The following is a 47265-nucleotide window of genomic DNA, read 5'->3' on the forward strand; positions in this document are numbered from 1 at the left end:
ATGAAATCTAGTTATCCGAAGGGCTTATGAATAACCATCAAACGATCAGCATGGATCTTATGAGGCAAGCGGCGGCGGCGGCTGGTGATGTATTACGGGTGCTGTCAAATGAGGATCGTTTGCTCTTACTGTGTCAATTGAGCCAGGGAGAAAAAGCAGTAGGTGAATTAGAAGCCGAATTGGGGATTCATCAACCAACGTTATCACAACAGCTTGGTGTGTTGCGTAGTGATGGGCTAGTGAACACTCGCCGCGACGGTAAGCGGATATTTTACTCAATCGCCGATAGTAAAGTTTTGGCACTGCTGGAGCTGCTCTATCAGCTTTATTGCCCACAAGAGCAGGAGGCAATATGACTATCGATTGGATTAACTTTACCCCTTACAGTGCACTGGCCGGAGGGGCAGTATTGGGCGTTGCTGTAACGTTTCTATTGTTAGCCACTGGCCGGATTGCTGGTATTAGTGGCATTTTGGGGGGCTTACTTTCGCCAAAAACAGGGGATCGCGGCTGGCGTATGGCATTCATCATTGGTTTGGTTATTTCACCTTTGGTTTATTCGCTGTTTACCGCGTTACCGGCTATCCAAATTGATGCAGGTTTGCCCACTCTGATTTTAGCCGGATTGTTGGTAGGAATTGGGACACGCTATGGTGCCGGATGTACCAGTGGGCATGGCGTCTGTGGGCTAGCTCGTTTCTCGCCACGTTCACTGGTGGCGACATTGAGCTTTATGTTTACCGGCTTTATCACTGTGGGGCTGGTTCGCCATCTATTTGCTTAGGAACAGAATATGAATCTATTTTTCTCGCTGTTGGCCGGGCTGATATTTGGTTTGGGCCTGATAGTTGCAGGTATGGCCAACCCTGCCAAGGTCTTAGGTTTTCTCGACATTAGCGGCTTATGGGACCCGTCATTGGCATTGGTGATGGCAGCCGCAGTGGCTATCGCGCTACTCGGTTTTACCTGGGCCAAAAAACGTAAAGTCAGTTTGCTGGGACAACCCTTGCAATTGCCAGCCTCTAATCGTATTGATTGGCGGTTAATTGGCGGTAGCCTGTTGTTTGGCGTCGGTTGGGGATTGGCGGGGATATGCCCTGGGCCGGCACTGGTATTGCTGGGCGCAGGGATGTTCAAAGGGGGTGTTTTTGTCGCCGCGATGGTGGCGGGAATGGCAATATTTAGCCTACTAGAGCGTGTTCGTTAGATATAAAAAACCCCGCCAGGCGGGGTTTTTGCTGTTCAGCGCTTAACGGTTGAAGCTTATTTCAAGCCTGCAGCATCACGCAACAAAGCGGCTTTGTCGGTTTTTTCCCAAGGGAATTCTTCACGACCAAAGTGACCATAAGCTGCGGTTGCTTGATAGATCGGATGCAGCAGATCCAGCATCTGAATCAGGCCATAAGGGCGCAGCTCGAAGAATTCACGCACCAAGGTAATTAATTGATCCTCAGAGACCTTACCCGTGCCGAATGTTTCCACCATGATGGAAGTAGGCTCTGCCACGCCAATGGCGTATGAAACCTGAATCTCGCAACGGTCAGCCAGGCCAGCCGCAACAATATTTTTCGCTACATAACGGGCAGCATATGCTGCTGAGCGGTCAACCTTGGATGGATCTTTACCGGAGAATGCACCGCCACCATGACGAGCCATGCCGCCGTAGGTATCAACAATGATTTTACGCCCCGTCAGACCACAGTCGCCCATTGGGCCACCGATAACGAAACGGCCTGTTGGGTTGATATGATATTTGGTGGCTGCGGTGAGCCACTCAACAGGTAGAACCGGCTTGATAATCTCTTCCATCACCGCTTCTTGTAAATCTTTCAGACTGATATCTTCTGAATGCTGCGTCGACAGAACAACCGCATCAATACCGACAATCTTGCCGTTATCATACTGGAAGGTAATCTGGCTTTTTGCATCCGGGCGCAGCCATGGCAAGGTGCCATTTTTACGCACTTCAGCCTGACGCTTTACCAAACGGTGTGCATAGGTAATAGGTGCAGGCATTAAAACGTCGGTTTCGTTAGTGGCATAGCCGAACATCAGACCCTGGTCACCCGCGCCTTGTTCTAAGGGGTCTGAACGGTCAACCCCCTGATTAATATCAGGTGATTGCTTCCCAATCGCACTTAAAACGGCGCAAGAGTTAGCATCAAACCCCATCTCAGAATTAACATAACCGATTTCGCGCACGGTTTTACGGGTGATCTCTTCGATATCTACCCATGCGTTAGTGGTAACTTCACCGCCAACTAATACCATACCCGTTTTGACATAGGTCTCGCAGGCAACACGCGCTTTTGGGTCTTGCTCAAGAATTGCGTCCAGTACCGCATCTGAAATCTGATCAGCGATTTTGTCTGGATGCCCTTCAGAGACAGATTCCGACGTAAATAAGTGTTTAGCCATTATTTTCTTTACCTTGAATACAAGTGAAAAGTCACTGCATAGCGTTGGGTGCCAGACAACAGAAACCTACGTTTAGTTAGGTATGCTGATGCATTGATGTTTTGCAACGCCTCTTTAGGCAAAGCCTTTAGCAGTCGATCCCATTTGTACTTGAAGCTGCCAGGTTGTTAGCTGCACGCAGTCTTCCGAACCACTCATTTGAGTAAGCTCATCGGGCTGATTCGTCTGCTGCCCACCCGCAACGCCAAGTTTTTTGGGCATATAAATTTAGAAGCCTTGCATGATTTGTCACATACTTAGCATTGTAGCAATTAAAATGTTTGGATGTATTAACATCTGGACGTCTATTTTAGGTCAGCTTTTACTCTTAATGCCAGCCCTTTTTGCATCAAGATATTTCTCGCTTTGGTTGTCACTTGATTTATTTACCGCTTGATACAGTTACGCGCTATTTTCATTTTGCATTTTGCTCGCGTTATAGGTATAAACTGCGCGCGCAGCTTATTTGATATGCAATGATGAAGATGGCAGAGGATGACATTAGCTCATTGTTACATTTGCAGAGTTTTGCACTCAGGTGCTTAACCGTGAATGGGCACGAAAATAGTGGCGTCATCAAACTGTTACTTAATCTGTCTATACCCAATAGATTTCAATATGCAGCTATTTCCCCTGTAACTTGAAAGATGACGGGTTTATTTAAAGTCTTGTCCGTTCAATCTGAGCGGCATGCGTGGAGGTGGTTGGATTAATGATCCGTTGTCAACTGGTTGCTGCACATCAACAGCTACGTCGTTCTGACGTTCAATCCCCCTTTGCAACCTTCCTTTCTTGTACTCCATCAAGGCGATGTTACACCCACATGGGTGCGTCTCAGGATTCGCGGGCAGGTTAACAGCCGCCTGAAGCACTGAATTCGGCTAGCCTGACCACTTTGCGGCTAATCCGATTCACAAAATCTCAATACGTATTTACAGTCGAACGTATTTTCCATTTAAACGTGTTTTACCCTTTTGGGTAATGAATAGCTGAGTGATAAACCACTTGTGGATAGCGCTTTGCAGCGTAATATTCTGCCGATTCGGCGTCCACGTGGGTTGTCCTTGCTGGTTGTAGCTGCGATAGTGGCTGACTTTATCGTCAGTATCGCAATAGAGGCGAATTATGTCTGATGATAACTTGATTGGCCGTCCGGTAGCTGCGGGCGCACATGTTTCTTTACGCTCTATGCAGGAGGTTGCCATGAATGACCGTAATGCCAGCAAGATGCTGAGCACGTATAACGTCGCCTATTGGGGTGGCAACTATTATGACGTCAACGAGTTGGGTCATATCAGCGTTTGCCCTGATCCCGATGTTCGTGAGGCGCGTGTCGATCTGGCGCAACTGGTCAAAGGAATGCAGCTTGAGCAGGGGCAACGTCTGCCTGCACTATTCTGTTTCCCACAAATTTTACAACATCGCCTACGCTCAATTAACGGTGCATTTAAACGTGCGCGTGAGTCATTTGGCTATGAAGGCGACTACTTCCTGGTTTACCCGATTAAAGTAAACCAGCATCGCCGGGTTATTGAGTCTTTAGTCAATTCTGGTGAGCCGTTGGGACTGGAAGCTGGCTCTAAAGCTGAAATGATGGCGGTTTTGGCCCATGCAGGTATGACCCGTTCGGTCATCGTTTGTAACGGTTATAAAGATCGCGAATATATTCGTCTGGCATTAATCGGCGAAAAACTGGGCCATAAGGTTTATCTGGTCATCGAAAAGATGTCAGAAATCAAAATGGTATTGGAAGAAGCCGAACGCTTGAATGTGGTTCCGCGCCTGGGTGTTCGTGCGCGCCTTGCATCACAAGGTTCCGGTAAATGGCAGGCCAGCGGTGGTGAGAAATCCAAATTTGGTTTGTCTGCCACCCAAGTGCTGCAATTGGTTGATATGCTGCGTGACGCCAATAGTCTCGAAAGCCTGCAATTACTGCATTTCCATTTGGGCTCTCAGCTATCCAACATCCGTGATATCTCCACCGGGGTTCGTGAGTCCGCACGTTTCTATGTGGAATTACACAAGCTGGGTGTCAATATCCAGTGCTTCGATGTGGGTGGTGGTTTGGGGGTGGATTACGAAGGGACGCGTTCTCAGTCCGATTGCTCAGTAAACTATGGCCTGAATGAATATGCCAACAACGTTATCTGGGGGATCGGTGATGCTTGTAATGAACATGGCCTGCCGCATCCTACCGTGATTACGGAATCGGGCCGCGCAGTCACCGCGCACCATACCGTGCTGGTTTCCAATGTGATCGGCGTAGAACGCAATGAATTTAATGAGCCACAGCCACCGGAAGAAGATGCACCTCGTGCGCTGATAAGCCTGTGGGATACCTGGCTGGAAATGCAAGAGCCGGAAAACCGCCGCTCTCTGCGCGAATGGCTACACGACAGTCAAATGGACTTACATGATGTGCATAGCCAATATGCCCACGGTATATTGGATCTGACACAACGCGCTTGGGCAGAACAGATGTATCTGAGTATCTGCAATGATATCCAGAAGCAACTGGACCCAAGCAACCGTGCACACCGGCCAATTATTGATGAGCTGCAAGAACGTATGGCTGACAAGCTGTACGTGAATTTCTCGCTGTTCCAATCTATGCCGGATGCCTGGGGTATCGATCAGCTATTCCCAGTTTTGCCACTGGAAGGGCTAGATAAACCACCAGAGCGCCGTGCGGTATTGCTGGATATTACTTGTGACTCAGACGGTACCATCGACCATTATATCGACGGTGATGGGGTAGCAACCACCATGCCGATGCCGCCATATGATGCAGAAAACCCGCCATTGTTGGGCTTCTTTATGGTTGGTGCCTATCAAGAGATTCTGGGCAATATGCATAACTTGTTTGGCGATACTGCCGCGGTTGATGTGTATGTATTCCCAGACGGCACGGTTGAAGTTGAGCAGACTGACGAAGGTGATACCGTCGCAGATATGCTGGAATATGTTCAGTTGAACCCAGAGAAATTGTTGAACCAATTCCGTGATCAGGTGAAAGAAACTGATCTGGATACCGAGTTGCAGGCGCAGTTTATGGAAGAGTTCGAAGCAGGACTGTACGGTTATACTTATCTCGAAGATGAGTAACGGCTAACGGCTTCTATCTCAACGGAATAAATCTCTCTATTTAAGGGCAAACTCAGGTTTGCCCTTTTTGTTTGCCCCTGTCACTGGTGATTGTCCAAATATCAACCACACTAATATTGGTCATTTATGATGCTTAGCTGAGAGGTGCTTGAATGGGATGGGTCAGTGTTTGTAAGGTAAATTACGTTAAGCCCGATTTTCCTTTCTCAGCGCAGATTGATGATAAAAGGATTGGCGTCTATGTCATCGATGGTGAGTATTTCGCGATGCAGGATATTTGCCCTCACGCTAATGCGTTGCTAAGTCAGGGTTTTATGGATGGAGAAACCGTTGAATGCCCACTGCACGGTGCACTATTTGATGTGCGGACCGGCCAGTGCTTGCGTGAGCCAGGCGATAGGGATTTAGCAACCTATCCAGTGCGCATTAAAGGTGATCAGATTGAGGTAAATCTGGACGTAGGTAGTGGCGGGTAATATTTAGTAATAAGATACTAACGCCCGCCAAATCACGGGCGTTATACAGTGATAATTGACGGGATTTACTTCTCAGCAGCAATACGTTGGCGAATATGATCAGCCCGCGCTTGTGAAGATGGATGATCGTCAAACATGCTGCTGGTACGGCCTGCTTCCATGGTTGCCAATTTTTCAAAGCTAGTGACTAAACCATTTGGATCGATACCGCGTTTTTTCAACAAATCGAATGAGTAATCATCCGCTTCGCTTTCTTGTTTCTGTGAAAATTGAGCGTTAACCAACTTCTCACCAATATCTGCTAATTGAGACTGAGATAACTGCCCGGCAATCCCGCCCGCGGAACTGGCTGCGGTGCGCAGGGCTGTGGTGCCATAGGCCACTTGCATCGCTTTACGGGTATGCCCCAATGCCACATGGCCCATCTCATGACCGAGTACGCCTTCCACTTCATTGTCGGTCATCATGTCCATCAGGCCGCTATAGACACGAATACAACCATTTGCCATGGCCCAGGCATTCACATCCTTTGTGACATACACTTTATAGTTAGCTGGCGTACCATTAATGTTATCGCCTAATGCGGCTGAAATTTTCACCAACCGTTTGGCATAGGTACTGTCTGCTGGCGCTATCTGCGCTTTCTGATCCATTTCAGCGCAAGATTTTTCGCTGAGCATTTTTACATCAGCATCATTCAAGGTTGCCGCTTGAAATGCCTGTGCGCCTGACTGCATTAAGCCATCAGTATTCATATTCTGGCAGCCGCTAAGCAGTGCTGTAAGGCTCAGTGCAATCATTGAGGTACGAATTTTCATAACACTTTCTTCCTGTGGTTATGCCATTTTATTATTGGAGAGGACCGTTCTCTTCGTGATGATAACGTATCAGTTGCGTTATCTATCCATCATTATTCGCCAACAGTCACTGTTGCATTCTTATTAACTATTGCATTAATCGCTGTTGAATCGACGACGGTTGTTCTACTCTGTCGGCAATAGGTCTTGCCCGAAATATTCGTGGCAACGTATGGTTTATATCGGTTTGTTTGCAAAAACGAACACTGCCAGCCGACAGAGTGGTTAATACACTCATTGTGTGGCTAAAAACGCAGCGAGGGTAACGCGACTCAATCGTTACAGCTATAGCTTTATTCTGAAAATATGGAAGTTTTAGCTCATTTAGTTTTAGTGATTGCCGTTTCAATGCTGAGTCTGAGAAAATGGTAAACTTGAACGCTTTTTTTTAATCCGACCTGGAGTAAAACATGTCCTCTCGTAAAGAGCTTGCCAACGCGATCCGCGCACTAAGCATGGACGCAGTGCAGAAAGCGAATTCCGGCCACCCCGGCGCCCCTATGGGTATGGCAGATATCGCCGAAGTTTTGTGGCGTGACTATTTGAACCATAACCCAACCAATCCACACTGGGCTGATCGCGACCGTTTCGTGTTATCGAATGGTCACGGCTCCATGTTGATCTATAGCTTGCTGCATCTCACTGGCTATGACTTGCCGATGGAAGAGCTGAAAAACTTCCGTCAGTTACACTCTAAAACGCCTGGTCACCCTGAATATGGCTATACCGCTGGCGTAGAAACCACCACCGGCCCGCTGGGTCAGGGCATTGCGAATGCGGTTGGTTTCGCCATTGCAGAACGCACGCTGGCCGCACAGTTTAACCGCCCAAGCCATGACGTTGTTGATCATCACACCTACACATTTATGGGTGATGGCTGCATGATGGAAGGTATCTCCCACGAGGTTTGCTCTCTGGCGGGCACCATGAAGCTGGGCAAACTGACCGCTTTCTATGATGACAACGGTATCTCTATCGATGGTCACGTTGAAGGTTGGTTCACTGACGACACGGCGGCACGTTTCGAAGCTTACGGCTGGCATGTGGTTCGTGGTGTTGATGGCCATAACGCTGATTCAATCAAAGCGGCTATCGAAGAAGCTCACAAAGTTACCGACAAACCTTCACTGCTGATGTGCAAAACCATTATCGGTTTTGGCTCACCGAAGAAGGCCGGTACGCATGACTCACACGGTGCACCATTAGGTGCTGATGAAGTTGCTGCTACCCGTGAAGCATTGGGTTGGAAATACCCTGCATTTGAAATCCCACAAAATATCTATGCTGAGTGGGATGCTAAAGAAGCCGGTCAGGCAAAAGAAGCTGCCTGGAACGAGAAGTTCGCAGCTTATGCCAAAGCTTATCCAGAACTGGCTGCTGAATTCAAACGTCGTGTCAGCGGTGAATTGCCTGCTAACTGGGCGACTGAATCCAAGAATTTCATCGAACAATTGCAAGCTAATCCTGCCAAGATTGCCAGCCGCAAAGCATCACAAAATGCGCTGGAAGCCTTCGGTAAAGTGTTACCTGAATTCTTGGGCGGCTCTGCTGACCTGGCACCAAGTAACCTGACTATCTGGTCTGGTTCTAAATCACTGAGCGATGATCTGGCGGGTAACTACATTCACTACGGTGTACGTGAATTTGGTATGTCTGCCATCATGAACGGTATTGCTCTGCACGGTGGTTTCATTCCTTACGGCGCAACCTTCCTGATGTTTGTGGAATATGCCCGTAACGCGGTGCGTATGGCTGCTCTGATGAAAATCCGCAGCATATTCGTTTACACCCATGACTCTATTGGTCTGGGCGAAGATGGCCCAACCCATCAGCCGGTTGAGCAGATGGCCAGCCTGCGTGTAACACCAAACATGAGCACCTGGCGTCCTTGTGACCAGGTTGAGTCTGCGGTGGCATGGCAGTATGCGCTGGAACGCAAAGATGGCCCGAGTGCACTGATCTTCTCCCGTCAGAATCTGGCACAACAGCCACGCACTGCTGAGCAGTTAGCCAATATCGCTAAAGGCGCATATGTACTGAAAGATTGTGCAGGCCAGCCTGAACTGATCTTCATTGCTACCGGTTCTGAAGTTGAACTGGCAGTGGCAGCAGCAGATCAGCTGACCGCCGCAGGCCACAAAGTGCGTGTTGTTTCTATGCCATCAACTGATGCATTCGACAAACAAGACGCCGCTTACCGTGAATCTGTATTGCCAGCAGCGGTTAGCGCGCGCGTTGCCGTTGAAGCCGGTATTGCCGATTACTGGTACAAATACGTTGGCCTGAATGGCGCGGTGGTTGGTATGACCACCTTCGGTGAATCTGCACCAGCAGAGTTGCTGTTCAAAGAGTTTGGTTTCACTGTTGAAAACGTGGTAGCGAAAGCTCAGGCGCTGTTGAAATAAGAGACTGCATTACTATGAAATATGCCCAAAAAACTTGGCGGTGCCGCTAGCATTCCAGCAGTTCCAAGCCCAAAGGGTATACCGGGTGTAAACGGTGATGACAATCCCGGTAATACACCTGTTAAAAGACCGCTTCGGCGGTCTTTTTTTTCGCCAATTGATGGATGTATTGTGCCCTTTATCAGGCAGATATTCCTTTTATGATTAGTTTGGTTTATTCTGGCTGAAGCGTTTCAGTCATGATTGATTTTCAGTTTCAGTAAAATTCGCTGAGGAAAAAGCCGGAAGTATTCTGGCCCAATTGTGATAAGACGATTAACATCTTAGGGTACGGTGCAGTACGCTATGGGATTGCATGATAATAACCAGAAACAGGGAGTAACATGACAATCCGCATAGCGATAAATGGCTTTGGCCGTATTGGTCGTAGCGTTTTACGCGCACTGTATGAATCGGGTCGCCGGGCAGAAATTTCAGTAGTTGCTATTAATGAGTTGGCTAATGCACAAGGGATGGCCCATTTACTGAAGTATGACTCCAGCCATGGTCGGTTTGCCTGGGATGTTCGTCAGGAATGTGACAATTTGTACGTCGGTGACGATATTATCCGGCTGATACATCAGCCAGAAATAGAGCAGTTACCTTGGGGTGAGTTAGGAATTGATGTTGTTCTGGATTGTAGCGGCGTGTATGGCAGCCGTGCCGATGGCGAGGCGCATATTGCCTCCGGTGCCAAAAAGGTACTGTTTGCCCATCCTGGCGGCAATGATTTAGACGCAACAGTAGTCTATGGTGTAAACCATCAAGATTTACTGGCGGAGCACCGGATTGTTTCCAACGCTTCCTGTACTACGAACTGCATTATTCCTATTATTCAGTTGTTGGATATCGCTTATGGCATCGAGTCTGGCACTGTGACCACCATTCATTCATCAATGAATGATCAACCCGTTATCGATGCTTATCATCAGGATTTACGCCGTACCCGGGCAGCAAGTCAGTCAATTATCCCGGTTGACACTAAACTGGCGGCAGGGATTACCCGTATTTTTCCGAAGTTTTGTGACAGGTTTGAAGCTATCTCGGTACGGGTGCCAACCATCAACGTAACCGCTATTGATTTAAGCGTTAGCGTGACAAACCCGGTTGGTGTTGCTGAGGTTAACCAGCTTTTTCAAAAGGCAGCAAGAGGTTCATTTCGTGGTATAGTTGACTATACGGAATTACCCTTGGTGTCGATCGATTTTAACCATGATCCGCACAGTGCAATTGTCGATTGCACGCAGACTCGGGTCAGTGGGCAGCACCTGATTAAGACCTTGGTATGGTGCGATAACGAATGGGGTTTCGCCAATAGAATGTTGGATACGACATTGGCGATGGCCCGAAGTGGTTTCTAGTATGGCATGTTAACGTCTTGTTTTTCCGTGTTTTACTGCGGTTATAACTGCGTTGATGTGCAGCTTATGCAACTTTAAAGAGAATCAACAAGAGGATTCACCATGTCTGTAATTAAGATGACCGATCTGAGTCTGGCAGGCCTTCGCGTGCTGATCCGTGCGGACCTCAATGTGCCGATAAAAGATGGCAAAGTGACGTCTGATGCGCGTATCCGTGCATCTCTGCCGACGATTGAAGCGGCACTGAAGCAAGGCGCTAAAGTAATGGTTACCTCTCACTTGGGTCGCCCGACCGAAGGCGAGTACAATGAAGAGTTCTCCTTGCTGCCAGTAGTTAACTACCTGAAAGACAAACTGTCTTCTCCGGTACGTCTGGCGAAAGACTATCTGGACGGCGTTGAGATTGCAGCAGGCGAGTTGGTTGTGCTGGAAAACGTTCGCTTTAACAAAGGCGAGAAGAAAGACGACGAAACGCTGTCTAAGAAATATGCGGCACTGTGTGACGTCTATGTGATGGATGCGTTTGGTACTGCTCACCGTGCACAAGCTTCTACTCACGGTGTGGGTAAATTTGCTCCTGTCGCCTGTGCCGGCCCGCTGTTGTCAGCAGAGCTGGAAGCACTGGGTAAAGCGCTGGGTAACCCAGCACGCCCAATGGTTGCCATTGTGGGTGGTTCTAAAGTATCAACCAAACTGACCGTGCTTGGCGCACTGTCTAAAATCGCCGATCAACTGATTGTTGGTGGTGGTATCGCCAATACCTTCGTTGCAGCTCAAGGCAATAATGTCGGTAAATCTCTGTACGAAGCAGACCTGATTCCAGAAGCCAAGCGCCTGCTGGAAACCTGTGATATCCCGGTTCCTACCGATGTGCGTGTTGCAACCGAATTCTCTGAAACTGCTGTTGCGACACTGAAACCAGCTAACCAAATCAAAGATGACGAACAAATTCTTGATCTGGGCGACGAGTCTGCACAACGTCTGGCTGAGATCCTGAAAAATGCCAAAACCATTCTGTGGAATGGCCCGGTTGGTGTATTCGAGTTCCCTAATTTCCGTAAAGGGACCGAGATAGTCGCTCGCGCTATCGCTGAGAGCGACGCATTCTCTATCGCGGGCGGTGGTGACACTCTGGCAGCAATCGATCTGTTCGGTATTGCTGACCAAATCTCTTACATTTCTACCGGCGGCGGTGCATTCCTTGAGTTCGTAGAAGGGAAAAAACTGCCAGCGGTGGTGATGCTGGAAGAGCGCGCTAAGCAGTAATTTAGATAACGGGGGGCGAAAGCCGCCCGTTTCGCTTTTAGCTAATGAAGCTCGCGGGCTTTATACCCTAAATAATTCGAGTTGCAGGAAGGCGGCAACGAAATGAACTCAAGGAGTTGAGATAACTCAATGACTTGAGTGAATGATGGCAGCCAACGCACATGCAGTTTGAAGTATGACGGGTATAGGCGATTTACATTTAGGGCCTATCCTCACCGGATAGCTGCTATCTTCAGTCGACGAAACAGGACAACGTACATGTCTAAAATTTTTGATTTCGTAAAACCAGGTGTCATCACAGGTGATGACGTTCAGAAAGTGTTTGCAGTAGCCAAAGAGAACAACTTTGCTCTGCCAGCAGTTAACTGTGTCGGCACCGACTCTATTAACGCAGTGCTGGAAACAGCAGCCAAAGTGCGTGCGCCAGTTATCGTTCAGTTCTCTAACGGTGGTGCAGCATTTATCGCAGGTAAAGGCGTTAAAGCAGAAGGTCAGGGTGCTGCAATCCTGGGCGCTATCTCTGGTGCACATCATGTCCATCAGATGGCTGAACACTATGGTGTTCCTGTTATTCTGCACACCGACCATTGCGCCAAGAAATTGCTGCCATGGTTAGACGGCTTGTTGGACGCAGGTGAGAAACACTTTGCGGCTACCGGCAAACCACTGTTCTCTTCTCACATGATCGACCTGTCTGAAGAGTCCCTGGAAGAAAACATCGAAATTTGTAGCAAATACCTGACTCGCATGGCGAAACTGGGTATGACGCTGGAAATCGAACTGGGTTGCACCGGTGGTGAAGAAGATGGCGTGGACAACAGCCATATGGACGCATCTTCTCTGTATACTCAGCCACAAGATGTTGATTACGCTTACGAAAAACTGAACGCTATCAGCCCACGTTTCACCATCGCTGCCTCTTTCGGTAACGTACACGGTGTTTACAAACCAGGTAACGTGAAACTGACCCCAACTATTCTGCGTGATTCTCAGGATTATGTTTCCAAGAAACACAATCTGCCGCACAACAGCTTGAACTTCGTATTCCACGGTGGTTCAGGTTCTACTGCTGCTGAAATTAAAGAAGCGGTTAGCTATGGCGTAGTTAAAATGAATATCGACACCGATACCCAATGGGCAACGTGGGAAGGTATTCTGGGCTACTACAAAAAGAACGAAGCTTATCTGCAAGGCCAACTGGGTAACCCAGAAGGTGCTGACAAGCCGAACAAGAAATTCTACGACCCACGTGCGTGGCTGCGTGCTGCACAGGTGACTATGGTTGCTCGTCTGGAAAAAGCTTTTGAAGAACTGAACGCCAAAGACGTTCTGTAATTCAATACTGCTTTGACCGACTTAAAAGGCCCCTTGGGGCCTTTTTTCTTTGCAAAAAACGAATCTAACCTCATTTCCGCCGCCTTGATTGACTGAGTAGTCTGATATTTCAGCGTAAATTTCTCTGCCAAAATTGGCAACAGGCTCATTGTTAGTTACCCTAAACAGGCTGTCAGTTGTAGCCGTCAGCATTTTGCGGTGATTTTTTGCGTAATCTCTCCCGCAGGGAGCTTTTTGTAGGATGATTCAAATGGAAGAATTAAACGTAGTTGATGGTATCAATGAAGCGAGTACCTGGTTGGTGAATAACCAAGATTTGCTGATTCAATACGCGGTTAATCTGGTCGCAGCATTACTTATCTTAACCGTCGGTTCAATCATCGCCAAAATTGCGTCACGGATGCTTGGTCGGGTCATGAAGTTACGTGGCATTGATGTCACCGTCGCAGACTTCCTGGCAGCAATGGCGCGTTACAGCATTCTGGCTTTCACTATCGTTGCGGTGCTGGGACGTTTGGGAGTGCAGACCGCCTCGGTGATTGCCGTTATCGGTGCCGCGGGTTTAGCTGTTGGTTTGGCGCTACAAGGCTCGCTATCGAACTTTGCCGCCGGTGTGCTGCTGGTAGCCTTCCGTCCATTTAAGGCAGGTGAGTATGTCGATCTGGGCGGTGTAGCAGGTACTGTGGTTCAGGTGCAAATTTTCTCAACGACCCTACGGACGGTCGACGACAAAATCATCGTGGTACCCAACGGCAAAATTATTGCTAATAACATCATTAATACCAGCCGTGAACCGAATCGCCGTACCGATATGGTCATCGGTGTTGCCTATGATGCTGATATTGATGTGGTAAAGAAAGTGCTGGGTGACATCATTGCCGCAGATAAACGTATCATGCATGACAAAGGGGTTACCGTGCGTTTGAATGAGATGGCGGCCTCTTCCCTTAACTTCACGGTGCGCGTCTGGACTACCAATGGCGATGCGATGGATGTGTATTGGGATCTGATGGAAAACTTCAAGCGTGCGTTGGATGCTAACAAAATTGGCATTCCTTACCCGCAGATGGACGTGCATTTGCATCAGGTAGCAAAAACTGAGGCAGATTAGCCTGAGAGCCTGGGTACTTGAAGCTGTAGTGTTGTTTACAATTTGGCTATAGCCATGTCAAATCGGGTCGTTATCGGCCCGTTTTTTCCTTTTTCCATCCTTGTTTTCCCGCTTGCTTAACCATTATTAGTTTTACTTATTATTGATAAGAAATATCAATTTCCTCTGATGCTACTCTCCCCGTAATATGCTGCTAATTCCTCTCCAATTCTCTCGGTCAGTTTTGAGTATTATTTAAAGGTAACAGTATGTTAGCTGTCTATTTACAGGGCTTCGCCCTCAGTGCTGCGATGATTTTACCCCTCGGACCACAAAATGCCTTTGTGATGAACCAGGGGATTAAGCGTCAGCACCATTTGATGAGTGCCTCACTTTGTGCGCTGAGTGACATTATCTTGATTTGTGCGGGGATCTTTGGCGGCAGTGCCTTGCTGAGCCGTTCGCCATTGCTACTGGCACTGGTCACATGGGGCGGAGTGGCTTTCCTGCTGTGGTACGGCTGGGGCGCATTGATGGCTGCCTGGCGTGGGGGGGGCTCCTCATCTGCCGCCGCAACCGGCGCGCAAGGGCGTTGGCCAATAGTTATAACCCTACTGGCGGTAACCTGGCTCAATCCGCATGTCTATCTCGATACCTTTGTGGTGCTCGGTAGCCTTGGCAGCCAGTTATTACCCGACTCCCGGCCTTGGTTCGCTTTGGGGGCCGTGAGTGCCTCTATTGCCTGGTTTTTTGCCCTCGCGCTATTGGCTGCGTGGTTATCACCGTGGCTTAACCGCCCAACGTCGCAGCGGGTGATTAATCTGTTGGTCGGAGGGGTAATGTGGTTTATTGCTTTTCAGCTAGCGCAACAAGCACTAAATCTGTGAGTTTTTATCATTAATCCGAATCCCATGATTCATAAGATATGCTACGGTTGATGTGTTAATCCGGTTACCGACAGCAAATTAATCACGCTGCCAATGAGATTCGAGTGAGTGTAATTAACTGCAAATGTATTTGTCGCTGATTGAATTCACTGGTTATCTGGCTGAGGTCGACTGAGTTGTCATAAATAATTTGCCATGTATATCTTAGGAGGCACTGTGAAGTTGAAGACATTGGCTTTGGCCGCAATGATGGGATTAGGGACGTTACCTTTGGCGCTACAAGTTCAGGCAGCCGAAGTGCCAGAAGGGCCGCATGTTGTCACCTCCGGTACCGCCAGTGTTGATGCGACACCGGATATTGCCACTATCGCTATTGAAGTCAGTGTATCTGCCAAAGATGCGGCAGATGCCAAAAAACAGGCGGATACAAGGGTCGCGCAATATTTTGATTTCTTACGTAAAAGTGGCATTGAAAAGAAAGATATCAATGCTGCCAATATTCGTACCCAACCTGAATACGATTACCAGAAAAGCGGTGAAGCGGTCTTGAAGGGATACCGTGCCGTGCGCCAGGTTCAGGTAACATTACGCCAACTGGATAAGTTGAATGAGCTGCTAGATGGTGCGCTGAAGTCTGGTCTAAACGAGATCCGTGCGGTGGAACTCGGGGTAGCAAACCCGGACACATACCGTGAGCAGGCGCGTAAAAAAGCCATTGAAAATGCCATTAGCCAGGCAGGATCATTGGCTGATGGATTCAAAGTTAAACTTGGGCCGGTCTACAGCATTCGTTACCACGTCGCTAACTACCAGCCTATGCCGGTAGCACGCATGTTTAAAAGCGCTGAAGCGGCACCAGCCACCGATGCCGCACAGACTTACGAACAGCAGACCATCCATTTTGATGATCAGGTTGATGTCGTGTTTGAACTCCAAACTGCGACCAGTACCGCTAAATAAATCAATCCTGCCGTAATACCTGACGCCCATAAGACAACAGGGCGTCAGTCACCTTTCTCATGGTTCTGCTTTCCGGTGCAAACCGGTGCCAGAACAGCATTCGCCGTTGCAGTAATCCTGGCGTCAGATTGATTAATTCGCCTGAAGCTAGCTCTTTCTCGATTTGCAGATGCGGGATCATACAACAGGTGGTTCCTTGTCGTGCTAACTGCACAAAAGCTTCGGAAGAGTTAACAATATGGCAGGGCACGCTGCCCGGTGATAAATCAAAGTTCTGCTGTAAAAACGCCTGATGCATATCATCCAGATGGTCAAACGCCACCGCTGGCGCTTTCAACAATGCCGAGCGGGTTACGCCATTAGGGAAATAACGCTCAGCGAAAGGTTTGGAGGCGACAAACAGGTAATCCAGCGCACCGAGTTGATCAACCAGACAACTGGGGAGCGGTTGAGGTTGGATACTGACAGCACCCACAACCTCGCCGCGACGTAACCGTTCCTGAGTTCGAGTCTCATCCTCGACTTGTAAATTCAGCCGGATAGGGGAATCAGCCAGCACCGGTTTCAATGCCGGTAGCAACCAGGTCGCCAAACTGTCGGCGTTGACTGCCAGCGACAATAACAGTGGTGTATCTCCGCCATTATCATTGCCCAGCCACTCTTCTTCCAGTAACTCAACTTGATGCAGTAACGCGAGCAGTTTCTGCCCTTGTTCGGTAGGCCGTGGTGGCACGGTGCGCACCAGCAGCGGTTGTCCGAACAGATTCTCTAACTGCTTGATGCGTTGAGATACCGCCGATTGGGTGATGCAAAGTTTTTGTGCAGCGCGTTCAAAACCGCGTTCACGGATCACCGCGTCCAGCGCTTGTAGCGTACGGTAGTCTGGGCGTTTCATCGGAGTCATCTCTCCAAATATTAAGTCGATACAGCACTATGCCACATTTTAGCCAGTTTGTTATGACAGGATGCCAAGGTGTCAGCCACAAATAAACCGGCATAACTGTGATCCGGCTAGAATTAACTACCACGCGAGTTGGCTTTATTCACACAATCACCACTGCGGATGCTCTATAATGACCTCAGGTTTTCTTTCACATCAAGGCGTGAACTTACCATGACTCAGGATGAACTTAAAAAAGCAGTGGGCTGGGCAGCATTAGATTATGTTAAACCCGGTACCATCGTTGGGGTCGGCACTGGCTCGACCGCAGCACATTTTATTGACGCACTTGGCTCCATCAAAGGCCAGATAGAGGGGGCGGTTTCCAGCTCTGATGCCTCTACTGCCAAACTGAAAAGTTACGGCATCCATGTATTCGATTGTAATGAAGTGGATGTATTGGATATCTATGTTGATGGCGCTGATGAAATTAACGACCAGATGCAGATGATCAAAGGCGGTGGTGCTGCGCTGACCCGCGAGAAAATCATTGCTGCTATTGCTCGTCAGTTTATCTGCATCGCGGATGCGTCCAAGCAGGTTGCTATACTGGGTAAGTTCCCGCTGCCGGTTGAAGTTATCCCAATGGCCCGCTCTTATGTGGCTCGTGAACTGGTTAAGCTGGGTGGCTTACCGGAGTATCGTCAGAACGTCCTGACTGATAACGGCAACGTTATTTTGGATGTCCACAATCTGAGTATTTTGGATGCCATTGCGTTAGAAAATAAAATCAATGGTATTGCCGGTGTCGTTACGGTCGGCCTATTTGCTAATCGGGGGGCTGATGTGGCACTGATTGGCACCGCCGACGGCGTTAAGACCATAAAATTAAAGTGATCGGTTAACGCGCTCTCAGGATGAGGTTCGCTACTTCATCCTGAAAGTTTTTTTGCCTTTAAATATCTTTTCTTAAAATCGCTAAATTTGGTGATATATATCACATTTCTTCATTTCGTTTTATTAACCTGCCATTAACCCTCTTCACGCCAGTTTTTTATTCCATAAATTAACATTGGCACTGATTGTTATGCTGGCCGGCAGGCAATCGTTTGTATTGCTGCCCGCGTAATATTTGTTATGTTGACAGGGTGCTGACCGGATTCATTCGATAGCGGCAGCCACATCTGAAGTCTGAAAATAGGGTCGGGGACATGGCAAAAGTATCACTGGAGAAAGACAGAATTAAGTTTCTGTTAGTGGAAGGGGTGCACCAGAGCACGGTTGATAATCTGCGTGCTGCCGGATATAGCAATATTGAATATCATAAAGGTGCCTTAGACACCGAATCACTGAAAGCATCGATCAAAGATGCTCACTTCATCGGCATTCGATCGCGTACGCATCTGTCTGAAGAAGTTTTTGCGGCAGCAGAAAAATTAGTCGCAGTAGGTTGTTTCTGTATCGGTACTAATCAGGTTGATTTAAAAGCGGCTACCAAACGCGGTGTGCCGGTATTCAATGCACCTTTCTCCAATACCCGTTCGGTAGCTGAAATGGTACTGGGCGAGTTACTGCTGATGTTCCGGGGCATTCCATCTGCTAACGCCAAAGCTCACCGTGGTGAGTGGAACAAGCTGGCGGTGGGTTCCTATGAAGCCCGTGGCAAGAAGCTGGGCATTATCGGTTATGGTCATATCGGTACCCAACTAGGGATTCTGGCAGAGAGTGTCGGGATGAAAGTATTTTTCTACGATATCGAAAATAAACTGTCGTTAGGGAATGCACAGCAGGTGCGTCACCTGTCTGATCTGCTGAATATGAGTGATGTGATTAGCCTGCATGTGCCGGAAAACCACTCCACTAAAAACATGATTGGCCCTGAACAGTTGGCTCTGATGAAGCCGGGTGCGATGCTGATTAACGCCTCACGCGGTACCGTGGTCGATATCCCGGCCTTGTGTGATGCGTTGGCCAGCAATCACTTGGCAGGCGCGGCAATCGACGTATTCCCTGAAGAGCCTGCAACTAATAAGGACCCGTTCAATTCACCCTTGTGCGAGTTTGATAATGTGTTGCTAACACCACATATTGGTGGTTCCACTCAGGAAGCGCAGGAAAATATCGGTGATGAAGTGGCAGGTAAGCTGGCGAAGTATTCCGACAACGGCTCAACGCTGTCTGCGGTCAACTTCCCTGAGGTTTCTCTGCCTGCTCACGGCGATAATACCCGCCGTCTGTTGCATATCCATGAGAACCGCCCAGGCATCCTGACCAGCATTAACAAAATCTTTGCCGAACAGAATGTCAACATTGCGGCACAGTATCTGCAAACCAGTGCTGAAATCGGTTATGTCGTCATTGATGTTGAGACTGATGATGCGGAAAATGCAGAAAAAGCATTGCAGGCGATGAAGGCGATCCCGGGAACTATCCGTGCTCGTTTGCTTTACTAGTATCCCCTTCGACCTTGATATTGCAGCGTTGTTAGCGGCCTTCGCTCACCCGAATCACTTACTTATGTAAGCTCATCGGGATTATGAGCCTCATCAGAGGCTCACCCTGCGGGCTAGCGCAAGCGCCGTTCAAAATGGTTTACGACCAATTTGTCGTTCACTTGCTGCCTAGCCGCATTACCAATGGTTTTGGGTATAAATATTTGTATTAAATGACTAAACACCCGCTATCTATAAAATATCGGGTGTTTTTTTATTTTGCAGGATTATCTCTTACCACTGCCACACTTTTGTTGGTGTCACTATCTCTGGCAATGGCACATCCCAAAGCTCACAGGGCAAGTGCTCTACCCATTGGCAATCATGGGCCAGGCCAATAGGATAAGGGCGTCCTTGCTGCCAGTGTTGCAGCGTACGGTCATAAAAGCCACCACCCATACCTAAACGTTGCCCGAGGCTATCAAACGCCACTAACGGGGTTATCACCATATCCAATTGGTTTAGTGGCAGAACTTCTCGCACATCTAATTGTGGTTCAAGGATTTTCAGGCGATTACGGATAAGCGTGCTATCAGGGCGATAACGCAGAAATAATAAATTACCGGGGCTGAAAGGGTGCAAAACCGGCAGATAAACCTGTTTTTGTTGCTGCCATAGCAGCTCAATAATGGGGCGGGTATTGAGTTCACCATCGAAGGAGAGGAACACGGCGATGGTGTTAGCCTGACGGATTCTGTCATGCTCAGCGATATGCTTTGCTGCCAGATGCGCTGACTGATGCTGTTGTTCCGCAGTCAACAGTCGCCGACGTTCACGGATCTCACTACGAATTTTTTGTCGCTCAAGGGCATATTGCGCAGTCAAAGGCATATTATTTATTCAAAAATATGTTGTTGATTTAAAGGATAATTTTTTGACTAAAAAGACATTTTATTGATTCGCAAGATATATTGCTGATGCCAGTAGACAGCCAATGTAAAACGAACGTGATAACCCCAAATGCTGGTTACCCGATAAAGGGGGGATCTCCGAGATGCCGCCGCAGGCTGTAACCCTTGAACCCATGGTTCAAGGTGAACGCAGCGTCGCAACCTTAAGGCTTCTCGGCGGACCGAGCATGCGCACCAGTTACGGAGTCACTACATTCTGTTGGTATTAAATATCGGCTCAGGGGACTGGCCCGCTGGCAAACACCTCAGAGAAATTTTTTACTCACTGCTGAATCTATCATTCAACAGAGATTTATTCAAACTGTGCATCCTGACGTTCAGAGATGCGACCTTGTTCAAGCAACGCCTGTTCAATGGTCTGTTGTAACATCCGAATACGTTGCTCCATATTGGATGCATAGTCACGGGTTTTCAACCTTTCCTGAGCTAATTCGTGACAGACGTTCAATGCTGCGATAAAAACTAACTGCTCAGTATTTGTGACTCTAGTGCGAACTTTGAGATCTTGCAACCGTTGGTTAAGATCTTCTGCTGCCATGTTCAACGCGTCTTGTTGTTCTGGCGGACAATTGACTCTTAACGAGCGACCAAAAATTTGAATATCTACCGGTTGTGCAGACATGCCACCTTCCTGACTAATTTTCGCGCCAACCTTGTAAACCAGAGGCAAAATGCTCGTAGTTGCAAAGCGGGCGTCACTATATATATCTCGATACCAAGATTCAACCACTAATACCCGCTGGGTATTAGGGTCTGGCGCGTTGCGTTTTCTGGTATAGCGACCTTTCTTGGTGGTAGCATAACACGAACTTATCCTGCCAACGATGACCAATACGCATGTCTATAGAGAATACATTACCAACTTACCAATCACTTGCCTTGGCGTTAAGCCAGCAAGCGGTAGCATTAACCCCCGCAGAAATGCATGGCCTGATCAGCGGCATGCTCTGTGGTGGCAGTAAAGACAATGGCTGGCGCACGCTGGTACATGACCTGACCAATGACGGCGTTGCCTTTTCACAAGCGTTGGGATTGCCGTTACAACAGTTACATGAAGCAACACAAGAAGCGCTGGAGAACGAAGGTTTTATGTTCCAGTTGCTTATCCCTGAAGGGGACGATATCTCGGTTTTTGACCGTGCTGACGCATTATCAGGTTGGGTCAACCATTTCCTGTTAGGTTTGGGTATGTTGCAACCGAAACTGGCGCAGGTGAAAGATGAAGTGGGTGAAGCCATTGATGATTTACGTAATATTGCCCAATTAGGCTATGACGAAGATGAAGATCAAGAAGAGCTGGCTCAATCATTAGAAGAAGTTATTGAGTATGTGCGTGTGGCCGCTATTTTGTGCCATATCGAATTTACTCAACAGAAGCCGACTGCACCAGAGATGCGTAAGCCAACACTACATTAAATGATATGGTGTAATATGTTGAATTAAGTCGATTAAATCGGACGTTCCAGGAGGGTGTGATGACTCAGCAAGAATACCAGAACCGCCGTCAGGCGCTGTTGGCGAAGATGGCCCCGGGCAGTGCAGCACTGTTTTTCGCCGCACCAGAGGCTACGCGCAGTGCGGATTCCGAATACCCTTATCGTCAGAATAGCGATTTTAGCTACCTGACGGGGTTCAATGAACCGGAGGCGGTGTTGATTCTGGTAAAAAGCGATGAGACCCATAACCATAGCGTGTTGTTTAACCGGGTGCGGGATTTAACCGCCGAGATCTGGTTTGGCCGCCGTTTAGGGCAAGATGCGGCCCCCCTCAAGTTAGGTGTTGACCGCGCATTACCCTTCGATGAAATCGACGAACAGCTCTATTTGTTGCTCAATCGCCTTGATGTGATTTATCACGCGCAGGGGCAATATGCTTATGCAGATAAAATTGTTTTTGCCGCGCTGGAAAGGTTACGTAACGGTTTTCGTAAAAATTTACGTGCACCGGCCACGCTAACTGACTGGCGTCCATGGTTGCATGAAATGCGCCTGTTTAAGTCAGCTGAAGAAATTGCTGTGATGCGCCGCGCCGGTGAAATCAGTGCGCTAGCCCATACTCGCGCGATGGAAAAATGTCGCCCAGGTATGTTTGAGTATCAGTTGGAAGGGGAGATTCTGCATGAGTTCACCCGCCATGGCGCGCGTTACCCGGCATATAACACTATCGTTGGCGGTGGTGAGAATGGCTGCATTCTGCATTACACCGAAAATGAGAGTGAATTGCGGGATGGTGAGCTAGTGCTGATTGATGCAGGTTGTGAATACCGTGGCTATGCCGGTGACATCACCCGCACCTTCCCGGTTAACGGCAAATTCACGCCAGCGCAACGCGAGATTTATGACATCGTTCTGGCCTCGATTAATCAATCATTAGAATTGTTCCGCCCGGGTACCAGTATCCGCGAAGTCACCGAGCAGGTGGCGCGCATTATGATTACGGGTCTGGTTGGTTTGGGCATTCTAACAGGTGATATCGAGCAATTGATCGCTGAAAAAGCGCATCGCCCCTTCTTTATGCATGGTTTGAGCCACTGGTTAGGGTTGGATGTGCATGATGTCGGTGATTATACCAATAGTGACCGTGGCCGCATTTTGGAACCGGGAATGGTGTTGACCATTGAACCGGGTCTCTATATCGCCCCAGATGCTGATGTACCGCCAGAATACCGTGGTATTGGTATTCGTATCGAAGATGACATTGTGATTACCGCTGACGGCAATGAAAATCTGACCGCCAGTGTGGTGAAAGATCCCGATGCCATTGAAGCCCTGATGGCGGCAGCGAGATAACTGATGAGCGTAATCATTGTTGGTGGTGGTATGGCCGGAGCAACTCTGGCGCTGGCTATTTCATCCCTCACCAAAGGGCGGGTGCCGGTTGCTTTGGTTGAGGCACAACTTCCCGATAGCAAGCAGCACCCGGGGTTTGATGCCAGAGCAATTGCCTTGGCACAAGGCACCTGCCAACAACTGGAGCGCATTGGTATCTGGGCGCATCTGGTTGATTGTGCCACCGCCATTGAACATGTTCATGTTAGTGATAGCGGTCATTCGGGCTTTGTTAACTTACGCGCCGCTGATTATGGTGTTGCGGCACTGGGTAATGTTATTGAGCTACATGATGCCGGTAAAAGGCTGTTTGCCTTATTGCAGAAAGCGCCGGGAGTGACGCTGCATTGCCCGGCTAAAGTGGTGGATGTGGTCCGTACAGTTGCATCAGCTGGTGTGACGCTGGATAACGGCCAACAACTGAGTGCAAAGCTGCTAGTGGCAGCCGACGGATCTCATTCGGCACTGGCGCGGGCTTGTAATATTCAGTGGCAGCAGCAGGACTATCAACAGATCGCCGTGATTGCCAATATTACGACTTCCGAACTACCGGCAGGTCGGGCTTTTGAGCGTTTTACCCGCAATGGGCCGTTGGCATTATTACCGATGTCTGAAGGGCGTAGCTCGTTGGTCTGGTGTCACGCTAAACACGAAAAGCAGCAGGTCGATAGTTGGGATGACGCCCGTTTTGTGGCGCAATTGCAGCAAGCTTTTGGTTGGCGGTTGGGTAAAATTCTCCATGCGGGTAAGCGCTACAGCTACCCGCTGCAATTATTGACGGCTTCGCGCCATATCAGTCACCGTCTGGCGTTAGTGGGTAATGCGGCGCAAACACTGCATCCCATTGCCGGGCAGGGTTTCAATCTAGGGCTGCGTGATGTGATGTCGCTGGCTGAAACTATCGCGCAGGCGGGGGGAGACCCCGGTGAGTATGCGGTGCTCAGCCAATATCAGCAGCGGCGGCAAGGGGATCAACAGGCGACTATTGGTGTCACTGATGGTTTAATTCGTCTGTTTGCCAATCGCTATGGGCCACTGGTGGTTGGGCGTAACCTTGCTCTGATGTCAATGGAACTGATGCCTGCAATACGTGATACTTTCGCCCGGCAGACATTGGGATGGGTAGAGCGTTAATTTTACCCGTCATCTTTCACGTTGCAGGTGTGTGGGCTGCGACTGATGTAAGCTCATCGGAATTAATGAGTCCCATCCTTGAGGCTCACCCTACGGGTTAGCATAAATGCTGTTCAAATCGATTCCCGACCGATTTGTATCTCGCTTGCCGCCTTCCTGCATCGAGAAATTTATAGGGTAAATAAAGTTCATATTTTCATGGGATATATCTCGGTATGCAATCATATGACGTGGTAATCGCCGGTGGCGGAATGGTCGGTCTGGCGCTGGCCTGTGGCTTACAGGGCAGTGGCTTGCGCATCGCTATTCTGGAGCATCAGCCCGCACCAGAACCTCTCACTGCACCGTTGACTGATGAGTTGGCGCTACGTGTCTCGGCGATCAATGCTGCCAGTGAGCGCTTATTGAAAAAAATAGGGGTATGGGACAGCATTTTGGCGCTACGGGCCAGCCCTTATAGCGGCATGGAAGTGTGGGACCAAGACAGTTTTGGCAAAATAGCGTTTCATGCTGATGAATATGGCTTCAGCCATCTCGGTCATATCATTGAGAACCGGGTGATTCAGCAGGCGCTATGGCAACGTGCCAGCCAATTAGCTGAGATTACGCTGTTGGCACCGGCCAGCCTCAAACAGGTGGCATGGGGTGAAAGCGAAGCTTTTATCACGCTAACTGATGACCGTATGCTCAGTGCGCGGCTGGTGGTTGGGGCCGATGGCGCTAACTCATGGTTGCGCCAGCATGCGGATATCCCGCTGACTTTTTGGGACTATGCCCACCATGCGCTGGTAGCGACCATTCGCACGGAAGAAGCACATCAGGCAACGGCGCATCAGGTATTTCATGGTGATGGTATTCTGGCTTTCCTGCCGTTTAGCTCCCCACACTTGAGTTCGATAGTCTGGTCACTTCCTCCTGAGCGTGCTGCCGAGTTAGCTGCGCTACCCGCCGAGCAATTCAACCGCGAACTGGGCATGGCGTTTGATATGCGTTTGGGGCAATGCCAGCTTGAGAGTGAGCGCCAGACCTTCCCGCTGATGGGGCGCTATGCACGTAGCTTCGCGGCACACCGGTTGGCGCTGGTGGGGGATGCTGCCCATACTGTGCATCCGTTGGCCGGGCAGGGCGTCAATCTGGGCTTTATGGATGCCGCTGAGTTAGTCTCTGAGCTGCGCCGTTTACAGCGCCAAGGCAAAGATATCGGTCAGCATCTCTATCTGCGGCGTTATGAACGTCGCCGCAAGCACAGTGCTGCGGTGATGCTTGCCAGTATGCAGGGTTTCCGCTCCCTGTTTGCGGGCAGTAACCCTGCCAAAAAGCTCCTGCGTGATATTGGCTTAACGCTGGCTGATAACTTGCCGGGGGTAAAACCACCGTTAGTGCGGCAGGCCATGGGATTACATGATTTACCCGATTGGCTAGATGAGTAGTTTTGTGAGTCACTAAACCCCCCTCAGTTGAAATAATCTAATTTCAGCCCTATTTTCGCATTAGTTTTTCTCACTGATAACCAAAACCTGAAAAGTTGAAACTGACAGGGTTTTGGTTATTTGGTTATATAACATCGCAATTTTTACTGATTAATTGTTAATAATGTGCCTCTGTGCGCATTTTTTCAGTGGAAAACTCTGCACAATACTCCTGCCTTTTGTCCTCTTAGGGCGTGCTATTGCCTATTTTAGCTTATGGTTACCTGATGAGTTCGGTGATAACGTTGGGCAAAAGGTATCGTTTGCGTAGACCCGTCATACTTCACGTTGCATGTGTGTTGGCTGCCTTCGTTCACCCCAGTCACTTACTGATGTAAGCTCCTGGGGATTCACTTAGTTGCCGCCTTCCTGCAACCCGAATTATCTAGGGTATATGCCTGTTTATGGTAAGTCAGAGTACCAGACACTCATGGCATGAAACTGTTTGAGGGAGAGTAGATGTCTAAGCAGACCCCGCTGTATGATCAGCACGTAGCGTGCGGTGCGCGCATGGTAGATTTTCATGGCTGGATGATGCCATTGCATTATGGTTCCCAAATCGACGAGCACCATATCGTGCGTCAAGATGCCGGTATGTTCGATGTCTCTCATATGACTATCGTTGATCTGCACGGTGCCCGTACCCGTGAGTTCCTGCGTTACCTGTTAGCCAACGACGTTGCCAAACTAACCCAACCGGGCAAAGCCCTTTACACCGGGATGCTAAATGCGTCCGGCGGTGTTATCGATGACTTGATTGTCTATTTCCTGCAAGAAGACTATTTCCGCTTAGTGGTTAACTCCGCTACCCGTGACAAAGATCTGGCCTGGATAATCCAGCATGCTGAACCTTACCAGGTTGAAGTGACGGTGCGTGACGATCTTGCCCTGGTGGCGGTACAAGGCCCAACGGCTCAACAGAAAGTGGCTACTTTACTGACTCCTGAGCAGCAGCAGGCGATCGCGGGCATGAAACCATTCTTTGGTATTCAAACGGGTGATTTCTTTATCGCGACTACCGGTTATACCGGTGAATCAGGGTATGAAATCGCACTACCAAAAGAGCAAGTTGTTGAATTTTGGCAGCAACTGCTCGCCGCTGGGGTGAAGCCTGCGGGTCTTGGTGCGCGTGATACTTTGCGTCTGGAAGCGGGTATGAACCTTTACGGCCAGGAAATGGATGAAGGTGTTTCTCCGTTAGCCGCCAATATGGGCTGGACGATAGCCTGGTTGCCAGAAGACCGCCAGTTTATCGGCCGCGAAGCACTGGAAAAGCAACGTGCGGACGGCACTGAGCAACTGGTCGGCTTGATCATGACCGAAAAAGGCGTATTACGTAATGAGTTGCCGGTGCATTTTTCTGATGCGCTGGGTAACTCACATGTCGGTGTGATAACCAGTGGTTCATTCTCGCCTACATTGGGGTTCAGCATTGCGCTGGCCCGTGTGCCTGCGGGAATTGGTGAGAGTGCGGTGGTTCAAATCCGCAACCGTGAAATGCCAGTGCGGGTCACAAAACCCGGTTTTGTGCGGGCGGGTAAGCCGGTCGCGCTGTAAGTCTTCCGAATTATAAGAGCCTCAATTTTTGGCTCTATCTCTTTTTAAGGAGCAGCAATGAGCAATGTACCAGCAGAGTTAAAATATGCGTCATCTCATGAGTGGGTTCGTGCCGATGGCGATGGCATCTATAGCATCGGTATCACTGAGCATGCGCAAGAGCTACTGGGCGACATGGTGTTTGTTGATTTGCCTGAAGTGGGCAGTGAAGTTTCAGCTGGCAGTGACTGTGCTGTTGCCGAATCAGTTAAAGCGGCTTCCGACATTTATGCCCCGATCAGCGGCGAAATTGTTGCGGTTAATACTGAGCTGGAAAGCTCACCAGAGCTGGTCAACAGCGCACCTTATACCGATGGTTGGCTGTTCAGCATCAAAGCCTCTGATGAAGGTGAGCTGGCAGGCTTGTTAGATGCCGAGGCTTATCTGGCGACCATTGAAGAATAAATGAAAAAAAGCCTGAGGTGAGTGAAGTGCAATGAGCTAAGGGTTGACCACGTCTACGGGCGCTCCGGTGGCTTACGCCACTACGACCCGAACGACGTGTTTCCCCTTAGTTCGGCTTTGTGAGTATTTCTAAAACCTCTCCAAGGCGCGGTTAATCTCAAATATCTCCCGTCCCATGCCCTATTCAGGAATGTGTAGCAAATGACTCAGAATCTCAGCCAGCTTGAACATAACGATGCTTTTATTCAGCGCCATATCGGCTCCTCTGCTGAACAACAGCAACAGATGTTGGCCGCCATTGGTGCCAACTCGTTAAGTACATTGATCCAGCAGATTGTTCCGGCAGATATCCAATTGCCAAGCCCACCACAAGTGGGTGATGCTGCCACTGAACACCAGGCGCTGGCGGAACTTAAAGGGATTGCCAGCCAGAATCAGCGCTATAAATCCTACATCGGCATGGGCTACAGCCCGGTACTGACCCCGCCGGTTATCCTGCGTAATATGCTGGAGAACCCAGGCTGGTACACCGCCTACACACCTTATCAACCAGAAGTTTCTCAGGGCCGCCTTGAAGCGCTGTTGAATTTCCAGCAATTGACACAAGACCTGACGGGTTTAGATCTGGCTTCTGCCTCTTTGCTGGATGAGGCTACTGCTGCGGCAGAATCGATGGCATTAGCCAAGCGAGCCAGTAAGCTGAAGGACGCTAATCGCTTCTTTGTGGCTGATGATGTTCATCCACAAACGCTGGATGTGGTGCGAACTCGCGCGGAAACTTTTGGTTTTGAAGTGATTGTCGACCGTGCTGAAAAAGTGCTGGAGCTGGATGGTGTTTTTGGTGTGTTGCTGCAACAAGTAGGCACCACCGGTGAACTGCATGACTACAGCGCGCTGCTGTCTGAACTGAAAAAACGTAAAATCATTACCAGCGTGGCTGCCGATATTATGGCGCTGGTGCTGTTGACTGCGCCGGGTAAACAAGGTGCCGATGTGGTATTTGGCTCCGCCCAGCGCTTTGGTGTGCCGATGGGATATGGCGGCCCACATGCTGCATTCTTTGCCTGCCGTGACGAATTTAAACGCTCGATGCCGGGCCGCATTATTGGGGTATCACGCGACGCTGCCGGTAATACTGCGTTGCGTATGGCGATGCAGACCCGTGAGCAACATATTCGCCGCGAGAAAGCTAACTCCAACATTTGTACCTCACAGGTGCTACTGGCCAATATTGCCAGCCTGTATGCGGTTTATCATGGCCCGCAGGGCTTGCAGCGTATCGCTGGCCGTATTCACCGGATGACCGATATTTTGGCTGCGGGTTTGCAACAAGCAGGCCTGAGTCTCCGTTTCCAGCACTGGTTCGATACCCTGACAGTTGAAGTCAAAGACAAAGCTACGGTATTGGCTCGTGCATTGAGTTTTGGTATTAACCTGCGCACTGACATTCATGGCGCTGTGGGTATCACGCTGGATGAAACCACCTCCCGCGAAGATATTCAGACCCTTTTTGCCCTGTTAGCCGGTGATAGCCACGGCCTGGATATTGACCAGCTTGATGCTAAAGTCAGCCAGAGCAGCCAGTCGATACAGGCTACGATGCTGCGCCAAGAGCCGATTCTGACCCATCCGGTATTCAATCGTTATCACAGCGAAACCGAAATGATGCGTTATATGCATCGTTTAGAGCGCAAAGATTTGGCGCTGAATCAGGCGATGATCCCGTTGGGATCTTGTACCATGAAGTTGAACGCTGCCGCCGAGATGATCCCGATTACCTGGCCGGAATTCGCTGAGTTACACCCATTCTGCCCGCCGGAGCAAGCGGCCGGTTATCAGCAGATGATTGGTCAACTGTCACAATGGTTGGTGCAACTGACGGGTTATGACGCCGTGTGTATGCAACCAAACTCAGGTGCGCAGGGAGAGTATGCCGGTTTGCTGGCTATCCGCCGTTACCACGAAAGTCGCAATCAGGCGAGTCGCCATATCTGCTTAATACCAAGCTCAGCCCACGGCACTAACCCCGCGTCAGCACAAATGGCCGGTATGTCGGTGGTGGTGGTGGCCTGTGATAAGCAAGGCAATATCGATTTACATGACTTGCGCCAAAAGGCAGAAGAAGCGGGTGATGAGTTGTCTTGCATTATGGTGACCTACCCGTCAACCCACGGCGTGTATGAAGAAACCATCCGTGAGGTTTGCCAAATCGTTCATCAGTTTGGCGGGCAAGTTTATCTGGATGGCGCGAACATGAATGCGCAGGTTGGCATCACAACGCCGGGTTATATCGGGGCTGATGTATCGCATCTTAACTTGCACAAAACTTTCTGTATCCCACATGGCGGTGGCGGTCCAGGCATGGGGCCAATTGGCGTCAAAGCCCATTTGGCACCTTTTGTACCCGGTCACAGTGTGGTGCAAATCGACGGTATGACCACTCAGCAAGGTGCCGTTTCAGCCGCGCCATTTGGTAGTGCATCAATTTTACCTATCAGTTGGATGTATATCCGCATGATGGGCGCTGATGGCTTGAAGCAAGCCAGTCAGGTGGCTATTTTGAATGCCAACTACATCGCTACCCGCCTCAAAGCCGCCTATCCGGTGTTGTATACTGGTCACGATGGCCGTGTGGCACATGAGTGTATTCTGGATATTCGTCCGCTAAAAGAGGCGACCGGTATCAGTGAAATGGATATCGCTAAACGCCTGATTGATTTCGGTTTTCATGCGCCGACCATGTCGTTCCCGGTTGCCGGAACACTGATGGTGGAGCCGACAGAATCAGAAAGCAAAGTGGAACTGGACCGCTTTATCGATGCGATGTTAGCGATTCGTAGCGAGATTGACAAAGTGGCCCAAGGCGAATGGCCGCTGGAAGACAACCCGCTGGTGAATGCGCCTCATACTCAGGCGGAGCTGGTGGGGGACTGGCAGCACCCTTACAGCCGTGAACTGGCTGTGTTCCCGGTTGCAGGTGTGATGGAGAACAAATACTGGCCAGCGGTGAAACGTTTGGATGATGTGTACGGCGACCGTAATCTGTTCTGCTCATGTGTCCCTATTGCTGATTATGAGTAATTTAAAATAGAGATAAGTTGTGGATGAATCTGAGGGTCGCGTATGCGGCCCTTTTGCTATGTTGATTATCTCGCCAGTATTGGCATGCTAGTTTGGGAACTCTTTATCGCAGCATAGGGAACCGGGATATGAATAAGAAAGTTGCATTAGTGACGGGCGGCAGCCGGGGAATTGGTCGTGCGACCGCATTGCTGTTGGCAAAACATGGTTATCGGGTGGCGGTCAATTATATCAATGACCAGCAAGCTGCGCGGCAGGTGGTGGCGGAGATAGCGGCTGCGGGAGGGTTGGCGATTGCGTTACAGGCGGATATTGCTGATGAATCACAGGTTGTGGCGCTGTTTGAACAACTTGAGGCGCAACTGGGGCCAATCAGTGCATTAGTGAATAATGCCGGTATTCTGTTCCCTCAAACCAGTATTGAAGGCTTGACCGCCGAACGTATTAACCGAGTGCTAACGACCAATGTGACAGGGTATTTCTTATGCAGTCGCGAGGCGGTTAAACGCATGGCTCTGCGCCATGGTGGCAATGGTGGGGCAATTGTTAATGTTTCTTCTGCCGCGTCACGCCTTGGTGCACCGGGGGAATATTTGGATTATGCAGCCTCCAAAGGGGCTATTGATACACTGACCATCGGTTTGTCGCTGGAGGTGGCGGCTGAGGGGATTAGGGTTAACGGGGTACGGCCAGGTGTTATCTATACCGATATCCATGCCAGTGGTGGTGAACCGGGGCGGGTTGACCGGATCCAAGGCTTGTTACCCATGAAGCGGGGTGGTCACCCACATGAAGTTGCTGAGGCGATTGTTTGGTTGCTGTCAGACTGTGCCTCTTATGTCACCGGCAGCGTATTGGACCTGGCGGGCGGAAAATAAAACAGATGCGGTTTGCCAGTCGATTGACATAGCTGGCCTAACCGCATGTACTTCAACATGATTATTTCAGCCAGCCCTTTTGCTGCGCAGCCTGTAACTGGGGCAGTAAATATTGCCAGATCTGAGGATAGCGCTCAGCGACTCGTTGGTTGCGATCCAGCACTTGTTGCAAACGGATACCATTTTCTATCCAGCTTTGCCCTTCGGTATGCAGGTTAATCAGCATTGGCAAAATGCGGTCCAGCACGGTCGCAAAGCATGCATCGGCGGTTTCTTCTGCTTCATATTCGTCCCACAGCGCGGTAAATTGCGCGTTTAAAGCGGGAGGGAGCATACCGAATAACCGTTTAGCCGCGGCCACTTCTTGTTCATGAATGGCGGCTCTGGCGGCCAAATCATAAACGATGACATCACCGGCATCGATTTCAACAATATCGTGCAGCAGTGCCATTTGAATTACGCGGTTGATATCAACATCCGGGCCTGCATAGGGGGCCAGACTCATTGCTGCCACCGCAAAATGCCAACTGTGCTCAGCGGAGTTTTCCTGCCGTAAGCTGGCAATCACTTTGGTGCGGCGCTGTATATCTTTTAGCTTATCAACTTCCATCAGAAACTGGACCGTCTCGGTCAGGGGGCCAAAATCCAGAACTGGCAGTGTTAATGACATAACAAACAACCCTCAAATCAGATAAAGATAGACCGGTAATACGTTACCTGATTATCTGCAATTACTCTGTTCTTTTTGCTTCATCTGGCAATAGACATGGTGAGTTACATGTATTGACAGAATATTTAAGCTTACACGTGTACACTGGAATCATTCTCAGTTAACCTGAGTGCAGTATATTTGCGCAATTGGCTACCTACTGTGCCGCTCATCGGGATTGATTACCTTGCAGCCTGACTGCAACGCCAATGTCTTTGGGTATACAACAGCTAATATTCAGGATAATAAGTATTGAATAATAAATCAGTTACACCCTCTGCTACAGTTACTCCACCTACTTCTGCGGCCCCATCGATATTGTCACCGGCCACAACGACCCCAGCCTATCCATGGGCAGAAGAGATAGCTAATAGCATTAGCCATGGTATTGGTGTGGTGTTTGGAATTATCGGGCTGGTGTTGCTTTTGGTGCAGGCAGTAGACAGTGGTGCTGATACCAAAGCGCTAACCAGCTATAGCTTGTATGGCGGCAGTATCATTTTGCTTTTTCTGGCATCAACACTGTATCACGCCGTGCCACACCGTAAGGCGAAGCTCTGGCTACAGAAGTTTGACCACTGTGCCATTTATATTTTGATTGCCGGCACTTATACCCCCTTTCTGCTAGTGGGATTGGATTCGCCACTGGCCAGAGGGTTAATGGCGGTCATTTGGGGGCTGGCGCTGTTCGGTGTGATATTTAAGCTGGCTTTTGCTCATCGATTTGAGGTGTTGTCGCTCGTGACTTACCTGACGATGGGCTGGTTATCACTGATTGTGATTTATCAGTTGGCGGTGAAACTTGAAATTGGCGGGTTGGCATTATTGACTATTGGCGGCTTGCTTTACACTTTAGGGGTGGTTTTCTACGCCTCTAAGCGTATCCGCTTCGGTCATGCTATCTGGCATGGTTTTGTGTTGGGTGGCAGTGTCTGCCACTTTATGGCGATCTATTTGTACGTTTGATGCTTTAGCCACATGCATAAATTGAGGCCGGATAACCGGCCTCTGGTTCGAGTAAGACTACTTCTCATCACTCAGTGAGTAGGGCAGCGGCTGAATAGTCAGCACACTGCCAACATCATCGCGCACCCGTAGCACACTGTCTGCCGCCAGATCGTTGTTCAACACCGCCTGCACCCACACAGTGCCATCACTGAGTTGAATCGCGGCTAACACGGAACCAGTACGACGCCAGTTCTCACCTAATTGCCACTCTAAATCTTCACCGGCTGCCGGTACACGGCTGGCAGCACCCGCTAACCAGTACAGCGCGCGTTTGTTGGCTCCGCGGTATTTGGCTCTGGCCACCATCTCCTGCCCGGTGTAACAACCTTTACTGAAGCTAATGCCATTCAACGCCTGAATATTGGTGGCTTGAGGAATAAACTGCGCGCTGCTGTCAGTATCAATAATTGGCAAGCCTGCTTCAATATCCAGCGCCAGCCACTGTTTACTGTTGTTAAACTGCGCGCGGTCGGCCAGTGTTTCTACTAGTTGCTGGGCTTGCGCGGCATCAGTTACCAGCAAAAAACGCTCGGCGGGGAGTGAGAAATGCAACAGTGTGCTATTACCTTGCTGGGTCACCGGATGCTCGGCACTCGGTAATTCGGCAAAAACCTCAGCCAGCGCAGTTTTAGCCTCTGCCCCTGCAATGCCTAACAGAACGGCATCAGGCTGTGCAGCAATAGCCACTTTAGAGAACACGGCATATTTCTTGAGTTCGCTTAACTGGTTATCCAGCAGGCTGCGGCGCTCAATAAATGCCAGCCCCTCGCCACGATAAAATAGCCGCAGGTTGCTCCACATTTTCCCTTTAGCATCACAATGGGCGCACAGGATATGCTGGTCGGTGGGCAGAGCATCGATATCCGCAGTAACTTGCCCTTGCAGATATTTCACTCGGTCAGCGCCAGTTAAGGTAACGAGCGCCCAGTCATCGAGCGAGATGAGTGTTAATGGCAGCCCGGAAGAGGCGACCGGTGGTTGTGCAGAGAACGGAGTGTTATGTGCCATGCTTACCTGCAAATGAAAAGTATCTGCCAATGAATAGCACCTGCCAAGGCGGTGCCGTGAGCTTATGTCCCAATGGTAAAATAGCGGAGTAGCTTTGCAAGCAGTTATTCCACGGATTGGTCATTATTATCCAATATCTAAATTAACCGACATCTGAGGTACAATGACCGCAGATTCTGCAACAGCATGTTAAAGGTGTTTGAAAAAACAGCATTTGCTGAGCATTTAGCATCTTAAAATGACAATTCAACGGTGATAATCTTCCCGTTGGATGTATCAAATTGTTACTCTAGCAACGCACCGAATCAGGCGCTTATTGGCGGCCGGGTTCGGATAATATCCTTCACTGAGGAGTCAATCAGGACATGGAAATCGATAATAAAGCCCGTATTCACTGGGCGTGCCGTCGTGGTATGCGTGAACTTGATATCTCTATCATGCCGTTTTTTGAACATGAGTATGATGGCTTGAGTAATAACGAGAAGCAGGCATTTATTCGCTTACTTGAGTGCGATGACCCAGACTTATTCAACTGGCTGATGAATCACGGGGAGCCGCAGGATAGCGAGCTGCGTCAGATGGTCAAACTGATTCAAACACGAAATAAAGCCCGTGGCCCAGTGGCGATGTGATTTGCGGGTATCCTGGCACACTCAACTCTTCTCTTTATTGTCTCATGGTGTTTTAGTGATACTCACCTTGGTTGCGCCTTGGCCTCAAGGGTATACCGCATTGTGGTTGGTATTGCTGACGCTGGTGGTGTTTGAGTGTATCCGCAGCCAGAAAAATATTACGTCCTGTCAAGGCGAGATCCGGTTAAAACCCGGCAACCTGGTACTATGGAAAAGGCTCGAATGGATCGTGGCCAAACAGCCATGGATTACCCGTTATGGCGTGTTATTAAATCTACAGCAGTCGAGCAGCCGTTCAGCCCGTAAGCGGTTGTGGCTGGCCGCCGACAGTATGTCAGAAGATGAGTGGCGGCAATTATGTCAGCTATTGCGGCATTCATTTGGCTCAGATGAGGGGATGAATCAATGAAACCCTTAATCTGGCTGGTAGAGGATGAACCAAGTATCGCTGATACGCTGATTTATACCTTAGAAAGCGAAGGTTTTACCCTCCGGTGGTTTGACCGGGGGGAACCGGCACTGGCAGCACTGGCGGATGGCCCGCCCGCTTTAGCGATAGTGGATGTTGGCTTACCTGATATCAATGGTTTTGACCTGTGCCGCCGTCTATTGGCGCGCGAACCCGCGCTGCCGGTGGTATTTCTTACCGCCCGTAGTGAAGAGCTGGATCGCATAGTCGGGCTGGAAATTGGTGCCGATGATTATATTGCTAAGCCCTTCTCACCCCGTGAAGTGAGTGCCCGCGTGCGCACGGTATTGCGGCGCTTACAAAAATCACAAATTCTGGCCACCTCTGCTATGGTGCATCAATTCGGTGATTTCACCCTGGATGAGGCCGGCGCGCGGGTGACCTATCATCAGCAGCCTCTCTGGCTCACCCGCTATGAATATCTGTTACTGAAAACCTTATTACTGGCCCCAGAGCGCATATTTTCACGTCAGCAACTGATGGATATCGTTTGGGCACAGGCAGAAGAGAGTCAGGACCGTACTGTCGATACCCACATTAAAACCCTGCGCTCAAAATTGCGTATGGCTTACGATGAGGAGTCACCAATCCGCACTCATCGTGGGTTGGGCTATAGTCTGAGTTACCGATGATGAGTTGTCAGCTATGAAGAGTCAGCGATGAAAATCGGCGTGCGCTTACTGCTAGGTTACTTTCTGATAGTGGCCATTGCCGGTTATTTTGTTATTCGTATTTTCGTACAAGAGGTGAAACCTGGCGTCCGGCGCGCCACCGAAGGCACATTAGTGGATACCGCCACACTACTGGCACAGTTTGCCCGGCAAGATATGCTGCTGGATAACGTTGCCAGTGGTCAATTGGCACAAGCGTTTGCTTCGCTAAATTTGCGGCCAATAGGTGCCAATATTGAAGGTATTCGCAAGGATCGTAACGAATATCGCGTTTATCTGACGGATGCCGACGGGCGGGTGATTTTTGATTCATCGGGTAAAGCGGTAGGGCAAGATTATTCGCGCTGGAATGATGTTTGGCTGACGCTACGTGGTGAATATGGCGCACGCAGCACCCGTACCAATCCCGCAGATGAACAAAGTTCGGTAATGTATGTGGCGGCACCGGTCATTGCTGAAAACAAAATCATCGGGGTGCTCAGTGTGGGTAAACCCAATATTTCCATGGCGCCCGTTATCAAACGCAGTGAGCGTAAGATCTTGTTGGCTGGTGGTGTCTTGCTCGGTATTGCTCTGTTGATTGGCTTGGGCTTCGTATGGTGGATAAACCGCGCTATCGGCAAATTAGTAGATTACGCTGAACGGGTGGCCGAGGGGCAGGTTGTGGCGCTGCCAGCGATCGGCAGTAGCGAGTTGAATGATTTGGCCCGCGCACTGGAAAGTATGCGTCTTAAATTGGATGGCAAAGCCTACATCGAACAATATGTTCACACCATGACTCATGAGCTGAAAAGCCCATTAGCCGCCATTACCGGTGCAGCTGAACTGCTACGTGAGTCGCCCCCGCCAGCCACTGCCCAGCGGTTTATTGTTAATATTGAGCAGCAAAGTGCACGCATCCGGCAACTGGTAGATAAAATGTTGGTGCAGGCACGGCTCGAGAGTCGGGTTGATTTACAGTTTTCTCCATTGGATATCAGTCACATACTCAAACAAACCTTCAGTGCGAAAGAGGCACAGGCTGTCAGCCGAGGTATTTACCTGCAACTGAAAAGCGCCGATAGCGCAATATTAACCGGGGATGGGTTATTACTCAGTCAGGCGCTGACCAATCTGATTGATAATGCACTGGATTTCACACCTTCAGGCGGGGCTGTGATACTCAGTGGCGAGCGGCATGAGGGGGAGTATCTGATAACGGTTGAAGATAATGGCAGCGGTATTCCCGATTACGCTCAAGAGAAAATTTTCGACCGTTTTTATTCATTACCAAGGGCCGATAGCCCGAAAAGTACTGGGTTGGGGCTGAATTTTGTGCGCGAGGTGGTCGCTATTCATCGCGGGCAGATTTCGCTGGAAAACCGCTTGCCACAAGGGGTGAGTGCCTATTTAACGCTGCCGCTGGATACCGCGTGATTGGCTGACTTCACCTTCACTTCACATAGCCTCATTCTGCTTTCACTTCACTGACTTAAGCTGCTCTCCTGACCTTAAAAGGAGCGCAAGTCATGTTCAAGTCCGTACTGTTTTGGAAAATAGCCACATTGCTGGGCTTAATTCTATTGATGATGATCCCGAAAGAGATGTTACTGAACGTTATCTCTGAACGCAGTGGTTATCGGCAAAGTGTTATCGATAAAGTCAGTGACAGCACCAGCCGATCGCAGAAGATCCTTGGCCCGCTAATTGTGGTGCCTTATAGCGAATGGGTAGAAAGCGAAGTTGATGGCAAGAAAAAGAGAGAGTGGGTTAATCGCAGTCGCTACATACTGCCGGAGGTCATGACCGTTAGCGGTGCGCCGGATGTTGATGTGCGGCGATTGGGTATTTATAAAGCGCAAGTCTATCAGGGGGCGCTTAATTTCAACGCACAATTTGACGCTACGGCATTGGACGACTTGATACATGACGGCGTCACTATTGGCAAACCGTCACTGGTGGTGGCGCTGAGCGATTCGCGGGGTATACAGCAAATTTCGCCACTCACGGTGGGCAGCCAAAAAATTAACTTCGAACCCGGTGCTTTCCTGGGGCGGACTGCGCAAGGTGTTCATGCAGAGCTTTCATTGGCGCAGATTCAACAGGAAAAATTTGATATTAGCTTTACATTGACGCTGACTGGCACCAATAGCCTGTCGGTAGTCCCTATCGGGCGTAGCAGTGAGCTAACCTTACAAAGCAATTGGCCGCATCCTAATTTTGTCGGCGAGTTTTTACCGTTGCAGCGCAAGGTGGACGAAAAAGGCTTTCGTGCCCATTGGAGCACTAACTGGCTGGCCAACAACATAAATATCAACTTTGCGGGTGATGACCCACATGTCGACTTCAATGAGTTACCCGCTTTTAGCACCAGCTTGATTGAACCGGTCGATCACTACCAGTTAACCGAACGAGCCATTAAGTATGCCATTCTGTTTATTGGCCTCACTTTCTTCAGCTTCTTCCTGTTTGAAAGCCTGACCTCACTGCGTGTGCATCCAATTCAATATCTGCTGGTGGGGGCCGCTCTGGTGCTGTTCTACCTAATGTTGCTGGCGTTCTCTGAACATCTTGGCTTCACGCTGGCTTATACTATCGCCAGTTTGAGTTGCAGCTTGTTGATCGCAATCTACCTGAGTGCGGTGCTGGGCGGGTGGCGGCGAGGCGGATTGTTTGCTGGTGGTTTATTGCTGTTGTACGGGGTTTTGTTTGGCTTGCTGCAATCGGAAGACCATGCATTGTTACTCGGCGCAGGGCTGCTGTTTATTATTCTGGCCGCAGTGATGGTGTTAACCCGGCGTTTAGACTGGTATCAAGTGGCTAACCCACAGCTATTGACCGGGCAGAAATCGACTGAAGCCAATACCGATAAGACGGTGAATAAACCGCTAGCAGTAGAGGGCAGCAGTACCGACGCGTTTCGCTTATGGGATTGATGTAACGCAAGGGATACAGAAGCGGGCACATTAGGTGCCCGTTTGGCTGACTACAGTAGCGCGTCCATCTCTAAGAGAATTTGATCACACCATTGCTCGATGCGCTCTTCGCTCAAATCGTATTGATTGACCTCATCCAATGCTAAACCAACAAAGTGTTTACCATCGGCGCTGAGTGGTTTTGGGCTAGTAAATTCAAACCCTTCCGTCGGCCAAAAACCGATAAACTCCACTCCCAATGGGGCGATATGATCGTGCAGCATACCAAGGGCATCCAGGAACCATTCGCTATATCCGAATTGATCGCCCATGCCATACATGGCGACAATCTTTCCCTTCAGATTAAGCTGCGTTAACTGTGGCCAGATGGCTTCCCAGTCTTCCTGTAATTCGCCGAAATCCCAGGTAGGGATACCTAAAATCAGGATGGAATAGGCTTCCATTAACTGGGGACTGGCATCCTTTAGGTTGTGCAAATCAACCAAATCTTCGCCAAGAATATCGCGTATTTTTTCTGCCACCATTTCGGTATAGCAGGTGCTGGAGCCGTAAAAGAGACCAATCTTCATGATGTATAGCCATAGCATTACTAATAAGGAATAGCATCGAGTGTACCAGATTTGTCTCGTCATCAGGCATAATGGCGCTTGAGTTCAATCAAAGAGAGAAACAACAATGCAACAGCAAAATAACCCGCTGATTGAACAGTTTCTAGATGCCTTATGGCTGGAAAGAAACCTGGCTGAGAATACACTGGCGTCATATCGTCTGGATTTACATGCATTAACCGGATGGTTAGAACATCACGGCAGTGATTTATTGCGTGCAGGTTCGCAGGACTTGCAATCCTTTCTTGCTGAGCGCATTGAAGGCGGCTATAAAGCGACCAGTTCGGCACGCTTACTCAGTGCGATGCGTCGTCTGTTCCAATATTTATACCGCGAAAAGCTGCGTGAAGATGATCCGACGGCTCTGCTCTCATCACCTAAATTGCCGCAACGCTTACCTAAAGATTTAAGTGAGGCACAGGTTGATAGGCTGCTCAACTCACCCAATGTTGATATCCCGCTAGAATTGCGCGATAAAGCCATGCTGGAAGTGCTTTATGCCACGGGCTTGCGGGTATCGGAGCTGGTCGGGTTGACCATCAGTGATGTCAGCCTGCGTCAGGGTGTGGTGCGGGTTATTGGTAAAGGAAATAAAGAGCGGCTGGTGCCATTGGGCGAAGAAGCGGTGTACTGGATTGAAAACTACATGGAGCATGGGCGTCCATGGTTGATTAATGGCCAGTCACTAGATGTGCTGTTCCCCAGCAATCGTAGCCAGCAAATGACCCGACAGACTTTCTGGCATCGCATCAAACACTATGCGATCCTTGCAGGTATTGATAGTGAACGGCTTTCACCCCATGTATTACGGCACGCTTTTGCCACGCACCTACTGAATCACGGTGCTGACCTGCGTGTGGTACAAATGTTACTGGGCCACAGCGATTTGTCGACAACCCAGATTTATACTCATGTAGCTACGGAACGTTTGAAACAGCTACATCAACAGCATCATCCACGTGCATGATTGTTTTGTAGAAAAACGATGTTGTGTGGAAAGAGATAGGATTCATAAATGAGAAAAAGTTTATTGTTATTGCCGGTGTTCATCGCCGCATTCGCCGGCCCGGTTAACGCAGATGATGCCGCTATCCAACAGACGCTAAAAAAATTAGATATTCAGCAAGCTGATGTCCAGCCTTCGCCGATCCCAGGTTTGAGCACGGTGATGACCGAAAACGGTGTGCTTTATATCTCAGCCGACGGTCAGCATCTGTTGCAAGGGCCACTGTATGATGTGAGCGGTAGCCAGCCAGTCAATGTGACCAATCAGATGTTGGTGAAAAAACTTGAAGCATTAAGCAGTGAAATGATTGTGTATAAAGCACCGCAGGAAAAACATGTTGTTACGGTGTTTACCGATATCACCTGTGGTTACTGCCATAAGTTGCATGAGCAGATGAAAGACTATAACGCGCTGGGCATTACTGTGCGTTATCTGGCGTTCCCACGTCAGGGCTTAAGTTCTCAGGCAGAAAAAGATATGCGATCCATCTGGTGTATGGCTGATCGTAATAAAGCGTTCGATGAAGCAATGAAAGGTACCGAGATATCACCGGCTACCTGTAAAACAGACATTAGCAAGCATTACCAGCTCGGCGTACAGTTTGGTATTCAGGGCACGCCTGCGATTGTGCTGCAAAACGGCACTATCGTTCCCGGTTATCTGGAGCCGAAAGAGATGTTGGCAATGCTGAATAAGCATCAGGCTTCCTTAAAAGCGGCGGGTTAATCACCCGTGACACTCAAAACTCAACTTCGTCGTCGTGAGGCGGCGGATGACAGCCATTTACCGGCGCAATTGCATCCGTTGCTGCGCCGCCTCTATGCCAGTCGTGGGGTTAAAACTGCGACAGAACTGGAACGAGGCGTAAAAGGTCTATTGCCCTGGCAGCAACTCGATGGCATTGATGCCGGGGTTACCCTGTTACAGCAAGCACTGGCTGACAAACGGCGGATCGTGATTGTCGGCGATTTTGATGCCGATGGTGCCACCAGCACTGCACTGGCAGTACTGGCTTTGCGCAGCATGGGTGGCAGTAATGTTGATTACCTGGTGCCCAATCGCTTTGACGATGGCTACGGGCTTAGCCCGGAAGTGGTTGAACAGGTCGCTGCCCGTGGTGCGGAATTGATAGTCACGGTTGATAACGGTATTTCTTCTCATGCCGGGGTGGATTTGGCCCATGCCTTGGGCATTCAGGTGCTGGTTACCGACCACCATCTGCCGGGTGAAACCTTACCAGCGGCTGAAGCTATCATTAATCCGAATCTGGTTGGTTGTGATTTTCTCTCCAAATCACTGGCTGGGGTGGGTGTTACCTTCTATCTGATGTTGGCATTGCGCGCCCGTTTGCGAGAGAGCGGTTGGTTTGATCAACGAGCTTTAGCCGTGCCCAATCTGGCTGAACTATTGGATTTAGTGGCGCTGGGGACGGTGGCGGATGTGGTGCCACTGGATGCCAATAATCGGATTCTGGTCCATCAGGGATTAAGCCGTATTCGTGCGGGGAAATGCCGTCCAGGGGTCCGTGCACTATTGGAAGTCGCCAACCGTGATGCCCGTCAATTGGCTGCCAACGATCTCGGCTTCTCCCTTGGCCCACGGCTTAATGCTGCCGGTCGTCTCGATGACATGTCTATTGGGGTTGCACTTCTTCTCACTGACGATATCGCTCAGGCCAGAGCTTTAGCAATCGATTTGGATGCCCTTAATCAGGCGCGCCGAGAGATAGAGCAGGGGATGCAGGTTGAGGCGCTGCAACTGTGCGACCAACTGGAACGTACCAGCACGGCATTGCCCTACGGCATTGCGATGTACCATCCAGAATGGCATCAGGGTGTGGTAGGGATTTTAGCCTCGCGCATCAAAGAACGTTTTCATCGGCCTGTCATTGCTTTTGCCCCAGCGGGTGAGGGATTACTGAAGGGGTCGGGGCGCAGTGTGGCTGGGTTACATATGCGCGATGCTCTTGAGCGGCTGGATACATTGAACCCAGGATTGATGCTGAAGTTTGGCGGCCATGCAATGGCGGCAGGATTATCATTGGAACAAGATAAATTCGATGAGTTCCGTCAGCGTTTTGCCGATTTAGTCGGTGAATGGATGGATGCCTCACAATTGGAAGGCGTTATTTGGTCTGATGGTGAACTGAAAGGCAACGAATTATCGCTGGAAACGGCTGAGTTGTTGCGTGATGGTGGCCCCTGGGGGCAGTCTTTCCCAGAACCGACATTTGATGGCAAATTCCGTATTTTGCAGCAACGGCTGGTGGGGGAGCGTCATCTAAAACTGATGATTGAGCCGCTGAATGGCGGGCCGCTACTCGATGGTATTGCGTTTAATATCGATACCACCTTATGGCCGGACAGCAGTGTGCGTGAGGTTAAGCTGGCTTACAAACTCGATATCAATGAATATCGCGGTAATCGTAGTGTTCAGTTGTTGGTCCAGCATTTGTGGCCTTATTAGGCAACATTCCAATGAAGCCCGATGAGCTGGCTCAGGCCAGTGATTCGGGTGAATAAGTCGCGTTAACGCCACTGTGATTTCAAGTAAGCAGGAAATATAGTCAACGAGCTATAAACCGCCGAACAGATCCGTTAGAATTACCAATTCTGTGCCCTAAATAATTCAAGTTGCAGGAAGGCGGCAACTGAGTAAATTCTGATGAGTTGACGTCAGTCAATGATCCGGGTGAACGAAGACAGCCAACACTCATGCAGCTTGAAGTATGACGGGTATAATGACATTCCGTCATCTACGACTCAACGTAAGACTCAAAACCATGTTTGAAATAAACCCGGTAAAAAACCGAATTCAGGACCTGTCTGATCGGACAGACGTTCTCAGGGGGTATCTTTGACTATGATGCCAAGAAAGAACGACTGGAAGAAGTAAACGCCGAGCTGGAACAGCCCGACGTCTGGAATGAACCTGAGCGTGCGCAAGCGCTGGGTAAAGAGCGTTCTGCGCTGGAAGAGATTGTCTCGACCATTGATCAATTGGATCAAGGTATGGAAGACGTTTCCGGCTTGCTGGAATTGGCGATTGAAGCTGACGATGAAGAGACTTTTAACGAAGCCATTGCCGAGTTAGAGATCCTTGACGGCAAGCTGGGCCAGCTCGAATTCCGCCGCATGTTTTCTGGTGAATATGATAGCGCCAACTGCTACCTGGATTTACAAGCGGGTTCTGGCGGTACAGAAGCCCAGGACTGGGCCAGCATGCTGCTGCGTATGTACCTGCGCTGGGCTGAATCAAAAGGCTTCAAAACTGAAATCATCGAAGAATCTGATGGTGATGTTGCAGGCCTGAAGTCTGCCACCATTAAGATCATCGGCGATTACGCCTTTGGCTGGTTACGTACTGAAACTGGCGTTCATCGCCTGGTTCGTAAAAGCCCGTTTGACTCCGGTGGCCGTCGTCATACCTCTTTCAGTTCTGCTTTTGTCTATCCAGAAGTTGATGACGATATTGATATCGAAATCAACCCGGCAGATCTGCGTATTGACGTTTACCGCGCATCCGGTGCGGGTGGTCAGCACGTCAACAAAACGGAATCTGCGGTACGTATTACCCACCTTCCGACCAATATCGTGACTCAGTGCCAGAATGACCGTTCTCAGCATAAGAACAAAGATCAAGCGATGAAGCAGTTGAAGGCGAAGCTGTATGAGTTTGAGATGCAAAAGAAAAATGCTGATAAACAGGTTCTGGAAGACAACAAGTCTGATATCGGTTGGGGTAGCCAGATCCGTTCTTATGTACTGGATGACTCCCGTATCAAAGATTTGCGTACCGGCGTGGAAACACGTAACACGCAAGCGGTACTGGATGGTGATCTGGACAAATTCATTGAAGCAAGTTTGAAAGCCGGGCTATGAGGAACTGAGATGTCAGAGCAAAAACCACAAGTCGCTGAGCAAGCGCAAGAACCAGAACTCAATAGTGAGTTACAAGCTCGTCGGGAAAAGCTGGCCTTGCTGCGGGAAAAGGGAATTGCGTTCCCTAATGATTTCCGTCGTGAGCACCTCTCTGACCAGCTACATGCTGAGTACGGCAGTAAAGAGAATGAAGAGTTAGAAGCACTGAATATCGAAGTCACTGTTGCTGGCCGTATGATGACTCGCCGTATTATGGGTAAAGCATCATTCGTCACACTACAAGATGTCGGTGGCCGTATTCAGTTGTACGTTTCCCGCGATGATCTGCCGGAAGGCGTTTATAACGAAGAATTCAAAAAGTGGGATCTGGGCGATATTCTGGGTGCTCGTGGCAAGCTGTTTAAAACTAAAACCGGTGAGTTGTCTATCCACTGTAGCGAATTGCGCCTGTTGACTAAAGCGCTGCGTCCGCTGCCGGATAAATTCCACGGCTTGGCTGATCAGGAAACCCGTTACCGTCAGCGTTATTTGGATCTGATCGCTAACGACGAATCTCGCCATACTTTCAAAGTTCGTTCGCAAGTGATGTCTGGTATTCGTAGTTTCATGGTGGAAAAAGGCTTCATGGAAGTCGAAACCCCTATGATGCAAGTGATCCCAGGTGGTGCTTCAGCGCGCCCGTTTGTGACTCATCACAATGCGCTGGATATCGATATGTACTTGCGCATCGCGCCAGAACTGTATCTGAAACGCCTGGTTGTTGGTGGTTTTGAACGTGTATTCGAAATCAACCGTAACTTCCGTAATGAGGGCGTTTCCCCACGTCATAACCCAGAGTTCACCATGATGGAACTCTATATGGCGTATGCGGATTACAAAGATCTGATCGTGCTGACTGAAGAGCTGTTCCGCACTCTGACTGAAACCGTATTGGGTAGCAGTGTGGTGCAGTATGGTGAGCAGACATTCGATTTCGGTAAGCCTTTTGCCAAACTGACCATGAAAGAAGCCATTTGCAAATATCGCCCTGAAACCAATGTGGCAGATTTGGACGATATGGACAAAGCTTTGGCTATCGCCGAGTCATTAGGTATTAAAGTTGAGAAGAGCTGGGGCCTGGGCCGCGTTCAATGCGAGATCTTCGAGGAGACCGCAGAGAGCCACCTGATTCAGCCTACTTTCATTACTGAATATCCAGCAGAGGTTTCTCCGCTGGCACGTCGTAATGATGATAATCCGTTTATCACTGACCGCTTTGAGTTCTTTATCGGTGGCCGTGAGATTGGTAACGGTTTCTCAGAGTTGAATGACGCTGAAGATCAGGCTCAGCGTTTTGCTGATCAGGTTAGTGCTAAAGAAGCTGGCGATGATGAAGCGATGTTCTACGATGAAGACTACGTCACCGCGCTGGAACATGGTTTGCCGCCAACTGCTGGTTTGGGCATCGGCATCGACCGTATGGTGATGTTGTTTACCAACAGCCACACCATCCGTGACGTTATCCTGTTCCCAGCGATGCGTCCGGTTAAATAAGTTTATTGTGGTAGCGGTAATCTATAAGGGTGCTACGGCACCCTTTTTACTAAGCAAAAACCGCCATAGTTATACTTGGTTTAATCTAATCGCTTAAAATACCGGCGCTTAGACCATATCTTCGCTTGCCCACGAGAAAGAACCGGTTATAATGCAAACCGCACACCGAAGCGGGTGTAGTTCAATGGTAGAACGAGAGCTTCCCAAGCTCTATACGAGGGTTCGATTCCCTTCACCCGCTCCAATCTAACGTCTCGCAGTATCTCCCGAAGTACATCAAACCCAGTCATAGTAAGATTTAGGCCACTGTTGTTGTCTCTTGACGGCTATTGTTGCTCACGGGAATCCACATACAAACGTGTATAGTTATCTGTATAGAAATTCTCTACACTCCAAATTCTATACACATCATGTTTTATACACTCTGGATTCTATACACATGGCACTCACGGACCTTGAGATACGCTGTGCAAAACCCCAAGAGAAGCCCTACACCAAAGCGGATGGCTCTGCTGGTGGAGCCAAATGGCTCGAAAGGTTGGCGCTTCAGATACCGTTTTGCTGGCAAACCTAAAATGCTTTCATTGGGCACTTAGCAGACCGGTCAACAGAGAACCCGGCGCATCTATCGATGCCCCCGTCCAGCCCACCATTGCTTTTTCACAGGTGTAACTGTACCCGCACATAGTAACCGCCTGCGCGGTTGTGCGCTCTGTTTTGTCTCGGGCTGCTAAACCCAGCAACGGATTTTGCCGCTACGGGGGCACTATATCCGGCCATTCTCTACTGTTCAATTAACCAGTGGTAAATTAGGACAAACATTTTTGTAGATGCGAGAGGGGCCGCATTTGTGGGTGTAATATGTATGTAATGCATCGATATCAATTATTATTTGGATTCAAAAATCAGCTTT

At 49.4% G+C, this 47265-nt stretch carries 42 protein-coding genes, 1 tRNA gene, 1 other RNA gene and 1 pseudogene; 36 read left to right on the forward strand and 9 right to left on the reverse strand.

Annotation, left to right across the window (positions count from 1 at the left end):
* Window positions 1-26: 26 nt before the first annotated feature.
* Genes V1952_RS02505 through V1952_RS02515 form a run of 3 tightly spaced genes read left to right on the forward strand, consistent with a single transcriptional unit; the run spans window position 27 to window position 1207 of the window.
* Window positions 27-356 (forward strand): metalloregulator ArsR/SmtB family transcription factor, encoded by a 330-nt coding sequence (locus V1952_RS02505; RefSeq protein ID WP_420074271.1) that lies wholly within the window; start codon window positions 27-29, stop codon window positions 354-356.
* Window positions 353-784, forward strand: a complete 432-nt coding sequence (locus V1952_RS02510; protein WP_420074272.1) for a YeeE/YedE family protein — start codon at window positions 353-355, stop codon at window positions 782-784. Before V1952_RS02505 ends, V1952_RS02510 begins: the two co-directional genes overlap by 4 nt.
* Before the next feature lie 9 nt (window positions 785-793).
* The gene (locus V1952_RS02515; RefSeq protein ID WP_420074273.1) at window positions 794-1207 is read left to right on the forward strand and encodes a DUF6691 family protein; all 414 of its coding nucleotides are present in this window, start codon (window positions 794-796) and stop codon (window positions 1205-1207) included.
* A gap of 56 nt (window positions 1208-1263) precedes the next feature.
* Here V1952_RS02515 and metK read toward each other — a convergent pair whose 3' ends face one another.
* Window positions 1264-2418: a methionine adenosyltransferase gene (gene metK, locus V1952_RS02520; protein ID WP_372560638.1), complete on the reverse strand. Its 1155-nt coding sequence runs from the start codon at window positions 2416-2418 to the stop codon at window positions 1264-1266.
* A 751-nt stretch (window positions 2419-3169) separates the two neighbouring features.
* On the opposite strand from metK, the gene V1952_RS02525 reads away from it, so the two are divergent.
* The 3 genes from V1952_RS02525 (at window position 3170) to V1952_RS02535 (ending at window position 6038) form a co-directional block, all read left to right on the forward strand.
* Window positions 3170-3313, forward strand: coding sequence for a hypothetical protein (locus tag V1952_RS02525; RefSeq protein WP_420070940.1), 144 nt, complete (start codon window positions 3170-3172; stop codon window positions 3311-3313).
* A 269-nt stretch (window positions 3314-3582) separates the two neighbouring features.
* Window positions 3583-5562 (forward strand): biosynthetic arginine decarboxylase, encoded by a 1980-nt coding sequence (speA, locus tag V1952_RS02530; protein WP_372560639.1) that lies wholly within the window; start codon window positions 3583-3585, stop codon window positions 5560-5562.
* 152 nt (window positions 5563-5714) lie between these two features.
* On the forward strand, window positions 5715-6038 hold the full coding sequence (locus V1952_RS02535; protein WP_420070941.1) for a non-heme iron oxygenase ferredoxin subunit: 324 nt from the start codon (window positions 5715-5717) through the stop codon (window positions 6036-6038).
* Window positions 6039-6103: 65 nt separating this feature from the next.
* Here the strand turns inward: V1952_RS02535 and V1952_RS02540 are convergent, their stop codons facing one another.
* Window positions 6104-6856, reverse strand: a complete 753-nt coding sequence (locus V1952_RS02540) for a M48 family metallopeptidase (RefSeq protein WP_372560641.1) — start codon at window positions 6854-6856, stop codon at window positions 6104-6106.
* A 449-nt stretch (window positions 6857-7305) separates the two neighbouring features.
* Between V1952_RS02540 and tkt the strand changes: the two genes are divergently transcribed.
* The 7 genes from tkt to V1952_RS02575 all read left to right on the forward strand — a co-directional run bounded on the left by tkt (window position 7306) and on the right by V1952_RS02575 (window position 16238).
* Window positions 7306-9300, forward strand: a complete 1995-nt coding sequence (tkt, locus tag V1952_RS02545; protein WP_420074274.1) for a transketolase — start codon at window positions 7306-7308, stop codon at window positions 9298-9300.
* Window positions 9301-9683: 383 nt separating this feature from the next.
* Window positions 9684-10700: an erythrose-4-phosphate dehydrogenase gene (epd, locus tag V1952_RS02550; protein ID WP_420070942.1), complete on the forward strand. Its 1017-nt coding sequence runs from the start codon at window positions 9684-9686 to the stop codon at window positions 10698-10700.
* 102 nt (window positions 10701-10802) lie between these two features.
* Complete coding sequence (gene pgk / locus V1952_RS02555; RefSeq protein WP_372560644.1) at window positions 10803-11966, forward strand: phosphoglycerate kinase; 1164 nt, start codon at window positions 10803-10805, stop codon at window positions 11964-11966.
* A 258-nt stretch (window positions 11967-12224) separates the two neighbouring features.
* Entirely contained in the window at window positions 12225-13301 is a 1077-nt protein-coding gene (fbaA, locus tag V1952_RS02560; RefSeq protein WP_005192802.1) for a class II fructose-bisphosphate aldolase, read from the forward strand.
* A gap of 250 nt (window positions 13302-13551) precedes the next feature.
* Window positions 13552-14412, forward strand: a complete 861-nt coding sequence (gene mscS / locus V1952_RS02565) for a small-conductance mechanosensitive channel MscS (protein ID WP_083162727.1) — start codon at window positions 13552-13554, stop codon at window positions 14410-14412.
* A gap of 248 nt (window positions 14413-14660) precedes the next feature.
* On the forward strand, window positions 14661-15278 hold the full coding sequence (gene argO / locus V1952_RS02570; RefSeq protein ID WP_372569594.1) for an arginine exporter ArgO: 618 nt from the start codon (window positions 14661-14663) through the stop codon (window positions 15276-15278).
* 216 nt (window positions 15279-15494) lie between these two features.
* On the forward strand, window positions 15495-16238 hold the full coding sequence (locus V1952_RS02575) for an oxidative stress defense protein (RefSeq protein ID WP_083162731.1): 744 nt from the start codon (window positions 15495-15497) through the stop codon (window positions 16236-16238).
* Between the two features lies 1 nt (window position 16239).
* On the opposite strand, the gene V1952_RS02580 is transcribed toward V1952_RS02575, so the two are convergent.
* Complete coding sequence (locus tag V1952_RS02580; RefSeq protein WP_005163344.1) at window positions 16240-17133, reverse strand: LysR family transcriptional regulator ArgP; 894 nt, start codon at window positions 17131-17133, stop codon at window positions 16240-16242.
* 219 nt (window positions 17134-17352) lie between these two features.
* Between V1952_RS02580 and rpiA the strand changes: the two genes are divergently transcribed.
* Window positions 17353-18015, forward strand: coding sequence for a ribose-5-phosphate isomerase RpiA (gene rpiA, locus V1952_RS02585; protein ID WP_083162733.1), 663 nt, complete (start codon window positions 17353-17355; stop codon window positions 18013-18015).
* 314 nt (window positions 18016-18329) lie between these two features.
* Window positions 18330-19571, forward strand: coding sequence for a phosphoglycerate dehydrogenase (gene serA, locus V1952_RS02590; protein WP_083162735.1), 1242 nt, complete (start codon window positions 18330-18332; stop codon window positions 19569-19571).
* 273 nt (window positions 19572-19844) lie between these two features.
* Here serA and V1952_RS02595 read toward each other — a convergent pair whose 3' ends face one another.
* The 3 genes from V1952_RS02595 to zapA form a co-directional block, all read right to left on the reverse strand.
* Complete coding sequence (locus V1952_RS02595; protein ID WP_372560647.1) at window positions 19845-20441, reverse strand: 5-formyltetrahydrofolate cyclo-ligase; 597 nt, start codon at window positions 20439-20441, stop codon at window positions 19845-19847.
* Window positions 20442-20592: 151 nt separating this feature from the next.
* Window positions 20593-20776: non-coding RNA, 6S RNA (ssrS, locus tag V1952_RS02600), on the reverse strand.
* 37 nt (window positions 20777-20813) lie between these two features.
* Window positions 20814-21143, reverse strand: a complete 330-nt coding sequence (zapA, locus tag V1952_RS02605) for a cell division protein ZapA (RefSeq protein ID WP_004706812.1) — start codon at window positions 21141-21143, stop codon at window positions 20814-20816.
* 215 nt (window positions 21144-21358) lie between these two features.
* Between zapA and V1952_RS02610 the strand changes: the two genes are divergently transcribed.
* The 8 genes from V1952_RS02610 (at window position 21359) to V1952_RS02645 (ending at window position 31912) form a co-directional block, all read left to right on the forward strand.
* Complete coding sequence (locus tag V1952_RS02610; protein WP_372560648.1) at window positions 21359-21937, forward strand: YecA family protein; 579 nt, start codon at window positions 21359-21361, stop codon at window positions 21935-21937.
* 59 nt (window positions 21938-21996) lie between these two features.
* Window positions 21997-23310, forward strand: coding sequence for a Xaa-Pro aminopeptidase (gene pepP / locus V1952_RS02615; protein ID WP_420070944.1), 1314 nt, complete (start codon window positions 21997-21999; stop codon window positions 23308-23310).
* Window positions 23311-23313: 3 nt separating this feature from the next.
* Entirely contained in the window at window positions 23314-24483 is a 1170-nt protein-coding gene (ubiH, locus tag V1952_RS02620; RefSeq protein ID WP_420074275.1) for a 2-octaprenyl-6-methoxyphenyl hydroxylase, read from the forward strand.
* 215 nt (window positions 24484-24698) lie between these two features.
* Window positions 24699-25913, forward strand: coding sequence for an FAD-dependent 2-octaprenylphenol hydroxylase (ubiI, locus tag V1952_RS02625; protein ID WP_420074276.1), 1215 nt, complete (start codon window positions 24699-24701; stop codon window positions 25911-25913).
* 498 nt (window positions 25914-26411) lie between these two features.
* Window positions 26412-27509: a glycine cleavage system aminomethyltransferase GcvT gene (gene gcvT / locus V1952_RS02630; protein WP_372560652.1), complete on the forward strand. Its 1098-nt coding sequence runs from the start codon at window positions 26412-26414 to the stop codon at window positions 27507-27509.
* A gap of 57 nt (window positions 27510-27566) precedes the next feature.
* Window positions 27567-27953 carry a glycine cleavage system protein GcvH gene (gene gcvH / locus V1952_RS02635; protein WP_005193111.1) on the forward strand — a complete coding sequence of 129 codons (387 nt, stop codon included), beginning with the start codon at window positions 27567-27569 and terminating at the stop codon, window positions 27951-27953.
* A gap of 201 nt (window positions 27954-28154) precedes the next feature.
* The gene (gene gcvP, locus V1952_RS02640) at window positions 28155-31034 is read left to right on the forward strand and encodes an aminomethyl-transferring glycine dehydrogenase (protein WP_372560653.1); all 2880 of its coding nucleotides are present in this window, start codon (window positions 28155-28157) and stop codon (window positions 31032-31034) included.
* A 128-nt stretch (window positions 31035-31162) separates the two neighbouring features.
* Complete coding sequence (locus V1952_RS02645; RefSeq protein WP_372560654.1) at window positions 31163-31912, forward strand: SDR family oxidoreductase; 750 nt, start codon at window positions 31163-31165, stop codon at window positions 31910-31912.
* Window positions 31913-31973: 61 nt separating this feature from the next.
* On the opposite strand, the gene V1952_RS02650 is transcribed toward V1952_RS02645, so the two are convergent.
* Window positions 31974-32582 carry an HD domain-containing protein gene (locus V1952_RS02650; protein ID WP_083162753.1) on the reverse strand — a complete coding sequence of 203 codons (609 nt, stop codon included), beginning with the start codon at window positions 32580-32582 and terminating at the stop codon, window positions 31974-31976.
* A gap of 291 nt (window positions 32583-32873) precedes the next feature.
* Here V1952_RS02650 and trhA point away from each other — a divergent pair, with 291 nt between their 5' ends.
* Window positions 32874-33587 (forward strand): PAQR family membrane homeostasis protein TrhA, encoded by a 714-nt coding sequence (trhA, locus tag V1952_RS02655; protein ID WP_372569589.1) that lies wholly within the window; start codon window positions 32874-32876, stop codon window positions 33585-33587.
* Between the two features lie 57 nt (window positions 33588-33644).
* Here trhA and ygfZ read toward each other — a convergent pair whose 3' ends face one another.
* Entirely contained in the window at window positions 33645-34637 is a 993-nt protein-coding gene (ygfZ, locus tag V1952_RS02660; protein WP_372560656.1) for a tRNA-modifying protein YgfZ, read from the reverse strand.
* A gap of 365 nt (window positions 34638-35002) precedes the next feature.
* On the opposite strand from ygfZ, the gene sdhE reads away from it, so the two are divergent.
* From sdhE to creD, 5 genes are all read left to right on the forward strand, one after another.
* Window positions 35003-35269, forward strand: coding sequence for an FAD assembly factor SdhE (gene sdhE / locus V1952_RS02665; protein WP_083162755.1), 267 nt, complete (start codon window positions 35003-35005; stop codon window positions 35267-35269).
* Complete coding sequence (locus tag V1952_RS02670) at window positions 35250-35678, forward strand: protein YgfX (protein ID WP_083162757.1); 429 nt, start codon at window positions 35250-35252, stop codon at window positions 35676-35678. The genes sdhE and V1952_RS02670 overlap by 20 nt, the downstream gene beginning before the upstream one ends.
* Window positions 35675-36370: a two-component system response regulator CreB gene (creB, locus tag V1952_RS02675; RefSeq protein WP_420074277.1), complete on the forward strand. Its 696-nt coding sequence runs from the start codon at window positions 35675-35677 to the stop codon at window positions 36368-36370. Before V1952_RS02670 ends, creB begins: the two co-directional genes overlap by 4 nt.
* A gap of 27 nt (window positions 36371-36397) precedes the next feature.
* Window positions 36398-37825 (forward strand): two-component system sensor histidine kinase CreC, encoded by a 1428-nt coding sequence (gene creC, locus V1952_RS02680; protein ID WP_420074278.1) that lies wholly within the window; start codon window positions 36398-36400, stop codon window positions 37823-37825.
* Window positions 37826-37917: 92 nt separating this feature from the next.
* Entirely contained in the window at window positions 37918-39324 is a 1407-nt protein-coding gene (gene creD / locus V1952_RS02685) for a cell envelope integrity protein CreD (protein ID WP_420074279.1), read from the forward strand.
* Window positions 39325-39374: 50 nt separating this feature from the next.
* Here the strand turns inward: creD and fldB are convergent, their stop codons facing one another.
* Window positions 39375-39893, reverse strand: a complete 519-nt coding sequence (gene fldB, locus V1952_RS02690; RefSeq protein ID WP_083162765.1) for a flavodoxin FldB — start codon at window positions 39891-39893, stop codon at window positions 39375-39377.
* Window positions 39894-39999: 106 nt separating this feature from the next.
* On the opposite strand from fldB, the gene xerD reads away from it, so the two are divergent.
* From xerD to V1952_RS02725, 7 genes and pseudogenes are all read left to right on the forward strand, one after another.
* The gene (gene xerD, locus V1952_RS02695; RefSeq protein ID WP_005185989.1) at window positions 40000-40899 is read left to right on the forward strand and encodes a site-specific tyrosine recombinase XerD; all 900 of its coding nucleotides are present in this window, start codon (window positions 40000-40002) and stop codon (window positions 40897-40899) included.
* 48 nt (window positions 40900-40947) lie between these two features.
* A complete protein-coding gene (gene dsbC, locus V1952_RS02700; protein WP_083162767.1) occupies window positions 40948-41664 on the forward strand; it encodes a bifunctional protein-disulfide isomerase/oxidoreductase DsbC in 717 nt (238 codons plus the stop codon).
* Window positions 41665-41670: 6 nt separating this feature from the next.
* Entirely contained in the window at window positions 41671-43404 is a 1734-nt protein-coding gene (gene recJ, locus V1952_RS02705; RefSeq protein ID WP_420070951.1) for a single-stranded-DNA-specific exonuclease RecJ, read from the forward strand.
* Window positions 43405-43720: 316 nt separating this feature from the next.
* Window positions 43721-44819, forward strand: a protein-coding gene (gene prfB, locus V1952_RS02710; protein ID WP_102970535.1) for a peptide chain release factor 2 whose coding sequence is annotated in 2 segments (ribosomal slippage) — window positions 43721-43795 and window positions 43797-44819 — 1098 coding nt in all. Because the reading frame shifts where the segments join, the coding sequence is not laid out codon by codon here.
* A 9-nt stretch (window positions 44820-44828) separates the two neighbouring features.
* The gene (lysS, locus tag V1952_RS02715; RefSeq protein ID WP_083162773.1) at window positions 44829-46352 is read left to right on the forward strand and encodes a lysine--tRNA ligase; all 1524 of its coding nucleotides are present in this window, start codon (window positions 44829-44831) and stop codon (window positions 46350-46352) included.
* Between the two features lie 170 nt (window positions 46353-46522).
* Window positions 46523-46596, forward strand: a tRNA-Gly gene (locus tag V1952_RS02720).
* 195 nt (window positions 46597-46791) lie between these two features.
* Window positions 46792-46942: pseudogene (locus tag V1952_RS02725) on the forward strand (Arm DNA-binding domain-containing protein); the annotation flags it as partial.
* Window positions 46943-47265 lie beyond the last annotated feature (323 nt).

Origin of the sequence: Yersinia sp. 2542 StPb PI, from assembly GCF_048593855.1 — a bacterium.
In the GTDB taxonomy this organism is placed as follows: domain Bacteria; phylum Pseudomonadota; class Gammaproteobacteria; order Enterobacterales; family Enterobacteriaceae; genus Yersinia; species Yersinia enterocolitica_E.

What these genes read in the sequence shown, in the direction of transcription:
- V1952_RS02505 (WP_420074271.1), top strand. Translation starts at nt 27, where the DNA reads ATGAATAACCATCAAACGATCAGCATGGATCTTATGAGGCAAGCGGCG.
- V1952_RS02510 (WP_420074272.1), top strand. Translation starts at nt 353, where the DNA reads ATGACTATCGATTGGATTAACTTTACCCCTTACAGTGCACTGGCCGGA.
- V1952_RS02515 (WP_420074273.1), top strand. Translation starts at nt 794, where the DNA reads ATGAATCTATTTTTCTCGCTGTTGGCCGGGCTGATATTTGGTTTGGGC.
- metK (WP_372560638.1), bottom strand. Translation starts at nt 2,418, where the DNA reads ATGGCTAAACACTTATTTACGTCGGAATCTGTCTCTGAAGGGCATCCA.
- V1952_RS02525 (WP_420070940.1), top strand. Translation starts at nt 3,170, where the DNA reads ATGATCCGTTGTCAACTGGTTGCTGCACATCAACAGCTACGTCGTTCT.
- speA (WP_372560639.1), top strand. Translation starts at nt 3,583, where the DNA reads ATGTCTGATGATAACTTGATTGGCCGTCCGGTAGCTGCGGGCGCACAT.
- V1952_RS02535 (WP_420070941.1), top strand. Translation starts at nt 5,715, where the DNA reads ATGGGATGGGTCAGTGTTTGTAAGGTAAATTACGTTAAGCCCGATTTT.
- V1952_RS02540 (WP_372560641.1), bottom strand. Translation starts at nt 6,856, where the DNA reads ATGAAAATTCGTACCTCAATGATTGCACTGAGCCTTACAGCACTGCTT.
- tkt (WP_420074274.1), top strand. Translation starts at nt 7,306, where the DNA reads ATGTCCTCTCGTAAAGAGCTTGCCAACGCGATCCGCGCACTAAGCATG.
- epd (WP_420070942.1), top strand. Translation starts at nt 9,684, where the DNA reads ATGACAATCCGCATAGCGATAAATGGCTTTGGCCGTATTGGTCGTAGC.
- pgk (WP_372560644.1), top strand. Translation starts at nt 10,803, where the DNA reads ATGTCTGTAATTAAGATGACCGATCTGAGTCTGGCAGGCCTTCGCGTG.
- fbaA (WP_005192802.1), top strand. Translation starts at nt 12,225, where the DNA reads ATGTCTAAAATTTTTGATTTCGTAAAACCAGGTGTCATCACAGGTGAT.
- mscS (WP_083162727.1), top strand. Translation starts at nt 13,552, where the DNA reads ATGGAAGAATTAAACGTAGTTGATGGTATCAATGAAGCGAGTACCTGG.
- argO (WP_372569594.1), top strand. Translation starts at nt 14,661, where the DNA reads ATGTTAGCTGTCTATTTACAGGGCTTCGCCCTCAGTGCTGCGATGATT.
- V1952_RS02580 (WP_005163344.1), bottom strand. Translation starts at nt 17,133, where the DNA reads ATGAAACGCCCAGACTACCGTACGCTACAAGCGCTGGACGCGGTGATC.
- rpiA (WP_083162733.1), top strand. Translation starts at nt 17,353, where the DNA reads ATGACTCAGGATGAACTTAAAAAAGCAGTGGGCTGGGCAGCATTAGAT.
- serA (WP_083162735.1), top strand. Translation starts at nt 18,330, where the DNA reads ATGGCAAAAGTATCACTGGAGAAAGACAGAATTAAGTTTCTGTTAGTG.
- V1952_RS02595 (WP_372560647.1), bottom strand. Translation starts at nt 20,441, where the DNA reads ATGCCTTTGACTGCGCAATATGCCCTTGAGCGACAAAAAATTCGTAGT.
- zapA (WP_004706812.1), bottom strand. Translation starts at nt 21,143, where the DNA reads ATGTCTGCACAACCGGTAGATATTCAAATTTTTGGTCGCTCGTTAAGA.
- V1952_RS02610 (WP_372560648.1), top strand. Translation starts at nt 21,359, where the DNA reads ATGTCTATAGAGAATACATTACCAACTTACCAATCACTTGCCTTGGCG.
- pepP (WP_420070944.1), top strand. Translation starts at nt 21,997, where the DNA reads ATGACTCAGCAAGAATACCAGAACCGCCGTCAGGCGCTGTTGGCGAAG.
- ubiH (WP_420074275.1), top strand. Translation starts at nt 23,314, where the DNA reads ATGAGCGTAATCATTGTTGGTGGTGGTATGGCCGGAGCAACTCTGGCG.
- ubiI (WP_420074276.1), top strand. Translation starts at nt 24,699, where the DNA reads ATGCAATCATATGACGTGGTAATCGCCGGTGGCGGAATGGTCGGTCTG.
- gcvT (WP_372560652.1), top strand. Translation starts at nt 26,412, where the DNA reads ATGTCTAAGCAGACCCCGCTGTATGATCAGCACGTAGCGTGCGGTGCG.
- gcvH (WP_005193111.1), top strand. Translation starts at nt 27,567, where the DNA reads ATGAGCAATGTACCAGCAGAGTTAAAATATGCGTCATCTCATGAGTGG.
- gcvP (WP_372560653.1), top strand. Translation starts at nt 28,155, where the DNA reads ATGACTCAGAATCTCAGCCAGCTTGAACATAACGATGCTTTTATTCAG.
- V1952_RS02645 (WP_372560654.1), top strand. Translation starts at nt 31,163, where the DNA reads ATGAATAAGAAAGTTGCATTAGTGACGGGCGGCAGCCGGGGAATTGGT.
- V1952_RS02650 (WP_083162753.1), bottom strand. Translation starts at nt 32,582, where the DNA reads ATGTCATTAACACTGCCAGTTCTGGATTTTGGCCCCCTGACCGAGACG.
- ygfZ (WP_372560656.1), bottom strand. Translation starts at nt 34,637, where the DNA reads ATGGCACATAACACTCCGTTCTCTGCACAACCACCGGTCGCCTCTTCC.
- sdhE (WP_083162755.1), top strand. Translation starts at nt 35,003, where the DNA reads ATGGAAATCGATAATAAAGCCCGTATTCACTGGGCGTGCCGTCGTGGT.
- creB (WP_420074277.1), top strand. Translation starts at nt 35,675, where the DNA reads ATGAAACCCTTAATCTGGCTGGTAGAGGATGAACCAAGTATCGCTGAT.
- creC (WP_420074278.1), top strand. Translation starts at nt 36,398, where the DNA reads ATGAAAATCGGCGTGCGCTTACTGCTAGGTTACTTTCTGATAGTGGCC.
- creD (WP_420074279.1), top strand. Translation starts at nt 37,918, where the DNA reads ATGTTCAAGTCCGTACTGTTTTGGAAAATAGCCACATTGCTGGGCTTA.
- fldB (WP_083162765.1), bottom strand. Translation starts at nt 39,893, where the DNA reads ATGAAGATTGGTCTCTTTTACGGCTCCAGCACCTGCTATACCGAAATG.
- xerD (WP_005185989.1), top strand. Translation starts at nt 40,000, where the DNA reads ATGCAACAGCAAAATAACCCGCTGATTGAACAGTTTCTAGATGCCTTA.
- dsbC (WP_083162767.1), top strand. Translation starts at nt 40,948, where the DNA reads ATGAGAAAAAGTTTATTGTTATTGCCGGTGTTCATCGCCGCATTCGCC.
- lysS (WP_083162773.1), top strand. Translation starts at nt 44,829, where the DNA reads ATGTCAGAGCAAAAACCACAAGTCGCTGAGCAAGCGCAAGAACCAGAA.